The organism is Agarivorans gilvus (genome assembly GCF_001420915.1).
GTDB classification, from domain to species: domain Bacteria; phylum Pseudomonadota; class Gammaproteobacteria; order Enterobacterales; family Celerinatantimonadaceae; genus Agarivorans; species Agarivorans gilvus.
Genome location: NZ_CP013021.1, coordinates 2,303,357 through 2,361,027 on the forward strand (window position 1 = coordinate 2,303,357; position 57,671 = coordinate 2,361,027).

The window sequence follows — 57,671 nt, forward strand, 5'->3', positions numbered from 1 at the left end:
TATAGCGAAAGCCCGCCCCACCAGTACCGATTTCCTCTTGCATGCGAATAATGTGCCCTAAAAATAACTTGGCGTAGTGCTCGTCTTTAGTGGCTAAGCGGCGAATATGTTTGGCTAAGAAATACATGCCTTTTAAACCCGCGATAGGCACTGGGGTTTTCAGCATGGTTTTTGCTGTTTTCTTAATGCTTTTTTCAATGACTTTCGGGTAATCAATTGCCCTTGGTATGAATGTGGGGTAGTAAAGGGAGCCTTTAGGTGCCATGACACCTTTAACAAAGCGAGCCTTTTGTAGTGCCTGTTCTTCGGCCTCTACCAATTGTTCAAATACCGGGTCGCTGATTTGATAAGTGTTATCTTGCTTGTTGACCACAATTAAGTTGTGAGCATTAAAGTGGAAACGCATCTCTTGTGGAAAATATGGTAACCAGTAGACCGATGTTTGTGCGCCAACAATTTTACCTTGCGCCAACAGCTTATCTAACCTTTTAGTGCCCTGCTCAGGCTTAGAAAATGTTTCTAACTTCATTTTCAAACCAATACTTTTTTGTAAACCCTTGATGATGGATTTAGGCATCGAGCGGTAAGCAATCAACGGCAAACCGCTCAACTTAACAAAGGGCAGGTAGGCAAATACCAAAGCACTGGATAAACCAAACACCATCGGCTCTGACAAAGGCAAACCATAATGGCTTAACATAGAAGACATCACACCACTTTCACAATGCGCGTAATGCTGGTGCTTAAACTGAGTATTATTGTTCATAAATCCACTTTATTGGTTTCTCTGGCGTGGCCGTTGCCACACACCAAGGCCATCTGGCAACTCTTATTGGGGCTTCAGGTTTTCTTACTTGCCCTTGCAACGTAAACAGGGCTTGAGCAAGCGCGGCCTATTGCACACTCATTCTTGCTGAGTCAGTTTTGGCAAAGTTCTGAGCTGCTGCACCGATATGCCTAAGGCTTCGCTGTATTGGGCAAGTTTAGCTGGCGAGAGCTTGGCAAATACTCTAGGGATAAAATGGCGTTTCACCCGCCACTGAAACCAGCCCATCGACTGAGCCAATACCATCAGGTCCATTCGTTGAGCAAACATATGGTAATACAGAGGTGACTTTTCACCCTTTTCAACCTGTTGATAGGCGGCGAGCGCTAAACGCTGAAATTCATTAAGCGCTTGCTTGGTCACCTCTTCTTCCACATCCCACCCAGAAGAAGCCACCACCGTATACTCACCATTGTCATTCTTTGCATAGATCGCTTTGGAGTGATTTGCGTAGGTAGATATTTGGTCTTGGGGTACGTTTTTCGCGTCCATTACACTACCTTCAACTGCATAAATGCGGTGGAAAAACGGCCGCTCTCAGGTACGTAACACAACAGTCTATCGCCACGCTTAAGCCTGCCGGAGTGGAATAACTCTTCCAGCATAATGTAAATAGACGCAGAACCAGTATTGCCTTTGCTGGGCAAATTAGTAAACCAACGTTCTTGAGGAATATCACAACCGGCTTCGAGCATGCCCTGATACAAACGGTCACGAAAATAACCAGAAGAGTAATGCGGAATGAAATAATCAATCTGATTAGCAGTCACCTTACCCGCGTCGACCAACTCTTTCAGTGGTTTAGTGACCGTGTATTCAACAATGTTTTCATTAAGTTGTTTTACGTCTTGTTTAACCGCAAAAATAGAATGCTCCAACCATTGTTGCGACTCATACTCCCGCCAACCTTTTAAACTGCCGTCGGCCTGTTTTTCGGCCCCTGCATACATACACGCATCTAATTCATTGGCATAAGATTTTTGCATCATCCATTCGATTTCTAAACTGATGCCACTGTCATTAGGCTTAGCGCTCAATAGCGCTGCACCGGCACCATCACTTAACATCCAACGAAGAAAATCTTTTTCAAAAGCAATCTCTGGTTGACGCTCTAAGTCGCTCACCGCAGTTTCCACTTCAGCTTCAAACTTATTGGCACGCATCATGGCGGAAGCATTTTCAGAACCAGTGACCACGGCATTGGTCGTTTGCCCACTTAAAATTGACATATAACCGTATTTTAAAGACATGGTGCCCGATAGACAGATCCCAGCGGTGGCGACGACTTCACAACTAGGAATAGCCAATTCGCCATGCACCATCAAGGCATGATTGGGCAGAATTTGATCAGCAATGGTGGTGCCACAAGCCAATAATTCAATATCATTGAGGTCAAAACTCTCGGAAGCAAGCTTTCGAATAGCCGCTGCGGTTAGCTGAGTATTGGTATGTGTAGTTTCACCGGTTTGCGGATCAATCGCATAATAACGTTGCTTAATTTTGTTAGAGCGCAAAATAAGGTTTTTAGCACGAGAAGGACGCGCACCCACTTGCCCCAATACCTTTTCAATGTCTTTATTAGAGACAGCTTGGTTAGGCAGAAATGCCTGAACATCGTTAATGTAGACTTTATTATTCATTATTAGCGCCCCGATGGTTTTTCATAATAAGTAATACTCGCTTGCAGGGCTTTTTTTCTAAAAGGTGCAATCAGCTTTTTCACTAGCAAGTTAATAGGAACCAAGGTTAGGACCATCGCAACCAGAAATACCGCGTAAATCGTAATCACCACTTTTCGGGGAAAAGAACCAGGCATGCCGGATTTTTGAATCAGTTTTCCCCACAACATGAATGAGCGGGTGGCGATTTTTTCAGAGCCAATCAGCTTGCCATTTACGCTTACCGCCTCCAACTGAGTTAACAAAGGCTGCTTAGTTTTTTCTAAATCAGCCGCCAATGCCGATACAATGCGCTGACCAAAACGTTCACTTGCTGCGAGATCTTTATCCGAGACCCCGGCGGCGGGAAAGATCCAAAAAGGGTCTTTCTTACCGGTGAGTAGCCAACGAGGAGTGGTAATAAATGCGTAAATGGAACCACCTTGGTCGGTGAGTACCGCATTGTCGATTAACGTCCCTTCCAAGCCTTCAATAAGGCCTTTCATTTTCTCTTGCGCCATCACCCACATATCTCGACAAGAAATAAAGGTAATCACCGGTTTGCCTTTAATTAAGGCTTTGGCTTGAGCTGTTTTTAGAAAACCAACAATGGGAATAGACGGAGATAAAAACCATACCGTGTAGGCAATAATCACCAGATCGTAGTCATCTTCCAGCCCTTCTGCCTTATTCACGGCACAGCCGTTCATATGAATGGCTTCGGGGAAGGCATCAAAAAATCGATAAAAAGACCATGGATAGGGATATTTCACTACTGGTTCGACGCGATGATAATCCACTTTTATTGATTCACTTTGGCGTAAGGGGGCCGTGGCGATATCAACAAATTTTGTTAGCTGGCCACTTTGGGAATGTGAAATAACAAGAACTTTTTTCATGAAGGGAAGTTAATTCTACAACTTTAAGCTTATTAAGTGACTGTATTTTATACCAATAACAATGAAGATAAACACTTGCCAAACAACCTAGCGATGCAAGTGAGCTTAAAGCCTTCGAGCAGGAATTAACAATAAAGATGGTGTCCCTACCTTCCTTTTACTGGCAAGCAGTAAAAGGAAACGCAAACAACTTAAGCGCTTTCTTTTTGAGCAATCAATATCTAAATACAACGTGTACATATTTAGGCGTTTAATCATCGGTAATCCGTTATTACAAATCAAACACCTAAAACAAGAAACCGCCATACAGCGGTTTCGTTAGGACATTCGCAGCCTTAATTAGCCGCCTTTCATATCCTTTAGTTTTTGTGCTAATTCACGACGTTCCTTGGACAAGTCGGCATTCTTAATGGTGTATTCATCAACCCGATCTTCGTAGTCTGAACGCATGTTTTCAATAATCAGTTTAATATCACTAACACTCATGCCTTCTTGAATGTAACTACCGAGGTTATCTAACAAATCAACACGTTTACGGTTATCTCGAATTTTCTTGTCTAAATCAACCATTTCACGCTTTAGTTTATTTCTTCTACGGCTCATAGAAACAAATTCCAATACCTTTGAAACACTATCAACGGTTTGCTTTTCCATTACTTCTCCCCTCTGGATTTCGGCCTAAATAGTTAGCTTGTCTCAACATACCCGTTTCTGTATTTTCGGCAATAACTATTTGACCCTCATATGACATAAATTAATTTTAACGGCCTACCACATTAAATCATCGGGGATCTGGTAGTCTGCATACGGATCGTCCTCGTCAATCACATCTTGGCTAGGGTCGTTAATCAACACCACTACGCTTTCATCTCGTTGGGCTATTTTTTCCGCCACAATGCTGGGAACCACTTCATAACTCTCGGCTAAAGTGACAATGGCCAGACGTCCGTTACTCAACTGCTTACGTAGCTCCTCGGTAACGTAAATCTTTTTAATCAAGCCATGATGAGTAAAGTTATAGGCATCTTCTCCGCGAGAGCGATCTAACTTGTTCATTTCAATCAATTGCTTAATTTGTGCGGCAATCGCTTTCTTTTCTTTTTCAGCATTTTGCATCTGTGCTAATTCTGCATCACGTTGCTGTTGCTCGATGCGGGCTTGTTCAGCTGCGGCTTTGACTTCTTTGGCAAGAGTGCGGGATTTCTTATTGGTTTTACCCACTTTTTTTGCTTTTTTCTTATCAACTAAACCAGCTTTAAGCATCTGCTCTTGCAGGGATAACTTGGCCATGGGGAGTGCTTACCTTTAAATCAGTGAAATGAGTAACGCGTGGCAAAGCACGCTTTAGCCCAAATAATACGCCAAGCGGCGGCTAATTAGAACCTTCCAGCGTAGCCTGAAATAGGGCCTTAAGCACTTAAGTGCTTGATTGCTAATATTCCTCAAAAAATTAATATATACTCTTGGTACATGATCATATTTACAGTGGTTTAAGTGGAACTCAGCAGCTTACCGATCACGGCCCTCAAAGGAGTCGGTGACAAACTGGCCGAAAAGTTAGCCCGCCTACAGATCCGTAGCGTGGGCGATCTGCTGCTACACCTGCCGCTACGCTATGAAGACCGCACTCGGCTGTGGCCGATCCACGACTTACTGCACGGTAGCCATGTTTCAGTGCACGGCGAAATCAGCAAAGTAGAAATAATTCAAGCGCGTCGCCGCATGCTAACTTGCCGCATCAACGATGGCAGTGGCAGTCTTACCCTACGCTTTTTCAACTTTAACAATGGCCAAAAAGCGGCTATGCAGCAGGGCCATTGGATGCGCTGCTTTGGTGAGGTGAAACGCGGCAAGCATGGCTGGGAAATGATCCACCCAGAATACAGCATAGTAGCCGACCCCAGTGCCCCTTGGTAGACGAAAAACTCACTCCGGTCTACCCCACTACCGAAGGTCTAAAACAACTCAACTTACGCAAACTCAGCGAACAAGCCTTTAAACTATTGCAGCAATATCCGCTGCATGACTGGCTACCAGCTGCGCTGCGCCCGCACGGTTTAGACCTCAACCAAGCGCTAATGCTACTACATCGGCCAGAGCCCGATACCGAACTGAGCTTACTAGAAGAGGGCAAACACCCAGCGCAGCAACGTTTGGTGGTAGAAGAATTGGCCGCCCACCAGCTAAGCATGCTCAAGCTACGCCAACAGCAGCAGCGTCAAGCGGCCATTGCGCTGCCGCTAGTAAGCCAACTAGAGCAACAGTTTCTCAAGCAACTGCCCTTTCAGCCCACCAACGCACAGCAGCGGGTGTTCGCCGAAATCAAAACCGATACTCAACAGCCTCACGCCATGATGCGGCTAGTGCAAGGCGATGTGGGCAGCGGCAAAACCTTGGTAGCCGCTTTAGCTGCCCTGCAAGCCTTGGGTAATGGTTACCAAGTGGCGCTAATGGCCCCCACCGAAATCTTAGCCGAACAGCACGCTCTCAACTTTGTACGCTGGTTTGAACCTCTTGGAATAAAAGTAGATTGGCTAGCGGGCAAGCAAAAAGGAAAGGCGCGTAGCGAGGCCATGGCCCGCATCGCCAACGGTGAAGCCCAGATGATAGTAGGCACCCATGCAATATTCCAAGAGCAGGTGCAATTTGCTCGCCTCGCTTTAGTGATCATCGACGAGCAACACCGCTTTGGGGTTCATCAGCGCATGGCGTTACGGGAGAAAGGTGCCGCCATTGATGGCAGCAATAGCCTACCTCATCAATTAATTATGACTGCCACTCCGATCCCTCGTACCTTGGCAATGACCGCCTATGCCGACTTAGAGCTTTCGGTAATCGATGAGCTGCCACCGGGGCGCACTCCGATTAAAACCGTGGCTCTGCCCGATAGCCGCCGCCAACAGGTGGTAGAGCGGGTCTATCAAGCCTGTCATCAAGACGGCCGCCAAGCCTATTGGGTCTGCACCTTGATTGAAGAGTCGGAAGTGTTGCAATGTCAGGCCGCCGAAGATACCGCCGAGAGCTTACAAAAGCAGTTACCCGAACTTCGCGTAGGTTTGGTACACGGGCGAATGAAGCCCCAAGAAAAACAGTGGGTGATGGAACAGTTTAAACAGCACCAGCTGGACCTATTAGTCGCCACTACGGTGATAGAAGTAGGGGTAGATGTGCCTAACGCCAGTTTAATGATTATTGAAAACCCCGAACGACTCGGTTTGGCTCAATTACACCAACTACGCGGCCGAGTGGGTCGAGGCCAAGTAGAAAGCCACTGTGTGCTGATGTACCACAGCCCGCTATCCAAAACAGCTAGCTCACGCTTGAGTGTCTTGCGCGAGAGTACCGATGGCTTCGTGATTGCCCAGCGAGACATGGAAATACGCGGCCCCGGCGAATTATTAGGTACCAAACAAACTGGCTTGGCTGAGTTTAAAATAGCCAACCTAGTGCGTGACCAAGCGCTCATCTCCCAAGCTCAGGCCCTAGCCAAACAGCTATTACAGCAGCAACCACAAGCCTGCTCGCCCTTAATTGAGCGCTGGCTGGCTGGGCGTGAACAGTTCGCCCAAGCCTAAAGTAAAACTTAAGCTCTTAGCCAGAGCTTAGTCTTGCGGATGATAGCAACGTCGACTGCCCTCTAGCGCTTGCTTCCAACCTTGATACAGACGCTGGCGCTTAGCTTCATCACCGTCAGGCACAAAACAACGGTCCGCTTGATGATGGGCAGCCAAACTGTCTAAGTCCGGCCAATAACCCACCGCTAAACCAGCTAAATAAGCGGCCCCTAAAGCGGTAGACTCAATCAAGGCGGGCCTTAGCACCTCGGTAGCCAAGGTATCGGCTTGAAACTGTAACAAGAAATCATTGGCCACTGCGCCGCCATCGACTCTGAGTTGGCTAAGCGCAATGTTAGCATCGGCCTGCATCGCTTCCAGCAAGTCGCGACTCTGATAAGCAATCGATTCGAGCGCGGCGCGAATAATATGGTTACGGTTGGAGCCTCGACTTAAACCCACAATGGTGCCTCGTGCATAAGGGTCCCAATACGGTGCGCCTAAACCAACAAAGGCGGGAATTAAATAAACGCCAGCACAATCGTCCACTTTAGTGGCAAAATACTCGGTATCTGCCGCGTCACGAATTAAGCCCAACTCATCTCGCAGCCACTGAATGGTGGCACCGCCCATGAAGACACTGCCCTCCAGCGCGTAATGCACCTTGCCATGTAGGCCAAATGCGATGGTGGTGAGTAAGCCATGAGTCGAAGGGACGGCCTGCTCGCCGGTATTCATTAATAGAAAACAGCCGGTACCGTAGGTATTTTTTGCCATTCCTGAAGCAAAACATTGCTGGCCAAACAAGGCCGCCTGTTGGTCGCCAGCAATGCCGGCAATTGGAATGCGGGTGCCGCCACGCCCGCCGATATTGGTTTTACCATACACCTCGGAGCAGCTACGCACTTCAGGCAACATCTGTTTAGGTATGTTCAACATCGCCAACAGCTTGTCATCCCACTCCAAGCGATGAATATTAAACATCATGGTGCGCGAAGCGTTGGTATAGTCGGTCACATGCACCCGCCCATTAGTGAGCTTCCATAGTAACCAACTGTCTACCGTGCCAAACAATAAATCCCCAGCCTCAGCCTTTTGCCGTGCCCCTTCCACATTATCTAAAATCCACTGCAGTTTAGTGCCCGAAAAATAAGCATCGAGCTGCAAGCCACTGGCCTGTTTTATATAGTCTTGCCAGCCTTGCTCACGTAAACGCTCACAATATTCGGTGGTTCTGCGACACTGCCATACGATGGCATTGTAGATGGGTTGGCCTGTGTGTTTATTCCACACGATGGTGGTTTCACGCTGATTAGTAATACCAATGGCGGCCACTTGCTCACTGGCTATGCCCGCCTTGGCCAGCACTTCGGTTAAACAGGCACTTTGGCTTGCCCAAATTTCCATAGGGTCGTGTTCAACCCAACCCGGCTGCGGATAAATTTGGCTAAATTCCCGCTGAGCGCTGGCCACTAGCTCTGCCTGCTGGTTAAAAACAATTGCTCTAGAACTGGTGGTTCCCTGATCTAAAGCAACAATATAAGTCGCTTTTGCCATGCTAAGGGCCTCCTTAGTTACTCTCACTATTATGTTCTAAAAGCGCCGTAACCCCGTGTTTTATTGTGCGTTTCGTGACGCGAGTGGGCTTTGATTGAACTAGCTGTGAGCTGCACAGATGACAAAATAACCACTTGCAGTAGACTTATAAACGAGCCCTAGCGGCAAACCAATAAGGAAGCGCCCCTTGTGAAACAAACCCAGCGCCACATTAAAATTATTCAAACCCTGAAAAACCAAGGCTTTATAGCTACCGAGCAATTGGTTGAGCAACTCAAGGTCAGCCCGCAAACCATTCGCCGAGACCTGAACCTGCTGGCCGAAAATAATCAGATCCAACGCCATCATGGCGGCGCATCGCTACTAGGCAATAGCGTAGTCAACGATTCCTATGCCAATCGAAAAATTAAACACCAAGCAGAGAAACAGCAAATTGCCCACCAGCTTGCAGCACATATTGCCAATGGCTCGTCACTGTTTTTAGACATTGGCACCACCGCCGAAACCATTGCCCAAGCCTTGCTCAAGCACCGAGATTTAAGGGTAGTCACCAACAATATTCACGTAGCCAAATTATTAATGGGTAACAGCGACTTTGAAGTATTGCTGGCCGGCGGAGTGGTGCGCAGCCGTGACGGCGGTATTGTGGGTGAGGCCACCATCGACTTTATTCGCCAGTTTCGGCTCGACTACGGCATCGTTACCGTTAGCGGCATCGATCTCGATGGCTCGTTATTAGACTTTGATTACCATGAAGTACGCATTACTCAGGCGATTATTGCTAATTCCCGAACCGTCATTCTAGCCGCCGACCACAGTAAGTTTGGCCGTAATGCAATGATCAACATCGGCAACATCGCTCAAGTAGATCACTTTTATACCGACCGAGCCCTGCCCCAAGACATCGCCAGTATTGTGCAAAAGGAGAATATTCAATTACGACTGTGCCCCGCCCTTAACTCGCTCTAAGCCAACGCTTACACACTAGCTCGGTGAGAAATTGTCGGTAACTGGAGGCTTGCACTGGGCTCGCCGCAATCAATTGCTGCAGCTCGGCGGTGCTGATCACCCCGCCCTCGCCATGGGCTAGTAGGTATTGCGCCACTTCCAACTGAACAAAGCGTTGCAGGGATGCACGATAGTTGGCGGGCTCGGAAATAGGAAAAGGCGGGATCAACTTACCTTTAACTCGCAGTATGCTATCGGCCACATACAGGGTTTTAGTCTGAGGGTGATACAACGACAAGTCGCGATCGGTATGGCCCGGACTAAACAGCACCTGCCAATCGTCAAATCCGGGCAAGGACTGACCATCAGTTAAACGCTCATCAAAACGTAACACCGCTGGATACCATAGTTTCACCCAAGGGCGACGCTGACAACGACCAACATAATAGGCTAAGCCAAGATCCAGTAAATGCCGAGCTCTTCCTCTCCAGCCCTGATACCATTCGCCGGCACAATCGGCACCAGCTAGCCTCACTTGGTGGCGGCGCTGTAAAATACTGGCCGCTCCCGCATGATCGGGATGCATATGAGTCACCACTGCCAACTTTAACTGGCTAAAAGGTCGCCCTAATTGCTGAGTAATAAACTGCTCAAGCATGGGCACATCGGCTCGACTGGCCCCATCTAACAATAACAATTTATCAGCGTACTCAACTAAAAAGATGTTTTGAATATAGCCTTGCAAGCGGTGGATCTTCATCAATCATTTACCTGGTTGCTACATAAATTTAACAACACTAGAGCAAAAACTCAAAGCAAACAAGCATGCTTAGAAAAAGCCGCGGGATAGCGCAGATAAAGCGAGCTAAATAAGTGTGATTGCTCAATAAATGTTCTATTATGCTCAATAACGAAAGTAAACGAGCAGCCGTCATGCAAAGAGATCCGCAAGACAGTTATGATTTAATCGTCATCGGTGGGGGCATTAATGGCGTTGGCATTGCCGCCGATGCCGCTGGCAGAGGTTTACGGGTAGCCTTGTTTGAACAAAACGATCTGGCCAGTGCCACTTCATCGGCCAGCTCTAAACTGATCCACGGCGGACTGCGCTATTTAGAGCATTACGAATTTCGTTTAGTCAGCGAAGCACTAAAAGAACGCGAAGTACTGTTAAAAATGGCACCACACTTAGTTGAGCCAATGCGCTTTAGGCTGCCCCACCGTCCTCACCTACGCCCTTGGCCTCTGATTCGCCTCGGCTTGTTTCTCTATGATCATCTGGCTAGGCGCAGCACCTTAGAAGGCTGCCACGGGCTGAAGTTTCAACAAGATAGCGTACTTAATCATCAGATCACCCGCGGCTTTGAATACTCCGATTGCTGGGTCGACGATGCACGCTTGGTAATAAGCAATGCCCTACTAGCAGCTCAACATGGCGCTTATATCGCTCCGCAGCATCAAGTGGTGGCAGCCCGGCGCCAAGCGCAACATTGGCAAGTCGAGGTGCGCGCTAGCCAAACTGGCCAAGTGCAGCACTACTACTGTAAAAACCTAGTGAATGCGGCTGGTCCATGGGTACAACAGCTAATTGAACAAACACTGCATCAAACAGCACCACGCACTATCCGCTTAGTTAAAGGCAGCCATATTGTGGTGCCGAAAATTCACCCCCAGCCGCAGGCCTATATTCTACAAAACAGTGATAAGCGCATTGTCTTTGTCATTCCCTACCAACAAGACTACTCGTTAATTGGTACCACCGATGTGGAATATCAGGGTGATCCTGCTGCCGTTAGCATTTCTGCAGCAGAAGTAGACTATCTCTGCAAGGTAGTAAATCAGCACTTCATTCAGCAAATTAGGCCCAGCGACGTGGTGCATAGTTTTTCTGGTGTTAGACCGCTTTGCCAAGATGAATCAGACGACCCTTCTGCGGTGACCCGCGACTACACCTTAGAATTAAGTCCAGCTCAAGACGGCGCGCCATTATTATCGGTATTTGGCGGCAAGCTAACTACCTACCGAAAACTAGCCGAGGCAGCCTTAGCCCTGTTAGCCCCTCGTTTAGACTCTCTTGCAGCGCCATGGACCGAGCACTGCTTGCTACCCGGTGCTAATTTACCCACCAGCCTGGCACAATTCATCACTCAACAACAAGCGGTCAGCCACTTACCCAAGTCTTTAGTTAAACGCTGGTGTCGGCAATACGGAAGCAAAGCTGAAAAATTGCTGCAACAAGCTGACGCACACGGCCTAGGGCAGCACTTTGGTGGTGAACTCTATCAGCTGGAAGTGGACTATTTGGTCCAGCACGAGTGGGCTTGCCAAGCTGATGACATACTTTGGCGACGCACCAAGCAGGGCCTGCTTTTTAATAGCGAACAACAGCAAGCGTTGCAAGAATACTTGCAGCAACCCACCGTTGTGCAAGGAGTATCAGCCAGCGAGCTAGCAGCATCAAATAAAAGTCAAATTATTTGAATTAAATCAAATATTATTAAGCTTTGAATCATTAGGTAATTTTTTTGTTGTATTGAGCTTGCATTTTTCAAAAAAACCTGCGCAATGAAAGCCTTATCCGCTTTTAATACACCATTTACCTAGGTAGACTCTTTTACTCTTTGTAAATGGATATACAAGCTGAACACCATGAATTCTACATTCTTGCCTTTAAGTCGGCCGGCCATTAAGCAGCCAGAGATTGATGCCGTTGTTGAAGTGCTGAAATCGGGTTGGATAACCACTGGCCCGAAAAATGCCGAACTCGAAGCCGCAATAAAGGACTACACTGGCGCCCCCCATGCCGTTGCCTTAAGCAGTGCCACCGCAGGCTTACACCTTTGTCTTATTGCCCTCGGCATCGGCCCTGGTGATGAGGTAATCACCCCATCAATGACTTGGGTATCAACGGTTAACCTGATCACCTTAGTGGGCGCTAAGCCGGTTTTTGTTGATGTCGACAAAGACAGTCTAATGACCACAGCCGAGCGTATCGAAGCGCAAATCACCGCCAAGACTAAATTAATTATTCCGGTACATTACGCTGGAGCCCCGCTCGACTTAGATGCCATTTACGCTGTAGCCGAGCGCCATCAACTACCGGTCATTGAGGATGCCGCGCATGCCATAGGTTGCCATTATAAAGGTCGCCCAATTGGTCAAACCGGACACTGCCTGTTCTCCTTGCATGCCATCAAAAATGTCACCACTGCTGAAGGCGGAATATTTACCACTCATGATGCGCAATTGGCCGAGCGGATCCGCCGCCTTAAGTTTCATGGTTTGGGAGTAGACGCCTTTGACCGAGAAACCCAAGGTCGCGCACCGCAAGCAGAGGTGATAGAACCCGGCTTTAAATATAACATGCCAGACATTTGCGCAGTACTGGGTTTGGGCCAGTTGCAACGTCTTGAACAGATCACCCAACAGCGCCAAGCTTTGGTTGCCGCTTATCGAGAACGTTTAAGTCCACTGCCCGGCATTACTCCCTTGAGTATCCCCGACTACCCCCATCAGCATTGTTGTCATTTGATGATCATACGTGTGGAACCCAACATTTGCGGTTTCGACCGAGACCAATTAATTGATTATCTAAAACAGCAAGGGATTGGTGCAGGTATTCACTTCAAGGCGTGCCATAGCCAAAAATACTATCGGGAAAACTACGCCAGCCGCTTTGGCGAGATCAACCCTGATTTAAGCAATAGTGAATTTAATAGCCAACGCATTTGTTCCCTCCCTCTTTTCCCCGATATGCAACTTAACGACGTAAATCGGGTCATATCAGCTATCACGCAATTTATCGGAAATACTCATGAGGCATAAGCAAGAAATTAATTTTGTATCCATCGTTATTCCTGTCTACAACGAAGCGGCCAGTCTGCCTGAACTGATTCAACGCACTTGCGCCGCCGCAGACAGCATGGGAAAAGATTACGAGTTACTGCTGATTGATGATGGCAGTAAAGATAACAGCGCAGATCAAATAGAGGCAGCGGCGGCCGCAGAAGGCAGCCATGTGGTAGGGATTATTCTCAACCGTAACTATGGGCAACACAATGCCATCATGGCGGGTTTTGAGCATGTTAGAGGCGACTTAGTGGTGACCCTAGATGCCGACTTACAAAATCCGCCTGAAGAAATTCCGAATTTGGTTGCCAAAGCAGAACAAGGCTACGACGCGGTAGGCACAGTACGGAAGAATCGCCAAGACAGTCGGCTGCGTCGTTACCCCTCGATGCTAATCAACAAAATCGTCAAACGTTCCACCGGAGTAGAGATGAACGACTACGGCTGTATGTTACGCGCCTACCGCCGCCACGTGGTTGACGCCATGCTACAGTGTCACGAACGCAGTACTTTCATCCCAATTCTGGCCAACGGCTTTGCTCGCCATACTGTGGAAATAGACGTTGCCCATAGCGAGCGCCAACAAGGCGAGTCCAAATACAACATCATGGGCTTAATTAACCTGATGTTCGATCTACTCACCAGCATGACCACTGCACCGCTAAGAATGCTCAGCATCATGGGCGGGGTCATCGCCACTCTGGGTGGCCTATTTGGCTTAGTATTACTACTGATGCGCATGTTCTATGGCGCAGAATGGGGTGTCGATGGGGTATTCCCACTGTTCGCCCTACTGTTCATTTTTATCGGTGCTCAGTTTGTTGGGCTAGGCCTACTCGGTGAATACATTGGTCGTATTTATTCCGATGTTCGCGCTCGGCCTCGTTACTACGTACAGGACGTATTAGTTGGCGAAGCCACCAAACAAGCACGCGATAACGGCCAAGTGGCCAATCACTAATTTAACTCTCTTAAGGATAAGACAATGAAAGCTGTGGTATTTGCCTATCACAACATCGGTTGTACGGGCATACAAAGCCTAATTGAAGCAGGCGTTGAAATTGCTGCTGTATTTACTCACCTCGACGACAGTAAAGAAAATCTATTTTTTGAATCGGTAGCCAAGCTAGCCGCTCGCCATGGTATTCCGGTATTTGCCCCAGAAGACGTCAATCACCCGTTGTGGCTGGAAAAAATTAACGCCATGCAACCAGAGGTATTCTTCTCTTTCTACTACCGTTCAATGCTAAGCCCAGCGCTATTGGCATTAGCACCGCAGGGTGGCTTTAACTTACACGGCTCACTGCTTCCTCGTTATCGCGGCCGCGCGCCGGTAAACTGGGCCTTGGTCAATGGCGAAACCGAAACCGGTGTTACCCTACATGTAATGACGGCCAAAGCCGATGCCGGCGACATAGTGGCTCAACAAGCCTTAACTATTGACCCACAAGACACCGCCGAAACACTGCATCAGCGACTCAATCAACTGAGTGCTGAGTTGTTGGCCGAGGTGCTGCCAAAACTTATCGCCGGTGAACATAGCTTAACCCCGCAAGATGAGAGCCAAGCCACGGTATTCGGCCGCAGAACTCCTGCCGATGGCGAGATTAAATGGGCCGACGATGCCCACAGCATTTACAACTTATGCCGCGCCGTTACCGAACCCTACCCCGGTGCATTTACCTTTTTAGGTGAGCGTAAAATCATTTTTTGGAGCGCAGCGGCCAGTGAGCAAGATTACGACGCCACGCCCGGTACCATTGTGGCCACCGCACCGCTTACCATTGCCTGTGGCCGCGGCTCGTTGATCGTCAAAGCCGGTCAAGCCGAGCAAGGCTTATATATGAACGGTGAGCAGCTAGCCAGCGAAATGCATTTAGTAGAAGGCATGCGTTTTGGGCCACAGGCCAGCGCCACCATCGCCGCCAAACGTCGGCAAAAGGTGCTCATTTTAGGGGCTAACGGCTTTATTGGTAACCATTTAACCCAGCGCTTATTAGACGATGGCAAATACGAAATTTTTGCCATGGACATGAGTGCCAACCAGATTGAACAGCATTTAAGCCATCCGGATTTTCATTTTGTTGAAGGTGACATCACCATTCACAATGAATGGGTCGAATACCACATCAAGAAATGTGACATTATTCTGCCACTGGTGGCGATTGCTACTCCGATTGAATATACCCGTAACCCGCTGCGGGTATTTGAACTGGATTTCGAAGAAAACCTGAAGATCGTTCGCGAATGTGTGAAATACAATAAACGCATTATTTTCCCCTCTACTTCAGAAGTATACGGCATGTGTACCGACGAAGAATTTAACGAAGACAGCTCACCTTTAATTACCGGCCCCATCAACCGCCAGCGTTGGATCTACTCAACCTCTAAGCAACTACTCGACCGTGTTATTTGGGCTTACGGTAAGAAAGACGGGCTTAAATTCACCCTATTCCGTCCCTTTAATTGGATGGGACCACGCCTCGACAGCTTAAACTCGGCGCGGGTTGGCTCAAGTCGAGCGATTACCCAGTTAATCCTTAACTTGGTAGAAGGCACGCCAATTAAGCTGATTGATGGCGGCGAGCAAAAACGCTGCTTTACCGATATTTCCGAGGCCATCGAAGCCTTATTCCGCATCATCGAGAATAAAGACGGTTTATGCGATGGCCAGATTATCAATATTGGCTCGCCAGAAAACGAAGCCAGCATTAAACAAATGGCAGAAATCTTGGTAGAAAAATTTGAAGCCCACCCGCTACGAGATAAGTTCCCACCGTTTGCCGGTTATCATCTGGTTGAAAGTAAGACCTTCTACGGTGACGGTTACCAAGACGTGCAGCATCGTCGCCCCAGCATTCGTAACGCCAAGCGTTTACTTGACTGGGAGCCGCGCATTATGATGGAAGACACCATTGAGGAAACCTTGGATTTTTTCCTAAAAACTGCAGTTGACGAGTAATAATGAGCGGAAAAAACAGCACTAAAGTCGGTTTAAGAATAGATGTAGATACCTTTCGCGGCACCCGTCTAGGGGTGCCCAAGTTATTAGAAATCTTACAGCGGCACGGGTTTCAAGCCTCGTTCTTTTTTACGGTTGGGCCAGACAACATGGGGCGTCATATTTGGCGCCTGCTACGCCCCGCCTTTTTAAAGAAGATGCTCCGCTCTAAAGCCGCCAGCCTCTATGGCTGGGACATTCTACTGCGTGGTACTTTTTGGCCCGGCCCCGTGATTGGCAAGCGCTTAGCTGGAGTCATCAAGCAAACCGATCAAGCTGGCCACGAGGTGGGTTTACACGCTTGGGATCATCATAAATGGCAGATGAAAACCGATACAATGTCTGCCTCTGAGCTAGCCAGTGAGCTGAACAAGGGTTACCAACTGCTGTCTGAGATCATTGGCAAAGAAGTACAATGTAGCGCGGTCGCTGGCTGGCGCTGTACCGAGGCCACCTTAGAGCAAAAAGAAGCCTTTCCGTTTCGCTATAACAGTGATTGCCGAGGCCAATCTATTTTTGTTCCCAAACTGGGCATGGCGCCGCAAATTCCGGTCACCCTGCCCACTTATGATGAACTGATCGGCCAAGACGGCGTGGACGAAAGCAATTACAACCAAGCCATTTTGAGACGAATAAGAGCCGATGCGCTTAATGTTTATACCATTCATGCCGAAGTGGAAGGAATCGTTTGTGCGGAGATGTTTGAACAACTGCTAATTAGCGCCAAACAACAGGGCATACAGTTTGTTCCGCTCAGCGAATTACTCGATCAAGACTACGTATCTTGGCCAGCGGACGAGATATTAAATATTGAAATGGAGGGGCGCGAAGGTTGGCTAAGCCATCAAGCCTCTTTGGTTAAAGCAAATCAGGAAAGTTATGCGTCAAGTTAAAATCAATCTAGCCACTTGGCTGCCCCTGTTCTTTATCTTGCTGTATTTGTTACCACTGGGGTTGCGCGACCTTTGGTCACCAGATGAGCTGCGTTACGCCGAAATTTCCAGAGAGATGGTGGCCAGCGGCGATTGGATAGTACCGCGCTTTAATGATCTGCGTTATTTCGAAAAGCCAGTCATGGGTTACTGGATGAATGCGCTATCACAGTTAGTCTTCGGTGAGACTAATTTTGCGGTTAGAGCCGCCTCCGCCTTTAGCGCCCTAGGTGCGGCCTTTTGTCTGTGGATGTTATTAGCCCGCTTTGCCTCTCGACCGACTGCTTGGTTAAGCTGCGCCATTTATCTCAGTATGTTTATGGTCTCAGGCATTGGTACCTATAGCGTGTTAGATAGCATGCTCAACCTCTGGCTCACCGCCAGCTTCACCGCCTTTTACTTTGCCATTCGCAGTGACAGTAGCCGCCATCGCGCCAAATACTACGCGCTAGCGGGCATCTATTGTGGCTGCGCGGTATTAACCAAGGGTTTTCTGGCATTGGCGCTACCGGTATTGGTGGTATTGCCCTACATGCTATGGACTAAGCAACTAACGGTGATCTTAAAATGGGGTTGGTGGGTGATGCTACTAGCGCTGCTCACTTGCCTGCCTTGGGCGTTAGCGATTCACGCAGCCGAGCCCGATTACTGGCACTACTTTTTTGGATTGAGCACATTAAGCGCTTTTCCGCCGAAAACGCTCAGCACGCCGCACCGCTGTGGTATTACCTACCATTTTTGGCGGCCGGAGTATTACCTTGGTTATTTTGGTCTCCCTCGGCGCTGGCCCACCTAAAAGGGCAAATGCATTCACCGCTGCTGCGCTATGCCTTGTTATGGGCCCTGCTTCCCTTACTGTTCTTTTCACTGGCCAAGGGTAAACTAGCCACGTATATCTTGCCAATAATGGCGCCTATCGCCATCTTATTTGCTCACGGTATTCAACAGGCCTTTGCCAAAGCCTGTAAGGGTTTACGCTTGGGAAGCTGGCTCAATGCAGGTTTATTTTCGCTATTGGCCCTCACCACCTTAATTCTGCACTTTAGTGGCAAGCTTCCCTTAGAAGCCGATGAAACTTACCGTGCTTGGCTGCTAAGCTTTATTTTTGCTTTTTGGGCAGCCATGGCCTTAGTCTCGCTAAAGGTAGACAGCTTAAACGCCAAAGTCGCCAGCTACATGTTAATGCCTTTAGGTTTGTTTATGTTGGCTTGGGCCACCTTTCCCAATATCAGCATTTACTCCAAAATGCCTGCCAAATTTACTCAGCAAATCGCCCACTTAGTCAGCCCTAACACGGTCTTAGTCGCCGACTACCCAGACACCATGTCAGCGCTAAATTGGTACTTCAAACGTCAGGATGTCTATCTAGCGGGGCAAAAAGGAGAAGTCAGCTACGGTTTAAGTTATCCGGATGCTCAGCATCGCTATATCGAAAATAGCCAACTAGCCGAATTTATTCAGCAGCAGCAACAAACTGCCCCGGTATTAATCTTCTTTAGAGATAAACCCGACATGGGCGAGCAGCTGCCCCAGACCGACCAACGTATTAGCCGGGGCCGTTACACCGTGCTTTACTATAACGCGCGGCAACCTTAACCATGACAGAGCTACTGCTGCTAGTTATATCGATAGGCTTAAGCTCATTAAGCCAATATTGGCAAAAACGTGCAGCGCTGCTGTTTGCCGCCCAGCCGCAATTAACTAGCCGGCAGAAGCTACTGAGCAAACCTTTATTACTGGGCATCATCTTTCTTGGCCTCGGAGCTCTGAGCTGGTTGGCCGTGTTAAGTCGCTGGGATGTATCTGTGGCTTACCCACTGCTTAGCAGTAACTTTGTGATCATGTTATTGATTTCAAAATTTGCCTTTAATGAGCAAATCAGTCCACGCCAATGGTGGGGAGTGGGCTGTATTGTACTTGGAGTGGCCTTTATCGGAGGAGCGGCTCAATGGCTATAACCAGACGTGGTCGCAGCATTGCCTTGGCCTTACTCAGCGTAGCGTTTATTTCGCTGGCCCAACTGTCCATGAAATGGGGGATGAGCCAACTCAATGAACAATTTCCTACTTGGTTAAGCCTATGGCAGCAGCAAGCCTACAGCCACTTAGTCAGCCACTACTGGCCCTATTACCTTAGCGTGATAGGCGGCTTAAGCTGTTATGCCTCGTCCATGTTTTGTTGGGTGATTGCTTTAAAACGCCTCGCTTTATCAATAGCTTACCCACTACTAAGCTTAAGTTATGTAGTGGTTTACCTCGCCGCGGTAAGCTTGCCCTGGATAGGCGAAAGCTTTAGCTGGAGTAAAGCTCTAGGCGTATTACTGATCTTAATCGGGATCTATCTGGTCATACCGCGAGCGACTGGCAAACAATAAGCCTAAGCTCAGTAAGACTGCATCCATAAAAGCCGCAAAACCTCACGATTAATGATTAAATAGTTGAAGCATCAAGCAATATTAAACGATACTGGGTAGAATCTGGCTTTTACTGAGTCGCAAGGAGTTTGCGCTAACATGAAACGTCTTTTTGACCTGCTCGCCATTTTGTTTTTGCTATTGTTGGCTACCACGGTCTTTTTCTTGTTCTCTTTCCACCCCGACCGCTATAAAAGCGATTTCCTCTCCTGGGTCAACCAACAGAGCGACTGGCAACTCAACTATGACAGTAGCCAATGGTCACTTAAACAACCGCTACAGTTGCAAGTCTCGGGGCTCAGTTTAGCTAAGCCAGAACAAGCCGCACTCATGGTCAAACAAGCCGAGTTGAAGCTCGCCTTATTACCCTTAATTAAGGGCACTATTCGCTTTGATAGCGTGGTTTTAAGCGACACTCAAATAGCGATAAGTGACCAGCTGTTTAGTGCCAGCAAGACCGAGCAGCCAGTCGGTGCAGCGCCAAGTACTAGCTGGTTTAAGCAACTCGAAGTGGGCCAAATTTTGGCCAAAGACGGTGACTTTACTTGGCAGCGCCAAGAGCAAAACCTTCGCCTAGAACGCTTTGAGCTGGCGATAGAAGATGTCGCCATCGAGCTCCAACAACCCGCCCCTAGCCACTGGCAATTTACTCTGCACGGCTCGGCGCAGCAGCTTATTACGCCTTGGCAAACCATAAAATTACCGCAGCTCAGCCTCGCTTACGCCAAGCAGCTCTTAGTGATTGACCACATCGGTGCCGATTTGCTAGGAGGTTCCTTCTACGCCGCGGCAGAACTCAAACAACAGCAACTCACTATTAGCGAATTAGCTTTAAACAACCTCAAGCTGGAATATTTTGCACAGCCTGCCGCAAACACTGCTGCCACGCCTACTGAGCCAGCCACCGATACCTTAGAGCTAAGCTGGCTAAAACAAATTAACATTAATAACTTACTACTAAATCAAGTGAGTTTAGCCAGCCAGTACCAAGGGCATAATCTAGTTCTAAATAAACTCACCGCCGAATTAAAACAGCTACAAGGCGCTTGGCCTATACAGCCTTCGTCGCTACGCGGTGACTTTGCCTTTATTGCCGATGAACTCTACTTAGATCAAATCCAACTGACAGAGCTCACCGCCAGTGGTCAGCTACAAGAGCAACAGTTGTCGCTTAGCGCGCTCCGCAGCCAATTGTTTAAAGGCCAACTGGAGCTGGCTCTGAGCTACCAGTGGCAACAACAAGCGCTTACCGTGCATCAATTACTGCTAGCAAACAATGAAATCCCCATTCAACCGGCCTGGCTACCCCAAGCTCCCCATGAGCCAGCCACTGAAGAGCAACCAGCCGCAGCAGAGCAACAGCCCGCACCGAGCCACCAAACTACCTTAGGGCTACAGGAATTATATATAGAGCAGGCCGACTTACAGCAGGTGAAGTTATTGTCCTACATCGACACCCTGCCATTTTCTGCAACCGGGCTAGACCTTGAATTACGCCAGCTTAACTTAATTAAACAAGGACAATGGCAGAGCGTAGAACAACTGTGGCAACCGCAAAGCCGCGTCTTTATGGAAGCCCCCGAAATTGCCTTTCGGGGTTTGGTTCTCAATCACAGCAGCATAGACTTAGGCTCGGAGCAGCAACTAGGCTACCTAAATCTGTATGGCGAATTGCCGCTTGGTCAGTTTGAATTGCAAGCCCAGAGCCTGTTAGATCAGCCTCATAAACCTTGGCAGGCTCAGCTATCGGGCTTACTCCTTGATATTAGCCCGCTAGCGAGACTAGCCGATAACCCAGACTTTAACCTAGTGGGTGATGTTGAACTGGCGGGAAAGCTACGTGGCAAACTCAGTGACTTTTGGTCAAATCTTGACGGGGAGTTAGAGTTGCATAGCCAGTTGTTGCAACTGCCGGGGGCCGATTTAGAGGTCACCCTCGACCAGATCATTGAAACGCCGCGCCAATACTTTGAGGACCCCAGCCCACTAATCGCCAAAGGCTGGCCGGTGTTTTGGCGCACCCCAAACAACTCCCTCAGGGACTCAGCCAATTTACCAATACCGCACTCAGCGCCGAAATTAAACAAGGCGTGTTACAGCTAAGGCCACAACAGCTAACAGGCTTACGTTACCCCATCACGCTGGCAGGTAACATTGACTTTGCTCAGCAACGCTTCGAGCAATTTAAAGTGGTGGTGAGTGATAAGCCTTGCTGGCGTTTGGTTCAAACCACCGATGGTAGCTGGTCTGCGCCACATATCAGCTTCGATCATTATTTATCGGCGCGCCGCTACCGACTAGACCAACAACAGTTTATTCAAGCTCCCAAACATCCTGAGTGCCGCTATGCTTTCACCGCGAGCAACTAAATCACGCCGACAGCGATGCGCTTAAGGCACAGGCATGTTCAATAAAACAATCGCGTAAGGGATTTTGGCTACTGTCTTTACGCCACACAAAGTTAAAGCTGCGGCGCATGTCCAAGTCAGGCGTCGCCAAAGCCACTAACTCTCCGGCTTGTATTGCTTGCTCTACACTACGTAGCGGCAGGCAACTTAAGTAAGCGCCATCTGCTACTAAAGCAATCAAACTTGCCACATGGCTGTATTCGCGCCACACCTTTAACTTAGTAATCTTGCCATGTATTGCGCCATTAAAAATATCCCGAGTTCCCGAGCCGGTTTCTCGTAATACCCATCGAGCACGGCTAAGTCGAGCTAAGTTTACCTCTGGTAAATTTGCCAAAGGGTGCTGCTTGCCAGCCACCACCACTAAGTGATCCTCGCACCACACTTGTTGAGCAATCCGGCTATCACTACAGTGGCCTTCAATAATGCCCAATTGCAAACGGTAATCGAGCAAACCTGCCAATACCACTTCACTGTTACTAATTTGCGGATGCACCACCAAGTCGGGAAACTGTTGATCTAAACTGGCAATGATTTTAGCCAAAAAATACTCGGCAATGGTTTGACTGGCACCCACCGTCAGCTCTCCACTGATCACCTGCTGCCCGGCAAAACCCTGCATAATATGCTGACTTTCCATTAGCACCCGCTTGGCTCTAGGGCGTAACCAATGCCCCCAATGATTCAAACGCAAACGTTTACCTTGGCGCTCAAATAGCTTTTGCCCCAAACCCGTTTCTAGTTGATTCAAGGCCATGCTAGCCGCCGATTGAGTCATCGCCAGTTGTTGCGCGGCCACGCTAACACTTTGGGTTTCGGCGATACAAACAAATACAGATAACTGCTTCAGGCTGAAGCGGTAGAGGTGCTGCATATAAGCACTCCTGATTAAACGGCAACAATATATTAGTAAAGCTAATATATCGCGCCGTCACTCAAAGCACTAGTAGCTGCAGCTTTTAGCTGGCGTCCGACTGACTAGGTAGGATCATAAAGAAGCCCTTAAACTCAGCAGCTAAGATCTGCTGGTCATAGATTTCCACCGCCACGGTCATTTTAGATTTCTTGCCTTCTAGCAAAGGCAGTAAACTGCCCTTCATGGCACTTTTTTTCACCCGCGCTTCAGCATCGCTCAAAATCGCTTTACGGTGTTTAATTTCACCCTTGGCTAATACAATGTCGCCAGCAAAACCATGCTCTTGCAGCATTAACCAAATCATCCCCACGCCGACAACACCGCCTGACTGTAGATGCTTCCAGCAAACATGGAAGCATGGGGATTACCATTGCCAGCCAAAGGCAGACGAGTGCTTAGCTCTTTACCAGTATACTGGCGTAAGCGCACGCCCATCTTGTCGCTCAAGGGAATTTGTTGCTGAAACATTTGCTGTAAGGCGGTACATAAGGCGGGTTGACGCACAAAGCGGTGTTCTGCAGACAGCGGCTTCACCATTTGCTGCACTTTCACCTTAAACTTGTCAAAGGTAGGGCTACCGGCGGGTTCGAAACCGCAACTAGTGAAAAACGCCTGCGCATCGCCCCGTGCATTCACTACAATGCGCTTAACTCCTTCTTCGTGAGCCGCCTCTTCCAAAGCCATCATTAATAAGGTGCCAAGACCTTTCTTACGTTGTTCAGGGGACACCGCCACATGGCGAATCAAGGCTTCTTGATGGTCACTCAGAAACAAACGACCTACCGCGAGCGGCTCTCCTTGTTTGTCACGGATCATTCTATGGATGCTGTGTTCATCATAGGCATCTCGTTCACTGCCCAAGGGCAGTTGTAAGGGTTTGTTCAAAACTTCCCAGCGAAACCGATAGTACTTATCCATTTCTCCTGAGGCGTGAGGACAAATTACCTTCATCATAGCTACTCCGTTTGCTAGATAATATGATTACTGAGCCAAGCTTGGGGTTCAGACCGTGTGCTCAAGCCTATTACTTATAAGCAAAACCCCGTTTGATAAGCAAAGCGCGTGCTACATAATGCACACAAACGCAACAATAAACCAACAAACAATACAAAATAGCTCGCTATAACGTGAAGCATACAAGCGACAATGAGCCCCGCCTTGCTTCTGCACTCGTAGACAAGGCTTACCATTGTGCAGTGCTAACGATAGAATAGCCCTTAACTTCGGCAAACTAGGAAATAGCCAATGTTAAAAAAACTGGCCTTGGCACTCGCGGTAGTGGCTTTAGTGGCGCTAGCTGGTCAATATTTTACTTACCAGCAATATCAGGCCCAGCTCAAACAGCGGCTCACTCAACTGCAGCAGCAAAGTGCTTGGCGCTTTCAAGTTGAGCAGCGCAGTGGGAATGTTTGGCAAGCTCAAGAACACTGGCTGGTTCAGGTACAGCTCAGTGATTTAGGCCTGCATGCCGAAGACTTTGGCCTAAGTAATGACATACTGAGCCTGCATTTGAATCACCAGCTCACCGTCTTGCCTTTTTATCTTAGCGGCCAATGGCAACTCGACCCAACACAAGGCGACTATCAGCAATGGCTGCAGCGTTGGCAGCTGGATGAAATTGGCCATCAAGGTAGCTGGCAAGCCAATTTGCTAAGCCAAACACTGCACCAGCAGCTAAATATTGCGGCGTTTCATCATCAAGATGAAAACACCGAATTAAATGTTGAGCCACTACAGCTAAGCAGTCACAGTGACCTGAATTTTCGACAAGGCGAATTGAGTTTAGAATGGCAAGGCATGCATATAGAGGACAAACAAGATCTAGGCGATAGCGTCAAGCTAGGGCGAGTAAGCATGCAACAGCAGTTTAGCCAACGCCAAAGCTGGCACCTGGTAGAAGCCGCCAGCTGGTCCATCGAAGCCCTCGACATCCGCTTTAAACACGCCACCGAACAGCTCTCGCTGCAGCAACTTAAAGCTGAGCACAAACTTGTCGAACAACAGCAAAAAGCCTACCTAGCAATGGACTTAAGTCTGCAACACTTAGCTTTGCAACAGCAGCAACAAGGGCTCACAATGCAGCAATTACAAGTGCAATCGCAACTTGGCGGTATGCCAATGCAAGACCTAGTCGCACTCGCCGAAGCGAAACAACAACGGGCCAATGAAGCGCAGCTTGATAACTTGCTACAACAAGCCTTTGCCGAAGGTCTGGATTGGCAGTTCCAGCAATTAGCGGTAGAGCTTGACTCCAACTACCCAAGCTTACAGCTACAAGGTGACCTAAAACTTAGTGGTCAAGCTAAGCTGCTGCCACTGCAGTTCAATGAGTTGCGCAGCCCACTGCAATTGCTTCGCTACCTAGAGCTGAACCTCGATATTGATGCCAGTGATCAACTGCTAGCGAACGACAAGTTAGCCGTGTACGTATTAGCCTTGCGCCAAGCGGGCTACCTAAAACACCAGCAAGGCCGCGATAAAACCCGGCTAATTTTTAACGACAGTGAATTTACTATGAACAATTTGGCGGTGAATTAGACAAAAAAAAGCGGCGATAAACGCCGCTGAAAGTCAGGGATTAGAAAAAACACTTAAGTGTTGCACTACTTTTGCTGCTGTAACTTCAATTGCTGCATAAAATGGGCTTGCGCTTTTGAAGAACCGGCTCGCTCTGCCTCCTCCACTAGGTTTAAGGCCCTAGAGAGGTCATTCTTTGCTACCGCCTTGGTTATCTGCTCTAAGTAGAAGGCTTCGGTATCACCGAGCATTTCTACATCAAGTGCCTTGCTTGGCTGAGCGGCGGTAGCGGTCACTGTTGACGCTGCAACTACTGGAGTTGCTTCAACAGCCTGATAATTACTTTGTGTTCCAGCAACACTGACCATGGATGAGCTATACATCACGTTGCTGAGACGAATATCCAAATTGCCAATTGGCGAATGCTTGCTGTAATACTTAAAGGCTGGGGGCAAGCCGCCGCCAGTTTTCTCTTCGTAAACCACTTTGGGGTCGATCAGTTCGGTTTTACCACCAAATTCTGTGGCTTTGCTGTACACCAGAATATAGCGAGCTTGCTGCGCTTGCTGCGGCGTAAGCTCTTGCTCCATGCTTAAAAAGCCTTCTCGGTCTAGCTGCGTTTCTTCAACACGTAGCACTTCGTTTAACGCTCGATCGTAAAACACCACTGTTGGGACGAATACGGTACGGCTAACAATACTGTCTAAATGAAAAGTAAATTGTGAAATATTTTCAGGGATCAACAACGCTGCAGTGTAAGAACGTCCTTCGGGGAAGGCCACAACAGGTGACTTCTCTGTCACATCAATTCGATTGGTTCTGTCAACAGACAACAGCTGATACTGCAACTGATTGGCTTGCTTAACCGCCACATTTCCACTAGCTAAGTTGTCGGCAATTTTGGCTTCATCGACAAATTGTGTACCCCAGGTTCTAAATGGGTCAGTGACTTCTAAAGGACGTTGTTCACCCGAACCAGAACAGGCACTAAGCATGCCACAAGCAACCACTAGCGCAAAAACTTTCTTCACATCTCACCTCTTTACTGTGGGCGCCGACCAGCGACGCCCACTTATTGCCTAAGTACTATAAGGAGTACTCAGCATAACGCGGCTTGACTCGGCTTACCACCAAGCTTCAACCATTGCGCCAACTTTTGTTAGATCAACGGTTTCTTGGCCGTCGGTTTTAACTTCACCAGTTACCGCATAGAAGCGAACCACTGGGCGTGACCACATGAAGTGACCCACTTGGAAGTTTTGCGACAAGGTAATCTTCCATGCGTCACTATCGTTGGTAGCGCCACCAACATCCGTGCGAGTAGTAAAGTGCATACCGGCTTCAATGGCTGTAGCCATATATTCGTTCCAGTGATGCTGTGGACGTACTGCAAATGAGTACTCCTCTTTCTCATCAAACGAACAACCCGTTTCCTTACAATCAACTAGTAAGTAGTTCGCGTTGTATTCCATCGCAGTCATTTCACCGAAGTTTACCGCACCATCTAGGAACAAACCGTACGAAGCGGCTTCTTTATCTTCGTAGTTACCCCAGTTTTGCCCAGCAGCATTAGATGAAATCAAAGCAGAAGCATCCGTTTCATAGCGTGCTGCCACTTGGAACCAACCATTGCTTAAACCTTGACGGTAAGAGGCAAATAGTTGCCATGCCGAGTCATTTTCAATGTTATCTTTCACATCAGCAGTGCCGAAGCCGTAGTTAACACGGAACTTAAGAGCCCCTTGGTCAGAAACTTTAATATCGTGCCAGTGAATAGCTAAAGTGTTAACAGAGCCATTTTTAGTCTCTGAACTAGTCGCTGCACCACCTTGCGTCCAACCTAAGTCAAGCTTACCAAGGCCAATGTCTAAGTTATCAACACCAGCACCTGAGCCATCAGCACTCAACATATAGTAGTCACTCAAACCACCTTGCTCACGACCGTAGAAACGTTTACCGGCCCAAATGTAGGCGTCAGGTTGAGAAGCAAAGATACCCTTACCACCGCCATAAAACTGAGCTAGACCAATGGTATCGCCCCAAGTTGGAGAGAAACCAGGAGTGTTGATCATTACGTTCATATCAAACTTAGCATCGCCGTTTTCAAAGCCTTGACTAAGCATCCACTCCATCCAGTTGTCTTCGTTACCTAAACGACCAGCACCATTGATTTCACCATGGGCACCTTTTAGTTGAACGATGTGATCGCTAGATGCTTCTAACGCATAACGACCATAACCAGAGAAGTTAGGGGTACCAGCAAATGAGCTAAGAGAGGTAGCTGCAGAAGCGATAGCGACTGCAATTGTAAGCGCTTTCATTTTCATTTTATTCAACTCCGTATGAATCTTGAATTTTTATTAGAATCTTTTTATGTAAATGACCAATAGGTCACAGGAGCAAAGTATAGAGTCCAAAATAGGATAATTAAGTGACGAGTATCACCCTTGAAAGCGTTTCCAAATAGTTCCGATCACATTTAACAGTAATTTCCCAAGAAACATTTCATGAAATATTCCATTACCCCCCCTTAAACCAAGTAAGCGATTACATAAATAAGCTATTGAAAAAAAAGGAGTTTACTATCATTTAAAATCCTTCTGCCGCTTACTGCTTTTAACAATGAAATTTTACAACAAGTCTTTTTTTACAAAAGTTAAGCAATGTGAGATGAATCAAATTTATCCGATACAACCATTATTTCCATGACATAAACAAGGTTATTTGGAGCTTAAAAGGGCAAGTAAATAGCTAACTGTTTAAGTTTACGCCACTTTAGGCAATATCTTTTACGCCTCTGCGCGCGGCTCAAGCAAGCGAACAACTCGCCCCCACCCTCTATATCGCCGTTTCCATAACCAGCAACAATCCAAGCAAACTGGAAATCAACGCCTTATAGTGAACGGCCAAATCACTCAACTTAAATCTGCTGAAGACTTATCACTAAATCGCACCAAGCCCCTATTCACGCGGATCTTTCATAGCTTTCCTGTCATAAATTCTTTTATTGAAGCGGATCACTATTTCAAATTCACAGGCTAAACAGGACTAAATGAACTGTTAACATGTCATTATGAAAGCGCTTACACGCGTAACTAACTTAAAGAGGTTGAATCCATGTTGCATCGTTATACTGCCCAATCCAGTTATCACGGAACCGTGAGTGACTTAATGAGTCCCGGATTGGCAGATGAGTTTGTCCAGCCTTGGTATGTGCCTTTAAGCACTACCCCGGCAGATACCGGCATTGCTTTGGGAGGCATTGGTAGCGCCTACACCTTTACCCCTGCGGGAACCACGCCTTTGCTACACATGCTGCCAGGCTTGCATTTGAGTGACCAGCAACGTGATAGCCTTCGTTTAGAAGATTTTTACTTCAGCCAAGGCGCAGCCAAACAGCAACAATTGCAGCTGGTTCACCCCAGAGACTTTCAACAAAAACAAAAGTTCTTTAAGTTAAGCGATGCCTCAGGCCAAGCCTTGTTCAGCGATGACATGTCAATTGAGCAGCAAATTGAGCGTCTGCAGCAGCTGGTAAGCGAAGCCGACTTTTATGCATGGAACCAACTCAACTTGCAACGTTGGCAAATTGAATTATCCAGCAAAACTCTAGATTTACTGGCTACACATAAACATGGCGTAGAGCTTAATGTCAGTTGGTTGCTCGATTTTTACGATGGCGCTTTAGGTCTACAGCAAACCGAACAACACGCGCTACTCGGCGATTGGGAAGCTAAGCAGTATCAAGGGCTCGCCAGCTGGCCAAGCCAGCAAATTAACTACAGCGCCTTATACCCAGTAGCCAAGCAAGAATTTGTTGGTGAGCAGCCCATCACCCTCACTAAGTTTCATTACAGCCCAATCGTCCCAGATAAAGAAGATTGGGCGGCACTTCCGGTTAGCTACACGCGTATTGTTTTACATAATCAGAGTAAACAGGCGCAGGCTTTTAGCTTAGTACGTTGCCTAGAGAACTTGACTGGCTACCAAGCCTTAAAGAGTCGACCAGGTATGCAAGACGCTGCCTGCTCCATCGTGCGTGTCGCTAATAGTCAACATGCAGAGCTACATCATTGGCAAGATCAACTAAAACACTGCACTGTTGAAATGGGCGGCAAGGCCAATCCAGGTGTCGACTTCGATGGTCAAAGTAGCATCAGCGTATCGGCCCCCGAGAACTGTACTATTAGTGCCAAGCCCTATTTCTACACCCAGAACGGCGAAGCCATTATTAAGGGAGCCTTAGCCAGTGGCCGACTCAGCAGTGATGTTGACCGCGGCATATACAGCGGCCGAGAACTCAGCTCCGCTGCACTTTGTGTTAGCGGCGAGCTAGCGCCTGGTGAACAACTAGAAATTCTGTTTACCTTAGTATTGGATTTTCCGCATATTCAACTGCCGGGTCTCACTAGCCAGAAAAAATATACCCAGTTCTACCCAAATGCTGAAGGGCGCTGTTTGGCCATTACTAAACAAGCTTTAGCCATAGAACCACAAATCCAAGATGCCCTAGCAAACATTGGAGAGCAACTGATGCCACAGGCTAGTTTGCTCGCCATCAGTCCGCAGCCACAACAACAAAGCCAAACCCGCACCCTGGCGCTAAACACACTATCATTTTTAGCGGAAGCCACGGTATGGGATAAACAAGATCGCTTTTTAGTGCGTGAATGTGCCGACTACCCCTTCTTTAATTCACTAGACGTATATTTTTATGGTTCATTCTCGTTATTACAGTGCTTCCCGAGACTCGATGGCGCAGTGATGCGTGAGTTCGCCAAAGCCGTGTTAGCCGAAGATAGGGTGATCCGTCGCCATCACGAGCATGTAGGTTTGCCACACGCCGACTTACCTAACGACAAAACTGAAGGTCCACGTGCCGTGCGCGGTGCGGTAATTCACGACCTCGGCAGCCCCTTCGACGCTAAACCGGATGCTTATGACTGGCACAATGTTAAGGAATGGAAGGACTTAGCGCCTAAATTCATCTTAATGTTGTTACGTCATTATCGCACTCATGGCGATCAAGCCCTATTACAAGAATCCTGGGAAGCCTGTCAGGCAGCCATGCACTATCTACAAAGTATGGTTGAACCGGGCCAGTGTTTTCCACTCACCCGCGGTACTGATGATACCTTCGATAATTTATCTTCCCATGGTATTTCGGTGTACTGCGGCTCGTTATGGATAGCCAGCCTAGAAGCTTATGCCAGCATCGCTGAACTGCTCAATAAAGCGAAAATCCCTCAAGAATATCGCGACCTTGCACATTGTGCTCGTCAACAGTTTCATCGTTGTTTATGGGATGAACAGGCCGGCTACTTCCACTTTTACATCACACCACTACAAATTGGTGATATCAAACAGCAACAGCGTGAAGCACTACTCGCCAGCTTAAGCGAAGTGTCATTTGCCGAGCACTTAAATCTCGATAAGAACAGTTCTTCTATAGAGCTGATTGAGCAACTAAACCGCTGGCTTGACCAGCCCGAAATGCCACAACTGGGTTCACTCGAAGCTGAGGTGAAAGCATTATGGCAGCAACATGCTAACGAGCAGGCTTGGCCAACCCAGCAATCTAGCCCGAAAGCGTGGCGCCAATTACGTAAGCTAACTTTATTGGCATTAGGTGATTTCTGGCAAGACTCATGGCTGAATAAGCTAGACCTAGATAGTGATGACAGTTTTGCCGACTCACTGCTAGCCGACAGCTACTGCCGAATGCTGCAGCTACCAGCAGTCGCCAGCGAACAGCAACAACGTCGCTGCTTGGAATATGTGTACCGACACAATTACCAACTAAACAGTGCACGAGTAGGTGCAGCCAACTTGGTGACCCGCGACGGGCAGCCCAAAGAGTGGGGTAATTTCCAAGCTCACGATGTATGGGTCGGGGTGCAATATTCCTTGGTTAACGCCATGCTTGCGCTAGATATGCAGTCCCAAGCCGCTGATTTATTACAGGCTTGCTACCGCAATCTTTATCAAGATGCGCGCATCCCTTTTGCCGCACCAGAAGGCTTTAATGCCAGCTGCCGTTTCGATGCCTCAGCATTTTGCGATGGAGATAATCAGCAAGCAGAGCAACTTCATCAGGCGCTGTTAGAGCAGGGCTTGTTATATCCAGACGGGCGGATTGCCGCTGATATTCCGCGTCAGCTCAGTGAATTTAAACTGCGCTACGCCAATCTATGTCAGCAGCTGCAACTGGATAGCAAAGCCTTATTTTATGCACTTCACCACAGTGGATTAAAATACACCGCCGGTCGTTACTTCCGTCCGGGCATGATTTTTTCTCTGCCTTTGGCGACGCAACATCCCCAAGCAGAGCAGCATTCAGCATAACATTTTAGAGGTTAATATGAGCAAACAATACGGTTACTTTGATGACCAAAACAAAGAATATGTACTAACTACGCCGAAAACGCCGATAAAATGGGCTAACTATGTAGGAACCCTAGATTTTGGTGGCATCATTGATACCACCGGCGGTACCTTAGTTTGTAAACAAGATCCGGCTTTAAACCGCATCACCAAATACATTGCCCAACAGCCTCAATCAGATTTTAAAGGCTCAAGCATTTATGTTCGTCGCAAAACGGAGCAAGGTTATCAGTTATTTTCTCCGTTCTTCACTCCTTGCTTAACCGAGCCAGATGAGTTCGAGTGTCGCATCGGCCTTTCTTACACCCGCTGGCGGGTAGTGGCGGAAGGCTTAGAAATAGACATCAAAGTATTTGTTCCTAAGGGTTCAACTACCTTGCTACAAGACATTAAAGTCACCAACGTGAGCTCACAAAGCCAGCAAGTTGACCTAGCACCGGTTTATGAATTCACTCACTTTGACGCCTTAAAACAATTAGTGAATGCCGATTGGGTTCCTCAAACCATGACCCTAAAAGCCCACCCAGAAGCTACCGGGCACTTGGTGTTAGAACAATACGCCTTTATGAAACGCGATATTGCGGTTAACTACGTGAGTTGTAACCTTCCTGTGGATTCTTGGGAAGGAGATCGCCGAGCCTTCTTAGGTGAAAACGAATTTGGTTCTTGGGCCAAACCGCTATCATTAATGGAAGATAGTCTGAGCAATTCAGAGTGTGACCGAGGTGACAACGTTGCTGCCATGCTCATCAAACTAGGTGAGTTAGCGCCAGGGCAAAGCCAACGAGTGATTACCCAATTAGGCCAAGCTGACAGCCTGCAAGATGCAGCCGACAGCATTGCGCTTTATCGTGACGAAAAAGCGGCTGATCAAGCCTTTGCTGAGCTCGCCACATTCTGGGAAGACTATCTACAAGTGATGCAGGTAGATACTCCAGACAGTGCCATGAACTCGATGCTTAACGTACATAATCCGCGTCAGTGTCATACCACCAAAAACTGGTCACGCTACCTGTCTCTCTACCAATTAGGCTATGGTGCTCGCGGTATCGGCTTCCGCGATTCATCGCAAGATTTAATTGGGGTAATGGCTCACATGCCTGAAGAAGCGCGCGAATTCGCCGAGCGCTTATTGTCGGTTCAGCTTGAAAATGGCTCGGCGATGCACCAGTACTTCCCGCTGACTATGGAAGCCAACGAAGGTGACTCTCGCGAAGAACCCGACTGCCCAGACTACTATGGTGACGACCACCTATGGATCGTCTTAACGGTAGCGCAGTATCTCAAAGAAACCGGCGATCTGGAATTCTTAAACAAACCTATCAGTTACTACAGTAAAACCTTGGAATTGGCCGAGCGTCCAACAGCCAGTGTTTACCAACACTTACTTAAAGCAGTTGATTTCACTTGGAATAACGTTGGCCAACATGGCTTACCTTTACTTGGCTTTGCCGACTGGAATGATACCGTTAACCTACCCACAGGTGCCGAGTCATTGTTTGTCGCTAACTTATTCGGTAAAGCGCTGAAGGAGTTGTTAGACATTGCCCAGGCCTTAGAAGATCAAACCACGGTCGAGTTACTTACTGGCTACTACCAAGAGATGAAACAACGGGTAAACCAGCATGCTTGGGACGGCGAGTGGTGGGTTCGCTACTTCACCGAACAAGGCGAGCCGATTGGTTCACATAAAAATAGCCATGGTAGCTTATATACTAATGGTCAATCATGGCCCGTCATTTCAGGCTTTGCAGAAGGTGACCGCATGCTAGCCGGGTTAGATGCCGTCAATAACAAACTCAATACCCAATATGGCATTATGCTATCTGGCCCCGGCTATAACGGTTATGACCATAAGCTTGGCGGGGTAAGTACTTACCCACCGGGAGCCAAAGAAAATGGCGGTATCTTCCTGCACTCTAACCCTTGGGTTATGATGGCCGAGACCATCGCTGGCAACGGTGACCGTGCCTTTGAGTACTACAATCAAATTAACCCAGCCTTCCATAACGATAACTTAGATGTGTTCCAATCTGAGCCTTACTGCTACCCACAAAATATTTTGGGTAAAGAACACAAACAGTTTGGTATGGGACGTAATGCTTGGCTATCAGGCACCTCTAGCTGGACCTATGTTGCAGGAACCCAATACATATTAGGAATTAAGCCCGGCTTAAAAGGCTTAGAAATTGACCCTTGTATTCCTAAGGCGTGGCCAGAATACAGCGTACGTCGCCGCTACCGTGGAGCCACTTACAACATTAAAGTAAGCAATCCTAAAGGTGTTAGCAAAGGTGTAGCTAGCATCACGCTTAACGGCAAAGCCATCGAAGGGCAAGTTCTACCTATCATGGCTGAAGGTGAGCACCAAGTCGAAGTCGTACTAGGCTAATCGAGCTCACTATATTAAAAAGCCAGCATAACGCTGGCTTTTTAATGCTTATTTATCAACCAACTTCAACAATATCACTAGGATACAAAAAAGCCCCTGTTCCACAACAGGGGCTTTAATTTGAGTTGAAACTGACGCGCTTACGCTAAGGATTGCAACGTCGTGGCGTCAAATAAATGCGCAAAGTGACTATCTAAATAAAGCTCACAATCACCGGGCTGCAAACTGTAGTCGGTGGCGGCTTCAACAATAATCTTTCTACCGCTTAACTCACCTCGTGCCAACATGGTGGCGCCCAATAATTCAATATTGTTCAGCTTAACGTGTACCTTAAGCCCTTGCCCTTCCTCCAGGTTTTTCGGATGCAGATAAATATCATTGGGACGTACTCCCAGCAATACTGACTGACCATCACTCACCTTATCCTGATATTGTGGCGGCAAAGTAATACGCTGCTGTTGAATATTCAGGTAGCTTTGTTCACCTTGCTGCTGCACCGTGGCAGAGAACATATTCATCATTGGTGAGCCAATGAAACCAGCCACAAAGGTACTGCTAGGTTGAGTAAATACCTCATAGGGTGTACCAATTTGGGCCACCACACCCTTATCTAATATCACGATGCGGTCAGCCAAGGTCATAGCCTCTACCTGATCGTGGGTTACATACAAAGTCGTCACACCCAGCTTGGTATGCAAATCTTTGATTTCTTGACGCATTTTGCCACGCAATTTGGCATCCAGGTTAGACAGCGGCTCATCAAATAAGAACAATTTAGGCGTACGAACCATGGCCCGTCCCATTGCTACACGCTGGCGTTGACCACCAGAAAGTTGCTTAGGTTTGCGCTGTAACAACTCTTTAAGTTGCAACATGTCGGCCGCCCACTCTACCGCCTCTTCGATTTCTGGCTTGCTATAACCTTGTACCTTTAAGGCAAAAGCGATGTTTTGATACACCGTCATATGCGGGTACAAGGCATAACTTTGAAACACCATGGCTAAGTCTCGGTCCTTGGGGTCAATTTCATTCAGGCATTTATCGCCCATCATGATACGTCCCGAAGAAATACTCTCCAAACCGGCTACCATTCGTAAGATGGTAGATTTGCCGCAGCCAGAAGCGCCGAGCAAAACTACAAACTCACCATCGTTTACCTCTAAATCGAAGCCCTTAACTACTTCTGTTTTACCAAAATTTTTTGTTAGTCCTTGAAACGACAGTGACGCCATAGTTATCCCTCTTTACGTTGCTTTAAAAAGCTTTGGAAGTACTTAGCACTTTGTTTAAGCACACGTTGTTGACTGGCATAATCTACATACACCAAGCCAAAACGTTTGTCGTAACCAAAGGCCCATTCAAAATTGTCCATCAAACTCCAAGCAAAATAGCCTTTAAGCTCTACCCCTTCAGCCATCGCCGCAGCCACCGCATCTAAGTGTGACTGGTAATAGTCACAGCGTTGTTGGTCAATCACTTGGCCATTTTCTAGCTTGTCTGCACCAGCCATACCATTTTCGGTAATATAAATAGGCGGTAACTGATAACGCTGATTTAACTTGGTGAGTAAGCTAGTAAACGCTTCAGGGCAAACTTCCCAGCCCATATCGGTGCGCTCTACGCCTTCTAAACGCACGTGTTCAGGCCCGTGTTCACCAGCTTTAATCACGTGGCGGGTATAATAGTTAATTCCAAGAAAATCGATGGGCTGCTGAATCAGCTCCAAATCGCCCGGCAAAATGGTGGGCCACCACAATGGCTGCTGCTGGCGGATTGCTTCTGGGTAAGTGCCTTCGACTAAGGGCTGTATGAACCAGTGAATACCCTGTTGCTCGTCAAAATCAGCGGCGGCAACATCGGCGGGATTACTTGGGTCAGCCGGATAAGCCGGAGCAAAGTTTAAGACTATCCCGTGCTGGGCCTTAGGCGCATTTTCTCGCATCTTAGGCAAAGCCAAACCATGGGCTAACAACAGATGGTGAGCGGCCTGAAAACCCCATTTGTCATCTTTTAGGCCCGGAGCATGGTCGCCAAAGCGGTAACCCAAGAAGGCACTACAGAAGGGCTCGTTGAAGGTAGTATAACTGTAAACTTCATCACCCAGCGCTTGAGTCATGATGTCAGCAAATTCGGCAAATTTATAAGCGGTTTCACGGTTCAACCACCCGCCGCGATCTTCTAGATACTGCGGTAAATCCCAGTGATATAAAGTGACAAAAGGCTTAATCCCTAATGAATTAAGTTTAGCGATAAGACGCTGATAAAAGGCGACGCCTTTTTGGTTAACCTGCCCTTCCTGAGGCATGATACGTGGCCAAGCAATCGATAAACGGTAGGCGTCCACACCTAGCTCAGCAATTAATTCTAAATCCTGCTCCCAACGGTGGTAGTGATCACAAGCTACTGAACCATCATCCCCGTTAGCCACTTTTCCGGGAGTCGCACAAAAACGGTCCCAAATAGATTCACAGCGGCCATCTTCTTGATTAGCACCTTCAATTTGAAAAGACGCTGTCGCCACACCAAAAATAAAATCAGAGTGACGAAATGGAGATGATTCGGGAAAAGCAAAAGACATACAAAACCTCAATAAAGCGCCTCACTGGCCGCCATTTTTTCTTAAAACAAGATAACCAGCCGAACGACTAGTCGGTTACTGTTAATGCTTGGTTCAAGTGGCCAAGCATTAACACTAAGATAGGGCGGCCATTTTAAATAAGCCCCCGTAAAGCTAAAGCACGATGTAGAACGACTAACTACGTGGCGCGGCGGTTGACTCCCGAACGACTAAACTAGGCTCTAATTGCACGCCATTAGTTAAGTCTTGATCCAAACTATTGAGCACCATATTAGCGGCAGCAATGCCCATATCCACAATCGGAAAACGAATGGTGGTTAACTTCGGACGCAAATAACGAGAGTAAAACATGTCATCGTAACCCACTACCGAAATGCGCTCGCCCGGTGATTCATTAGTACGCGATAAAATATCGTAAACACTAATTGCGATATTATCGTTACCACATACCACCGCTGTAAAATCAACATCACGTTGAAACAACTTAGCCGCCGCTTTATTACCACCGTCTTCCTGGAACAAGCCTTCTACAATCAATTGCGGATCATATTCAATTCCCGCTTCACTCAAGGCATTGCGATAACCTTGTAAACGCTCGCGTGCATCAAGGTGAATCAAGGGCCCGGTGATAGAAGCAATTTTAGTATGCCCCAAATCAATCAAGTGCTTGGTTGCCAAATAGCCGCCGAGTTCGTTATTTAAGTAAATACAGCGCTCGGCCAATTCTGGTACGTAACGGTTCAATACATAAATGTTCGGGTACTGTTTGCACAGTTCAATCACCTCGTCATCGGTCATCGCCTGAACCACCAGCAAAATCGCATCAACTCGTCGTGAGTGCAGAAAACGCACCGCTTCACGTTCTTGTTCAATATGATCGTCACCACTGGTAGCGATAAGATGCTGGCCATGCTTACGCAATACCGTTTCAATACTTTGCATCATTGGACCAAAGAATGGCCCCGACAAGGTACCTACCACAATACCAACGCTGTATGAACGGTTAGTTGCCAAAGCTTGAGCAAAAGAGTTAGGTTGATAACCCAACTTCTCCATAGCTGCCTGTACACGTTCCCGATTAACCGCAGAGACTTTATTGTTGCCGTTCATCACTCGTGAAACAGTCGCTTGCGAAACCCCCGCGAGATCCGAGACCTCCTTAATCGTTGCCATTAAATACTCTAGCCTCTCTAATTTTTAAGCGCCTAACACCGCCAGCACGAGCCCAAAAAAACCCGCCCTCGTGAAAGCGCTTTCCCATAATATGACGAAACAAGGTCATTGCTGTCAAATACCTTTATATGCAGCCAAGCTGATATGTGAGCGGCTGCAAAGTTTACAATTGCCCGATGAAAGTTAGACCTGCAACCAAAAGGTCATTGGCCCATCATTTACCAAAGACACCTGCATATCACAGCCAAAACGACCGGTTTCGGTGGCCAAACCTCGATCTTTACAAGCATCAACAAAAAACTCGTACAAGAACTCGGCTTGCTCGGGGCTGGCACCTCGAGAAAAGCCTGGTCTAAGCCCCTTATCGGTGTCTGCTACTAGGGTAAATTGAGATACCACTAATACGCTGCCACCCACTTGTTGCACGTTGAGATTGGTTTTTCCTTGTTGGTCGGCAAAGATGCGATACTTGCTCACTTTCTCACATAACTTAATCGCCTTAGCTTGGTCGTCGCCCTGCTCCACACCTAATAACACCAATAAACCAGTACCAATAGCCCCGGTGGTTTGTTGGTCCACAGTGACGCTGGCCTGCTTTACCCGCTGAATAAGGGCAATCATTACTCTTCCTCTGCCTCTATTACTTGATTATCTGATTGTGCGTCTTGGTTAAACTCCCCCAAGGCCGCGGTAATTTCTGCGCCTAATAACACCACTATCCAACTTAAATACACCCATAGGAATAAAATGGGGATGGCCGCTAAGGCACCATAAATCACTTGGTAAGAAGGAAAAGACGAGACATAAAAGGCAAAGCCGCGTTTGCCCAATTCAAAGACTAAGGCTGCCACCACCGCGCCACTCAAGCCATGTAAAAAGCGGATCGACTTATTTGGTACCAATAAATACAACAAGCAAAATGCCCCTATAGAAAACAACAAGGGAACGGTGCGTAGTAAGGTATTCCAAATACCCAATAAGGTTTCGTCGGCAAATAATTGGATCGAAAAGATATAAGAACTCAGCGCCAAACTGCCACCCATTAACAAAGGGCCTAGGGTTAAAATCATCCAATACATGGGAAAGGCACTACGCCAACGACGCTTTTTAGTGACCCGCCAAATCATGTTTAGGCTATTGTCTATACTGGAAATCAACATTAACGCCACCACGGCTAAGGCAGCAATACCCACCGCGGTCATCCTTGAGGCATTTTCTACAAAAGCCCGTAGGCTGTGTTTTACTACCTCGCCCGAGGCCGGAACGAAATTGCTAAAAACGAAGTCTTCTATCAGAGTCTGAAATCCAGAAAAAACTGGAAAGGCGCTGATAATCGAGAAGGTCACCGCCACCAGCGGCACTAAAGATAACAAACTAACGTAAGCCAAGGAGCCGGCAATCATGGTTAACTTATCGTGTTTTATTCTCTCGATTAAAAAGCATAAAAATGCCTTACTTTGCTGAAAAGAAAACGACCAATTCGGCGTCTTCAAGATGCGACTCATAATTAGTATTAATCCTTTACTTAATATGTTTCTAGAATGACCCAGTTACATCCGCAACTCAAGCACAAGCCCCCGATTTTAGCCTCTAATAAAGCACTTGTGGCCTGATGTTTTTTTGAACTAAGTCACATAAGGTGCTAGACTCCCGCCCCATTTCGTTTCCTTGTTAATGGATTCTATAGAAACATGTTTGAATTTCCCAAGTTTCGTGGAGCAACGGTCAAGAATGACCTGCTTTCCGGATTAACTGTGGCTTTGGCGCTGGTGCCAGAAGCCGTTGCCTTTGCTTTTGTCGCCGGAGTTGAACCTCTGGTGGGCTTATATGCCGCCTTTATGGTGGGCTTAATTACCGCCTTAATCGGTGGCCGCCCAGGCATGATTTCCGGTGCCACCGGCGCCCTAGCCGTGGTAATGGTTGCTTTGGTTGCCGACCATGGCGTGGAATACCTGTTTGCCACCGTAGTATTAATGGGCTGCTTACAAGTATTAGCCGGTGTATGTCACTTGGGTAAATTTATCCGCATGGTGCCCCACCCAGTCATGCTGGGCTTTGTGAACGGCTTAGCCATTGTTATTTTCCTCGCCCAGTTGGGCCAATTCCAAGTACCCAATGCCTTTGGTGAAATGGAATGGATGCAAGGCAGCCAACTGTGGATCATGTTGGGCTTAGTCGCTATAACCATGGCGGTGATTCACTTTCTACCGATGCTCACCAGCGCAGTACCAGCCTCTTTGGTAGCGATTGTTGGCGTGACCTTAGCGGTACAGCTACTCAACCTAGATACCCGCACCGTGGTGGACTTTGTGCGCGGCATGACCGGTGACGCTAATGCCACCATTGCTGGCGGACTGCCTAGCTTTGCCATTCCCAGCGTGCCGTTTAATTTAGAAACGCTGAAGATTATTTTCCCCTACGCCATCGTATTAGCAGCGATTGGTTTGATTGAGTCTTTGTTAACTCTCACCGTAGTGGATGAAATGACCGGCACTCGCGGCCATGGCAACAAAGAATGTATTGGCCAGGGCGTGGCTAACGTAACCACCGGCTTCTTCGGCGGCATGGGCGGCTGTGCCATGATTGGCCAAAGCATGATTAACATTCGCTCTGGTGGTCGTGGCCGTTTATCAGGCATTACCGCTGCGCTAGCCCTGCTGTGCTTCATTCTATTTGGTTCATCACTGATTGAAATGATCCCACTAGCGGCTCTAGTTGGGGTAATGTTCATGGTAGTGCTAGGCACCTTTGAATGGGCCAGCCTAAGAATGATTAACAAGGTACCAAAAGCCGACTTCTTTGTGATTGTGTTGGTATCGGTCGTCACGGTATTCACCGACTTGGCCATCGCGGTATTTGTTGGGGTGATAGTCTCAGCCTTGGTATTTGCTTGGAAACACGCCAAACACATCTACGTAACCACCAGCAGCGTTGATGAAAACCACAAGGTTTACCAACTAGAAGGGCCTTTGTTCTTCGGCTCCACCGCCAACTTTTTAGAGCTATTTGATGCCGCTAACGACCCCAAAAACGTGGTGATCGACTTCGCAAATTCACGAGTGAGCGACCACTCAGCCATTGAAGCCATAGACACCTTGGCCGAACGCTACGAAAAAGCCGGTAAAACCCTGCACTTAAAACACCTTAGCCCAGAGTGTCGCAAGTTATTAACCAAGGCAGGCAGCTCGGTTGAAGTGAACTTAATTGAAGACCCAAGCTATAAAGTTGCCACCGATGCGTTGGATAACTAATACCGCTTGGTGATGACTTAAAACCGCTAATTGAACTCAGTTAGCGGTTTTTTTTGGCTATTATCGTTAATGCCGTCAACACAGGCCGAGCGGTAGCGAGGTCCAGCCCATGCGCGTTTTGCACGGGCGATTGTGCTTGGCTTTGTTATGCATTAGACACTCCTGTGATAAAGAATGATTACAACAACATCCGCCAACATTTTCCTGTGGAATTCTTCCATATCGGCAAAGTGTAATTGCTCTCGATCAATAGCTGCTTTAACCCTACCACAAGCAGCTAGGCATAGATTTCTTTCATCAAGGTCTTTAAAGCCGCCTTGCTCAAGGATAGAAACATAATCTGAACCTACCCACCGATTCCCGACCTTCTTAATATTCCAGTTAAGGCTTTCTTTGCAAAACTCTGCTAAACGATCCTCGTTGTCATGATATTTTTTGGGGGGATCGAGTTTGCTCAGCTCCACAACCAGATTATTAATCAACTCTGCATAACTATCGTCTTCTGGCTCATAGGCTTCATCATCATGACCCCACGTTAATTCCCAGTTCGACTTCACATGAGAAAGTCGACGAGTGACCAGATAATCAAAAAGCTCACTCCAACTAAAAAACTCCCTTATACGTTCATCCATGTGCAGTTCTCAGATTAATGCATAACGCTCGGCACTGTGGCGAGGTGAAACTGGCGGTAAATTTGCGCTAGCAAATTTAGTGACAGCTTTTGCCGAGTCCGACTACTGCCGCTTGTTATAACTTCTTAGAAACAGCATCTCGGAGCTGTTCAAGTACACCAACTAAACTATCGTTTTTGTTTGTACTTTCTATATCCTCAGGACATAACCAATCTAAAAAGTCACTAGCGTTACTATTCCCAAACATTAACAGGATTTCCTGTTGAACTTCATCGGCACTCAAATAATCAGATTTATTACTCACATGAGCAACAGTATAATTTCTGAGCTTTTTTATAGATGTGTTACTTTTGACAGCGTTATAGAATTTATTTCTTAGTTCCGTATACTCGTGCAACTCTTCCTTAAAGTACTTCCCATATTTTTCATTAACCTCCATGTATTTAGAACAATTAATAACAATTGCGGAAATGCAAAGACGCCATAAACACTGCCTTTTCTTCGAGTTTTTAGGATCTTGAAACCAAGCTCTTGATTCATAATCTCTCAACACATTTACTGCAGTAGCAAGATCCATCATCACATTCGTAAGAATTTCTTCTAATTCTAAAAGTTTCATACCCAAATTATCCAGAAGTTATAACGCAGCAGTAAGCTGCAAGCGTAGCGCAGTCTGCTTGACTGCCTTGTTATAAATTAACAAGTGATTGTTTGCTTGAGTATTTATGATAGTTTAAGTAAAAATCTTTATCTTATTGAGATTATGGATATTACAGAAATTTTAGATGTCAAGAAAATGCTCACTGCTACTCTCACATTATGCGGAGGTATTGTAGTGATATCAGTTTGGAATAGAGTCCGATTTTACTTTAATTATAAAACACTCAAAGTCCTTGATAAAAGGTATATAGATAACCATTATGAGGATTTTATCAGAAATAATGGTTATGCTTCTGAGATGTCAGGTAGGAGATTGCACCTGAGACAGCAGATCACATCTGTAGATAAAGATCTGCTAAAAAGTATCGAAAATAATTTGAGAAAAGGGAAGCACTTATTTTTCAAAAACAAAACTTTAGCAGAAAGAACATCTGAAAATATAAAAATTTACCTAGAACTTCACGAAAAGGCTGAAAGTGTGTTACATGAAGATAGTGACAGTAATGCTCAAGTTTTGAGTAGTTTATCTAGGCAAATGCTAGAGCTTTGTATGGCTAATTTCTTCTTTCTTAACCGTCTAAACAAACGTTTGACAGAGACTTGGGATATTACAGATAAGGAATTTATAAGCTCTTTATACGCTAGATATAACAAAGAACAGAACATGACAAAATTACCCACTATCTTAAACCGTCACAATCTTCTGTTCAGAGACTAACAGAAGATACTACTGAGATGGTTGGTTGAATTTATAACGCTAAGTAGGAAGCACGTGCTTCCTATCCCATTCAATGAGCACGCTTCCTATCACAGAAAGAGTGACCTTGCGCAAGGTCACTAGGCTGTTCGTGCTCTCTCTTTAACTTATTGTCTACTTTGATATTTTCTTTTAATTTTATCAATAGTCAATGTTCAAATTCTATAGACCGTTTTGACAAAGGCAGCTTGAGAAATGTTGTGGCTGTGTATAATCACAGTGAAAATGTGCGCAAGCCCTAAACGTTCAGTTTTCCTCATGAAGTCGGGTATTCAGGGTGTTATTGGACCAACTGCCTAATAAACAATGGAGCAAAAACATTTCACACCCACAATAATCAAGATTGCGCTTTTAAATCCCCTTCATCTTCGCCGAGTAGCGCAAATGAACAAGGGATTAGAGTTGAAGTCTGTTTGAGCCTAGCTAGCTACTTCGGAGCCCTTGAGAATGAGAAGATAAGAGGATTAAGTGTGATTTTTCTTTTATACCCCCAGCTTTAGGCAGCAAAGAAGAGCTTTCGCCTACGGCGACATCATTTTTCTTTTACGAGAAAAGAAAAACGAAGCAAAAAGAAAGCTCGCCCCGCATTATCTTCATCCTGCGCGGCTTGGTTCTAAGCGCGCCTGCGCAACTCGCTACGCTCAAACAGTGCTCGGCTTCACCGCTTGTCACCTGCGCTGCTCGGCGATAATGAAGGGATTGAAAAGCACCCACCTTGAACTTTACTTAAAGTGAAGCCATTGAGCTTTAAACTAACAGAGTCTCGAGAAGCCTAAATTGGTTAAATAACTAACAGAATATGTCCCCATCATCTTCGCCGAGTAGCGCAAATGAACAAGGGATCAGAGTTGAAGTCTGTTTGAGCGTAGCGAGTTACTTCAACGCCCTTGTGAATGCGCAACGCAGGATCTAAGAAGATGCGGGGTGGCCTTTCTTTTGTATACTTTTCTTTGGCCAGCAAAGAAAAGTATATCGCCGTCAGGGCGAAATCTTCACTAACAGTTCAATACAAAACTAAATGATAAAAACGAGCTTATCAGCCCCCCCAAAAAAATAACCAAACACACAATCCAGCAAAAATCAGTTCCCAGTCAGCAAAACAATCACTATCAAAATGGTACTCAAGTATTAATTTGATAGTGATAGAGAAAGCTATCACTAGTTATTATCAAGCCATATTCACTGGCGGCCACCGCTCACCATCCTGCTGCTCAGCCTAGTAATATATCGAGCAAAGCCCCGCTACAGCGCTATGCGCCACGCCCATCGCCCCCAGCTCCGCTAGCTACTAAAACACAGCCCAAGCCCCTTGGCATAGGCCTTGCTATTCCCTGTTTATGCTTCGGTATCTCAATCTTGATACCCACATTTTTAGAAATATCCAAGGAGTAGGATCATGGCAGACGTGATGCGCCCGGTTCCATTTACAGAACTACTACAACGCATGTTTGGTGAATATGAGCAAAGCCAAGCTATTTTTGATATTCCCCAGCAGCAGTTTTATCGCCCGGCTCAGCAAGGCGCTCACACCGTATGGGATGAACAAACAGATACCTTAGTCGGCCCCGCCGCAGGCCCCCATACTCAACTGGCACAAAATATTGTTGCCTCGTGGTTAGCGGGCGGGCGCTTTATGGAGCTTAAAACCGTTCAGAAGCTCGATACGCTGGAGATCGCTAAGCCCTGTATCGATGCCGAAGACGAGTGTTTTAATACCGAGTGGTCCACCGAGTTTACTCTGCCCAAAGCCTATGATGAGTATCTAAAAGCCTGGTTTGCTTTGCACTTACTCGAGTGCGTATTTCAAGAAAAGCCGGTTGGCCAAGCCAAATCCTTCATCTTTAATATGAGTGTGGGTTACGACTTAGCCGGTATTCAATCGGCGCCGATGCAAGAATATCTTGCGAATATGCTTGATGCCTCGGCCCATCCCAAATTTGCCCAATACCAGCAAGAGTTGCAGGAATTCATCCTCGCTACGCCTTGGCTCACGAGCATCGCCGGCCTGAGCGAATTGCCTAAACATATTTCGCCCAAGATTACTTCGGGGGTGACCCTTTCTACCATGCATGGCTGTCCGCCGCATGAAATTGAAATGATTTGTCGCTACATGCTCGAAGAGCGCGGCATTAATACCTTCGTTAAGCTCAACCCCACACTACTCGGTTACCAACGGGTAAGAGAGATTCTTGACCAAACCGGCTTTAGTTACGTACAACTCAGCGAGGAAGCCTTCGCCCACGACCTACAACTGGTTGATGCTAAGGCCATGTTGCACCGCTTGGTCGACTTAGCCCAACAGCAGCAAATCGGTTTTGGGGTAAAACTCACCAATACCCTTGGCACGCTTAACCACAAGGGCCGCCTCCCCGAAAAAGAAATGTATATGTCGGGTAGAGCGCTGTTCCCCTTGTCTATTAATGTCGCGCTAGAGCTGTCTCGTGAATTTAACGGCCAACTGCCTATTTCCTACTCTGGTGGTGCCAATAAATTTAATATTCAGGCCATCTTCGATACCGGCATTCGCCCCATCACCATGGCCACCGAACTGCTGAAACCCGGTGGCTATATGCGCCTTAGCGATTGCGTTAAGGTACTGGATGCCGCCGACAGCACGCCACGTGCCAGCATTGATGTAGCCAAACTAGAGCTATTAGCAGCACAGGCCCTAACTGACAAATTCAGCCAAAAAGAATGGCGTGGCAGCGATGCGGTGCGAGTAAAAGGCCAAGTGCCACTCAGCGATTGTTCGGTAGCCCCCTGTGTGAGCGCCTGCCCAATCAGCCAAGACATTCCCGAATATATTCGTTTAGTAAGCGAGCAGAAATACAGCCAGGCCCTAGACGTTATTTATGAACGCAATGCCCTGCCCTCAATTACCGGCCACATCTGCGACCACGAGTGCCAATACAACTGTACTCGCCGTGACTATGAAGGTGCGGTCAACATTCGTGAAATGAAAAAAATTGCGCTGGCAAAAGGCTGGGATGACTACCTAAAACAATGGCAGCAACCCAAGCTTGACTCAAACAAAGCGCCGGTGGCGATTATCGGTGCCGGTCCTGCTGGCTTGTCGGCGGGCTACTTTCTGGCGCGCGCCGGCCACCCAGTAACGATTTTTGAAAAAGAAAGCAGTGCTGGCGGTGTGGTAAATAATATTATTCCGCAATTCCGCATTCCTCGCGAAACCATCGAGCACGACATTAAGTTTGTAGAGCAGCACGGGGTTAAGATTGAATACGGCTGCGATCCCCAGCTGACTATCGCCAAGTTAAAAGACAGTGGTTACCCCTATATCTGCCTTGGCATAGGCGCCGATAAAGGCAACCCCTTCAACTTAGCGGGTGACAATGAAAACCGCTTTAAGTCGCTGGAATTCCTGCGTAAATTTAATGATGGCGAGCTACCTGCACTAGGTAAACACGTGGTCGTGGTGGGCGCTGGTAATACCGCCATGGACAGCGCCAGAGCCGCATTGCGGGTAGACGGAGTAGAAAAAGTCACGGTGCTTTATCGCCGCAGCGAAGCAGAAATGCCGGCTCACCGTGGTGAATACCTATTAGCGGTAGCCGACGGCATCGAGTTTAAGTTCCTCTGTAATCCTGAGCAATTTAACGCCGACGGCCAACTAAGCGCCCGGGTAATGCAGCTAGGCGAGCCCGATGAAAAAGGCCGTCGTCGCCCTATCGCTACCGATGAAACCATAGTGCTGCAAGCCGATGCGCTAGTTACCGCGATTGGTGAGCAAACCAATTGCGATACCCTCACTCGCCTCGGCCTGCCAATAGCCGCCGATGGCTGGCCAGAGCTAGATAAAGCCAGCGGAGAAACCGCAGTAGAAGGAGTATTCCTACTGGGTGATGCCAATACCGGACCCTCGTCAATCGTTTCGGCAATAGCAACCGCCAGAAAGGCCAGCGCCGCAATCTTAAGCCGCGAAAAGCAAGCGCTACAAACTCGCAGCTTTAGCTCTAAGGTGAGCCGCGCCGAAGTCTATCAACGCAAGGGCAGCATCGACATTCAAGTGATAGAGCCTGAAAACTTAAGCCCTGAGAATTATGAGCAGTTTGCCGAGCAAGAAGCCCAACGCTGCCTTGAGTGTTCTTACGTTTGCAGCAAGTGTGTAGATGTGTGTCCCAACCGCGCCAACATCGCACTGCCGATTCCCGGCTTTAAAGAGAGCCATCAAGTGCTGCATTTAGATGCCTACTGTAACGAATGCGGTAACTGTGGCCAGTTCTGCCCATGGGAGAGCAAACCTTACCAAGACAAGTTCACCATTTTCAGCCTGCGGGAAGATTTTGAATCTAGCCACAACCAAGGCTTCTTGGTCGAGCAACAACAGGTATCGCTGCGCGCCAAGGGCGAAAACCATTGCTTTGAACTGAATCCACAAGGTGAATTAGAGCTGCCCGAAGCACTGGCTAAAGAAGGGCAGATTATTAACTACGTACTTAAGCAACGCGCTTATCTTTTGGGCCGCGTAGAGCTGTAAGCAAGGAGCTTAACGATGATCATATTAACCAATACCACTGCCGTACAGTTCGAGCCCAGCTTGGTGAAGCAAGGCGTAGACATTGCCATAAATAAGGGCCTAATTGAGGAAGTGGGTAGCAACCTAGCCGCCAAATACCCCGAAGCCGATAAACACGACATGCGGGGGCAAATCGTGATGCCCGGCATCGTCTGTGCCCATAACCACTTTTACTCGGGCCTAGCCCGAGGCATCATGGCCGACATTAAACCCAGCCCTGATTTTATCTCTACTCTAGAGAATTTATGGTGGCGCTTAGATCGCGCCTTAGATGAAGAAAGCCTGTATTACAGCGGCCTAATTTGCTCTTTAGAAGCGATAAAAAATGGCTGTACTTCGGTGATTGATCACCATGCCTCACCCAACTTTATTGAAGGCTCCTTAGATTGCCTAAAACAAGGCTTTTTAAAGGCTGGCCTGCGCGGCATGACCTGCTTTGAAACCACCGATCGCAACGGCGGTTTAGACGAGCTAGCCAAGGGCGTGGAAGAAAACATTCGGTTTGCGCAAAAAATTGACCAAGACAAGGCCGCCGGAACCGAACCCTACTTGGTAGAAGCCCACATTGGTGCTCACGCCGCCTTTACCGTGGCCAACGAAGGCCTAGCCATGCTCGGCGAAGCAGTTAAAGCCACTGGGCGAGGCTTGCATATTCATGTGGCGGAAGATGCCTACGACGTTTCACACAGTCATCATCATTACCAACAAGACATCGTTGAGAGACTGGCCAGCTATGGTTTGATTAACGACAAAACCCTGTTAGCCCACGGCATTTTCCTGTCTGAGAATGACATCAAGCTGCTCAATCAAGCCGACGGCTTTCTGGTGCATAACGCTCGCTCCAACATGAACAACCATGTGGGTTACAACCAACAGCTGAGCAAGTTTAATAATCTTGCCTTAGGCACCGATGGCATTGGCGCCGATATGTTTGAAGAGCTTAAGTTTGCCTTCTTTAAACATCGTGACGCCGGTGGCCCGCTATGGCCAGATAGTTTTCTTAAAAACCTATGGAACGGTAATCAATTACTGGCGAGAAACTTTGCCGCCAAGTTTGGCCGCTTAGAAAAAGGCTACAAGGCCGATCTAACAGTGCTGGACTACTACAGCCCAACCCCATTGTTGGCCGACAACCTAGCCGGGCACTTTGCCTTTGGCATGAACTCCGGCAATGTTACTGGGGTAATGGTAGAAGGACGCTTTGTTTACCAAGACAGAGCCTTCCCCTTCGATGTGGCACCGATTTATGCCGAAGCCCAAAAGGCCGCGCAGGCCCTGTGGAAACGCATGGACGCGCTATAAGCCATTCTTAATAAAAAGGCGCTGCTCATGCAGCGCCAGCTCGTTTCAGCGTCAGTTAAATCACCCTGATTAAATAATCCTCATTGGCGGGTAGCAGCTCACCAACCGCCTGTAAGGCTATACCGTGTTGCTGCGCCAAGCGCTGCACTTGCTCACCCTCACCCGCGGCCACCGCAATCAACAATCCACCCGAGGTTTGCGGATCACACAGGATGGCTTTTTGCTGCTCACTAAGCGGCGCTATTTTATGGCCATAACTAGCAAAGTTTCGCTGGGTACCACCGGGCACACAGCCCATTTCCACGTAGCCATTCACGCCAGGCAAGCTGGGCACCTTGTCAAACCACAGCTCAGCGCTAACTTGGCTGCCTTCGCAAATTTCGCTTAGATGGCCTAACAGGCCAAAACCGGTAACATCGGTCATGGCTTTAACACAAGCCAGCTCGGCAAACTCGGCACCAATGTTATTTAGCTTACACATCCAGTCGCGTGCCAAACCTTGATGCTCAGCAGCCAGCTTGGCTTTTTTTTCGGCGGTGGTTAATACCCCAATCCCCAGCGGTTTGGTCAAATACAGTTCACAGCCCACTTCCGCCCGAGAATTACGTTTCACCTTGGCGCTATCAATCACCCCAGTCACCGCTAAACCAAAGATGGGTTCCGGTGAGTCAATCGAGTGACCGCCAGCCAGAGAAATACCGACTTCATGGCACACCGAGCGTCCGCCCTCTATCACTTGTTGGGCCACCTCTGCAGGTAGTTTATCCACCGGCCAACCCAAAATCGCAATCGCCATAATCGGTTTAGCGCCCATGGCATAAATATCGCTGATGGCATTGGTGGCGGCGATGCGACCAAAATCAAAAGGGTCATCCACTATCGGCATGAAGAAATCGGTGGTACTGACCACCGCCGTACCATTGCCCAAGTCGTAAACGGCGGCATCGTCTTTAGATTCATTGCCCACCAGCAAGTGCGGATCGTTAAAGGTAGCACCGCTGGATTTTAATATCTTATCAAGCACTTGGGGTGAGATTTTACAACCACAGCCAGCTCCATGGCTGTACTGAGTTAAGCGGATCGGCTGTTCCATTTGAGACTCGTTTTCCAAAATAAGCTAAGCCTGAAAGTAGCACGGCTAGAGCAAGCAGAAAAGACCATTGGTACAAAATTTTCAAACAAGACCATTGAGAAAAATAAATAACAAAATTCTATTGTATTTTTGAAAATTAATTTTTAGTATCAATGTAAGTGGTAAATAGGTTTTACTTATTCTCTTTAGCAAGAGTAAAACAGCCAGCCATTAGCGACTAAATCAAAGGATGGTTAATCTCCCAGTTTAACTGTGGTTATTAGGCACATTGCTTGCTTTGTCAGTACACAAAGAAGTTACAGAGAAGCATTAAGATGATAGATGTAATCATAAACAACACAGCATACAGCATCGACGACAGCCTACCGATTACGCTGATGGACTACCTGCGCGATGAATTAGGCCTAAAGTCGGTAAAAGACGGCTGTAACCAAGGCGCTTGTGGCACCTGTACCGTTATCATTGATGGGGTAGCGCAACGCTCCTGCAGCCAGCTCTCTTCGCTAGAAGATGACATTGAGATTGTCACCATCGAGGGGCTCAGCGAGCGAGAAAAAGACGTTTATGATTTTGCCTTTGCCGAAGCCGGCGCGGTGCAATGTGGTTTTTGCATCCCCGGAATGGTGCTAAGTAGCAAAGCCCTACTCGATAAAAACCTTCAACCCAGCGACGATGAAATTAAACATGCGCTGCGCCGCAATATTTGTCGCTGCACCGGTTATGTGAAGATCATCGAAGCAGTACACCTTGCCGCGCGTTATTTTCGAGAAGATTTTGCTATTCCCGAACAACACTGCGATGGCAAGTTAGACAGTAATCTACATCGCGTAGATGCTCGGGAAAAAACCCTAGGCTACGGCGAATACGTAGACGACATGACCCTGCCCAACATGCTGCATGGTAAGGCCTTAAGAACCCCAGCCCCGCGAGCGCGCATCATCAAAATTGATATTGAAAAAGCTCAGCAGCATCCCGATGCCGTCTGTGTCCTCACCGCTGCCGACATTCCCGGTGACAATAAACACGGCCACTTGGTACAAGACTGGGACAGCTTGATTGCCGAGGGTGATATCACTCGTTATGTGGGTGATGCCCTAGCCTTGGTCGCCAGTAAAAATCCGCTTTCCTTAAACGCGATTTTGCAATTGATTGAAGTGGAATATGAAGAATTAGAGCCGCTCACCAGCCCCGCCGAGGCAATGCTGCCAGACGCACCGAAAATTCATCCCGGCGGCAATATTCTGTGTAATGAAAAGCTAGTGCGTGGCGATGCCGAAACGGCGATCAACAATGCCGCCCATGTGGTGACTCAGCACTATTCCACACCGTTTACCGAACATGCCTTCATGGAGCCAGAGTGCGCCATCGCATTGATCGAAAACCAAGATGTGCTGCTGTATACCGGCGCTCAAGGGATTTACGACGACCAACACGAAGTGTCGCGTATTCTCGGCATTGGTGAAGAGCGAGTGCGCGTGCACAGCAAGTTAGTGGGCGGTGGCTTTGGCGGTAAAGAAGACATGAGCGTGCAGCATCATGCGGCGCTACTGGCTTGGCACAGCAAACAACCAGTGAAGGTGAAGCTGACTCGCCAAGAAAGCATTATGATCCACCCCAAACGCCATGCCATGGAAATCGAAATGACCACCGCCTGTGACGAAACCGGCAAATTGGTGGGCATGCAAGCCAAGATTATCTCCGATACCGGCGCTTACGCCTCGCTGGGTGGCCCAGTATTACAACGCGCCTGTACCCATGCTGCAGGGCCTTATAGCTTTAAAGACGTAGCGGTATACGGCACCGCCGTTTATACCAATAACCCTCCGGGTGGCGCCTTCCGTGGTTTTGGGGTGTCGCAAGTGGCGTTTGCCCTTGAATCTAACATCAATCTATTAGCCGAAAAAGTTGGCCTATCGCCCTGGGAAATCCGCCATCTTAATGCGGTAAGACCGGGGCAGGCGCTACCCAATGGCCAAATTGCCGACCAAAGCACCGGCCTGGTGGAATGCCTAGAAGCGCTGAAAGAAGTTTACCAATCTAGCCCTCGCGCTGGCATCGCCGTGTCCTTTAAAAACAGCGGTTTGGGCGTGGGCATTCCCGACCATGGCCGCGCTATTTTATCGGTGGAAGCAGGCAAGGTGCACGTTCGCACCAGCGCCGCTTGTATTGGCCAAGGCGTAGCCACGGTGGCGGTACACATAGTGTGTGAGGTCACCGATTTAAGCCCTGAGGCTATAGTGGTAGAGGCACCAGATACCGCCAGAACCCCTAACTCCGGCACCACTACTGCTTCACGACAAACGGTATTCACCGGTGAAGCAATACGCCGAGCGGCGCAGAGCCTACAACAGGCGCTAGCCGCTGAAGCGACGCTCAGCGATTTAAACGGGCAGGAATTTTACGGCGAATACGCCAGCGATACCGATCCGATCAACAGTGATAAGCCCAACCCCGTCAGTCACGTAGCCTATGGTTACGCGGCCCAAGTGGTGCTATTAGACGAGCAAGGCAAAGTAGAGAAAGTCGCCGCCGCCTATGACCTAGGCAAGGTGATTAACCGCAAGTCTGCCGAAGGGCAAATCGAAGGCGGCATCGTGATGGGGCTAGGTTATGCCCTCACCGAGGATTACCCCCTCGTTAAAGCGGTGCCGAAGACCAACTACAAGGGTTTGAAGTTATTCAAAGCCACCGATATTCCACAGATTGAAACCATGATTGTTGAACGCGAATTTGATCCAGAGGTCGCGCTTGGCGCTAAAGGTGTGGGGGAATTGGCAACCATTCCTACCGCACCCGCAACTCAAGGGGCTTATTACGCCTTGGACGGCAAATTTAGAACCAAGCTACCGCTGGAGGCAACCGCCTATTCGCCGAAACCGAAGAAAAAACCGACACGGAGAGTTAGAAGATGACCCAAAGCACAGAAGAGCGCGTCGCCGGCTCTGAGATAATCTACGGATTAAACGATAAACCGGCACCCACCACCTCGTTTTTAGCCGCCCTGCAACACTTGCTGGCGATCTTTATTGGCATTATGACACCGCCGCTGATCATTGGTGGCGCGCTACAACTGCCACCCGATATGAAGGCCTACATTATTAGCATGGCGCTGTTTGTTTCAGGCATCGCCACCTTCATTCAGGTGAAAAAATTCGGCCCCATTGGCTCGGGCCTATTAAGCATTCAAGGTACCAGCTTTACCTTTTTAAGCCTGTCGATTGGCATTGGCCTATCGGTGAAAGCCGCCGGCGGTTCGCCAGAACAAGCACTGGGTACCATTTTTGGTGTCGCGCTGATCTGTTCACCCATGGAAATGATCTTCAGCCGCTTTGTTCCAGCCCTGAAAAAAGTGATTACCCCCTTGGTCAGTGGCATCGTAGTTACCCTGATTGGCTTATCGCTGATCCGCGTAGCGGTCACCGACATCGGTGGCGGCCAGTGGTTACTAAGCAATAAACCCGAGTTATACGCTAGCCCTACCAACTTACTGTTGGCAGCCCTAGTGATTGTTACCATCATTGTGTTAAACCGCAGCCGCAACCAATGGCTACGCATGGGCGCCATCGCCATTGCGTTAATATTGGGCTACTGCGTGGCTGCTGCACTGGGCTTGGTACAATTTGCTAAGTTAGGTGGCATGGACGTATTTACCGCCCCCGTTCCCTTCAAGTTTGGTTTTTATATCTCATGGGAACACGTACTGCCCATGGCTCTGCTCTACCTCATCACCACCGTAGAATCGATGGGCGATTTAACCGCGACCTCCATGGTTTCGGGCGAGCCGGTTGAAGGCGAAACCTACATGAAACGCATCTCTGGCGGCATACTCGGTGACGGCATTAACTCGGCGCTGGCCGCAGTATTTAACTCCTTCCCTAATACCACCTTCAGCCAAAACAACGGGGTGATTCAAATGACCGGTGTGGCCAGCCGCCACGTAGGTTTTTGGATTTCTGGTTTATTGGTGATATTTGGCCTATTCCCAGTGATCGGCGGCTTGATTTCCCTCATTCCTAATTCGGTATTAGGCGGCGCCACGGTGATCATGTTTGGTACGGTAGCGGCAGCGGGCATTCGCATCATCGCCAGCAGCGTAATTGACCGTCGCGGCATGTTGATCATGGCCATCTCGCTAGCCATGGGCCTTGGCGTGGTATTCCGCCCAGAAATTTTGGCCGGCTTCCCCGACGTGATTAAACAAATCTTCGGTTCGGCGATTACCACCGGTGGTTTAACGGCCATCTTCTTAAACGTGGTACTACCTCAAAGCTTGCGCGAGCAAAAGGTAGAAACCAGCCAAGACCCTTTAAGTGTTAAACACTAGTCGCGCCAGCGACTAAGCAAAGCCTCCCCAATCAAAGCAGAGAGTGGAGGCCAGAAAGTCTAGGCAGAATGCAAACAAAGGCTGCTCATATACGAGTAGCCTTTTTGTTTTTAGAGCAGTGAGATAAGCAGCAGGGCAAATTAGCCAACGCAGGGGGAATAGCCATTTAACGTCATACCTATAAACGGCTTAGGGTTTGAGCTTTAGCCTCGGTTAACGAGTAAAAAAGGTGTAATTTTTTAAATGGTATTTGTCTTATTACCATGATAAAAAACCAGATCTTTGCCCTAAAGCAATAAATAGACCCAATGAAATCATGCAAATATTAAGTAACATTGACCTAATCATATAACTTCTAAATAAATCACCTTCTTTAGTAAATAAATCATCACCAACTAAGCAATAATCTTTTTTATATACATAAATAAAAATCTAAGCTGTTGATTGTCAAACAAAGCTCTACCATTACTTTTAAACTTACAATCAGATTCTACAATCCTCTTGTAGAATAATAGCGACATTCTCATGTGCTTAAAAGAATTTGATACATTGACGATAAATAAACCACACAAAACAAAAAACAATATTACCAATATCATTTATTTTACCAAATCTATCTCATTTATTACCAAGTATAAACGGTAGTCACACCAGCTCCAAGCCCGCTCTCGGCACCTAATCTAGCGCCACGTTTTACTAGATATTGAGCAAAGTGGTCAGAGTCGTCTATTTGGATTCTCTATTAGCAAGCAGCTTGGCAATTTGGGCGGGTTCGCCGGGATATCCGTACCTAGCTAATTTATCTACTTCTGGGTCATTACACAAACTAAAGTCTTTTACCCAAGCATCAATGGTTGCAGAGCCAATTAACAATGTGAAAGGAGGACAGGGTTGGTAACCTTCTCGCCTAGCGATATTTTCTTTTTGAGATCTTTCAATATGTCGTCCTGGAAATATAAACAAAAAACTAGTAATTATTGCGACGACAAAAACTTTAGTTGATAAATGTTTGAGTGACCGAGTTTGTTTTCCTTTCCTGAGACAAACAAACTGCCATAGCATGAATATCGCTCCAGCTAGCCCAACTATCCCCCTGCGATAAACACACAATATTCAACATTGATATAGATAACAGGATAATGTTTGTTCAATTGCTGACTAAATGCCCCAAACCTATTAAACACATTATTACCAAATAACGCTTCAAAGAAAGGTATTAAGAGAATAGTGAACAATAAAAAGCCTAAGAAAGACTTTTTTGTAGTCATTGGTGTTTTCATCGATTCTCTAAAAAAAGTGTTGGGTTGAATTGTTCATACTAGTGTTCCCTTTCAGACAGCATCTTCGTGTTAATTAAGAGGTAACGAGTCCCTTTAATCAATGTTCCCAGTTTATGGTTACCCTTAAAACTAATGCAATTTTCGGCCTATGGCTTGGCGAGCAAGTTGGTTCAAGTTGTTATTTAGGGTCTCTATTAGCAAGTACCTTGGCAATTTGGGCGGGTTCGCCGGGATATCCGTATCTAGCTAATTTATCGACTTCTGGGTCGTTACATAGACTAAAGTCTTTTACCCAAGCGTCAATGGTTGCGGAGCCAATTAACAATGTGAAAGGTGGACAAGGTTGGTAACCATATTGCTCAGCAATTTTTTCAATACGGGATTTTTCTATATGTCTCCCCGGTAGTACAAACGCTACGCTAACAATAACGACTAATATGAAAACTCTAACGGAACGATGTTTTGCAGTTAATGCAAGGTTATTCTTCTTTAAGCATATATATTGCCACAGCATTAAAATAGAACACGCCAACGTACAAATAGCTCCCGCAATCAAAAAGCAGTAACTAACATCCAAATAGATTACTGGATACTGACCACTAATCTGAGTACTAAATTCACTCAACATATTCGAGTAAAATAGGGCCAGAGTGAATATGTTAAAAAGAATAAAGAAGGCTAAGCAGGCCAAAAGTGCCGTTTTAGGTGTGTGTTTTTTTATCATTTTGGAAATTAGCTTATAGGAACAATAACGCAGTTTTTCGGAAAATCATTTATTTCATCAGTTCTCTATCAGCAAGCATCTTGGCAATCTTGGCAGGCTCGTCTGGATAGCCGTATCTAGCTAACTTATCTACCTCGGGATCATGACAAAGACTAAAATCATTAACCCAAACATTTATTGAAGTCTTACCAAATAGTAAGGTGAATTCAGGACAAGATTTGTATTCACGATCTGATACTAATTTTTCTACTCGCCACTTCTCAAAAGCTTTACCAGGAAACGCTATTAATGTGCTAGCTAGCATCAATATAGTTAAAACCTTTATGCTTCTTGCGAACTTACCTACGCTTTTATTTTTTAGTTCTATAGATTTCAAGGCTGCAGCCAAGATAAAATTAGCTAAAACAAAAATACCCGCTAATATGTAACAGTAACCAACATCTATGTAAATTACTGGGTATTTCATCGACAATTGATTTGTAACTTTCGATAACAACTTTCCATCAACAATAATAAAAGTTAACATTGGTACCGAAAGAGTCGCAATGCAAATTGTTAGATAAAGTAGTCGAATTTTTTTCTTAACCGGATCCGTCATCTCTCACCATATTTACTAAAAATAGAAACCGTTTGTTTTCATACTATTCAAAGCTTTCATCTTATCAATTTTCATACCTAGATTTGTTATATCGTCCTGCGCTTTCCTTTCAGTGTATTCATTGACAGAATCAATAATCTTTTTGCTTATTTGATACTTAGTATCTAGAAAATTAAATGCTGTGTTGAACGCAAATGCAACTGTTACACCGATTGCAAAGGGTATTATTGTTACAGTCGTTAAAATAGCTGCTGCAGAAGCAAATAAGAAACCTAAGCAAGCAGACACCGCTGCTTTAGTTATATCAGCCGATATGTCAACAACCCAATTGCTAAGAAGATAGTCTTGCTTTAGCGTGAGTTCCAAAGTGTGGTGGGATACTGAAAAAACAACTGAAATTAATACGCCTCCACGAGCAGATGCTTTAAGTCCTTGCTGACCTATACCTAATGACAGCATCTTCGTGTTGGTTGAGAGGTAGCGAGTTCCTTTAATCAATGTTCTAAGTTTA

General features: G+C 47.3%; 44 protein-coding genes and 2 pseudogenes (2 of these 46 running past the window's edge). 22 read left to right on the top strand and 24 right to left on the bottom strand.

The window, feature by feature from the left end:
- The 6 genes from darH to AR383_RS10810 form a co-directional block, all read right to left on the bottom strand.
- On the bottom strand, window positions 1-766 hold the 5' portion of the coding sequence (darH, locus tag AR383_RS10785) for a BtrH-related acyltransferase DarH (protein WP_055733140.1). Its footprint begins 236 nt before the window's first position; 766 of the gene's 1,002 nt are visible here — the first part of the coding sequence; the start codon lies at window positions 764-766; the stop codon falls past the left edge of the window.
- 138 nt (window positions 767-904) lie between these two features.
- Complete coding sequence (locus AR383_RS10790; RefSeq protein ID WP_055733141.1) at window positions 905-1,318, bottom strand: DarG family dialkylresorcinol biosynthesis protein; 414 nt, start codon at window positions 1,316-1,318, stop codon at window positions 905-907.
- On the bottom strand, window positions 1,318-2,466 hold the full coding sequence (locus AR383_RS10795; protein WP_055733142.1) for a beta-ketoacyl-ACP synthase III: 1,149 nt from the start codon (window positions 2,464-2,466) through the stop codon (window positions 1,318-1,320). Before AR383_RS10795 ends, AR383_RS10790 begins: the two co-directional genes overlap by 1 nt.
- A gap of 2 nt (window positions 2,467-2,468) precedes the next feature.
- Complete coding sequence (locus AR383_RS10800; protein ID WP_055733143.1) at window positions 2,469-3,383, bottom strand: hypothetical protein; 915 nt, start codon at window positions 3,381-3,383, stop codon at window positions 2,469-2,471.
- Window positions 3,384-3,722: 339 nt separating this feature from the next.
- Window positions 3,723-4,037 (bottom strand): DUF496 family protein, encoded by a 315-nt coding sequence (locus AR383_RS10805; protein ID WP_055733144.1) that lies wholly within the window; start codon window positions 4,035-4,037, stop codon window positions 3,723-3,725.
- A gap of 114 nt (window positions 4,038-4,151) precedes the next feature.
- A complete protein-coding gene (locus tag AR383_RS10810) occupies window positions 4,152-4,673 on the bottom strand; it encodes a DUF2058 domain-containing protein (RefSeq protein ID WP_055733145.1) in 522 nt (173 codons plus the stop codon).
- Between the two features lie 204 nt (window positions 4,674-4,877).
- On the opposite strand from AR383_RS10810, the pseudogene recG reads away from it, so the two are divergent.
- A pseudogene (recG, locus tag AR383_RS10815) lies at window positions 4,878-6,958 on the top strand (ATP-dependent DNA helicase RecG).
- 27 nt (window positions 6,959-6,985) lie between these two features.
- On the opposite strand, the gene glpK reads toward recG, so the two are convergent.
- The gene (glpK, locus tag AR383_RS10820; RefSeq protein WP_055733146.1) at window positions 6,986-8,494 is read right to left on the bottom strand and encodes a glycerol kinase GlpK; all 1,509 of its coding nucleotides are present in this window, start codon (window positions 8,492-8,494) and stop codon (window positions 6,986-6,988) included.
- 189 nt (window positions 8,495-8,683) lie between these two features.
- Between glpK and AR383_RS10825 the strand changes: the two genes are divergently transcribed.
- Complete coding sequence (locus tag AR383_RS10825; protein ID WP_055733147.1) at window positions 8,684-9,463, top strand: DeoR/GlpR family transcriptional regulator; 780 nt, start codon at window positions 8,684-8,686, stop codon at window positions 9,461-9,463.
- Here AR383_RS10825 and AR383_RS10830 read toward each other — a convergent pair.
- Complete coding sequence (locus AR383_RS10830) at window positions 9,450-10,202, bottom strand: MBL fold metallo-hydrolase (protein ID WP_055733148.1); 753 nt, start codon at window positions 10,200-10,202, stop codon at window positions 9,450-9,452. The two genes, AR383_RS10825 and AR383_RS10830, sit on opposite strands and share 14 nt — an antisense overlap.
- A gap of 173 nt (window positions 10,203-10,375) precedes the next feature.
- On the opposite strand from AR383_RS10830, the gene glpD reads away from it, so the two are divergent.
- The 11 genes from glpD (at window position 10,376) to AR383_RS10880 (ending at window position 22,006) form a co-directional block, all read left to right on the top strand.
- Window positions 10,376-11,923 carry a glycerol-3-phosphate dehydrogenase gene (gene glpD / locus AR383_RS10835; protein WP_157051704.1) on the top strand — a complete coding sequence of 516 codons (1,548 nt, stop codon included), beginning with the start codon at window positions 10,376-10,378 and terminating at the stop codon, window positions 11,921-11,923.
- 168 nt (window positions 11,924-12,091) lie between these two features.
- Window positions 12,092-13,267, top strand: coding sequence for a UDP-4-amino-4-deoxy-L-arabinose aminotransferase (gene arnB / locus AR383_RS10840; RefSeq protein ID WP_055733150.1), 1,176 nt, complete (start codon window positions 12,092-12,094; stop codon window positions 13,265-13,267).
- On the top strand, window positions 13,257-14,252 hold the full coding sequence (gene arnC, locus AR383_RS10845; RefSeq protein ID WP_055733151.1) for an undecaprenyl-phosphate 4-deoxy-4-formamido-L-arabinose transferase: 996 nt from the start codon (window positions 13,257-13,259) through the stop codon (window positions 14,250-14,252). Before arnB ends, arnC begins: the two co-directional genes overlap by 11 nt.
- A 24-nt stretch (window positions 14,253-14,276) precedes the next feature.
- Window positions 14,277-16,253 (top strand): bifunctional UDP-4-amino-4-deoxy-L-arabinose formyltransferase/UDP-glucuronic acid oxidase ArnA, encoded by a 1,977-nt coding sequence (gene arnA / locus AR383_RS10850; protein ID WP_055733152.1) that lies wholly within the window; start codon window positions 14,277-14,279, stop codon window positions 16,251-16,253.
- A gap of 2 nt (window positions 16,254-16,255) precedes the next feature.
- Window positions 16,256-17,185 (top strand): 4-deoxy-4-formamido-L-arabinose-phosphoundecaprenol deformylase, encoded by a 930-nt coding sequence (gene arnD / locus AR383_RS10855; RefSeq protein ID WP_055733153.1) that lies wholly within the window; start codon window positions 16,256-16,258, stop codon window positions 17,183-17,185.
- Window positions 17,172-18,020: a phospholipid carrier-dependent glycosyltransferase gene (locus AR383_RS22025; protein ID WP_232304727.1), complete on the top strand. Its 849-nt coding sequence runs from the start codon at window positions 17,172-17,174 to the stop codon at window positions 18,018-18,020. Before arnD ends, AR383_RS22025 begins: the two co-directional genes overlap by 14 nt.
- A complete protein-coding gene (locus AR383_RS22030; RefSeq protein WP_232304728.1) occupies window positions 17,963-18,820 on the top strand; it encodes a glycosyltransferase family protein in 858 nt (285 codons plus the stop codon). Before AR383_RS22025 ends, AR383_RS22030 begins: the two co-directional genes overlap by 58 nt.
- A 2-nt stretch (window positions 18,821-18,822) precedes the next feature.
- Window positions 18,823-19,182, top strand: coding sequence for an EamA family transporter (locus tag AR383_RS10865; protein ID WP_055733154.1), 360 nt, complete (start codon window positions 18,823-18,825; stop codon window positions 19,180-19,182).
- Window positions 19,173-19,598: a 4-amino-4-deoxy-L-arabinose-phosphoundecaprenol flippase subunit ArnF gene (gene arnF, locus AR383_RS10870; RefSeq protein ID WP_055733155.1), complete on the top strand. Its 426-nt coding sequence runs from the start codon at window positions 19,173-19,175 to the stop codon at window positions 19,596-19,598. The genes AR383_RS10865 and arnF overlap by 10 nt, the downstream gene beginning before the upstream one ends.
- A gap of 138 nt (window positions 19,599-19,736) precedes the next feature.
- Entirely contained in the window at window positions 19,737-21,740 is a 2,004-nt protein-coding gene (locus AR383_RS10875; protein ID WP_055733156.1) for an AsmA family protein, read from the top strand.
- On the top strand, window positions 21,728-22,006 hold the full coding sequence (locus tag AR383_RS10880; protein ID WP_055733157.1) for a hypothetical protein: 279 nt from the start codon (window positions 21,728-21,730) through the stop codon (window positions 22,004-22,006). The genes AR383_RS10875 and AR383_RS10880 overlap by 13 nt, the downstream gene beginning before the upstream one ends.
- Window position 22,007: 1 nt before the next feature.
- Here AR383_RS10880 and AR383_RS10885 read toward each other — a convergent pair whose 3' ends face one another.
- Both AR383_RS10885 and AR383_RS10895 read right to left on the bottom strand, forming a co-directional pair.
- On the bottom strand, window positions 22,008-22,919 hold the full coding sequence (locus tag AR383_RS10885; RefSeq protein ID WP_055733158.1) for a LysR family transcriptional regulator: 912 nt from the start codon (window positions 22,917-22,919) through the stop codon (window positions 22,008-22,010).
- A gap of 85 nt (window positions 22,920-23,004) precedes the next feature.
- Window positions 23,005-23,915 (bottom strand): annotated as a pseudogene (locus AR383_RS10895) (bifunctional GNAT family N-acetyltransferase/hotdog fold thioesterase).
- Between the two features lie 291 nt (window positions 23,916-24,206).
- Between AR383_RS10895 and AR383_RS10900 the strand changes: the two are divergent.
- Window positions 24,207-25,499: a YdgA family protein gene (locus AR383_RS10900; RefSeq protein WP_055733161.1), complete on the top strand. Its 1,293-nt coding sequence runs from the start codon at window positions 24,207-24,209 to the stop codon at window positions 25,497-25,499.
- Window positions 25,500-25,564: 65 nt separating this feature from the next.
- Here the strand turns inward: AR383_RS10900 and AR383_RS10905 are convergent, their stop codons facing one another.
- Together AR383_RS10905 and AR383_RS10910 are read right to left on the bottom strand one after the other, a co-directional pair.
- Complete coding sequence (locus tag AR383_RS10905; RefSeq protein WP_055733162.1) at window positions 25,565-26,509, bottom strand: MalM family protein; 945 nt, start codon at window positions 26,507-26,509, stop codon at window positions 25,565-25,567.
- A gap of 93 nt (window positions 26,510-26,602) precedes the next feature.
- Window positions 26,603-27,805: a maltoporin gene (locus AR383_RS10910; protein ID WP_055733163.1), complete on the bottom strand. Its 1,203-nt coding sequence runs from the start codon at window positions 27,803-27,805 to the stop codon at window positions 26,603-26,605.
- Window positions 27,806-28,595: 790 nt separating this feature from the next.
- Here AR383_RS10910 and AR383_RS10915 point away from each other — a divergent pair.
- Window positions 28,596-31,823, top strand: coding sequence for a GH116 family glycosyl hydrolase (locus AR383_RS10915; protein ID WP_055733164.1), 3,228 nt, complete (start codon window positions 28,596-28,598; stop codon window positions 31,821-31,823).
- A 16-nt stretch (window positions 31,824-31,839) separates the two neighbouring features.
- Window positions 31,840-34,254, top strand: a complete 2,415-nt coding sequence (locus AR383_RS10920; RefSeq protein ID WP_055733165.1) for a glycoside hydrolase family 94 protein — start codon at window positions 31,840-31,842, stop codon at window positions 34,252-34,254.
- 140 nt (window positions 34,255-34,394) lie between these two features.
- On the opposite strand, the gene AR383_RS10925 is transcribed toward AR383_RS10920, so the two are convergent.
- From AR383_RS10925 to AR383_RS10945, 5 genes are all read right to left on the bottom strand, one after another.
- Window positions 34,395-35,486, bottom strand: a complete 1,092-nt coding sequence (locus AR383_RS10925; protein ID WP_055733166.1) for an ABC transporter ATP-binding protein — start codon at window positions 35,484-35,486, stop codon at window positions 34,395-34,397.
- A gap of 2 nt (window positions 35,487-35,488) precedes the next feature.
- Window positions 35,489-36,832 (bottom strand): GH1 family beta-glucosidase, encoded by a 1,344-nt coding sequence (locus AR383_RS10930; RefSeq protein ID WP_055733167.1) that lies wholly within the window; start codon window positions 36,830-36,832, stop codon window positions 35,489-35,491.
- A gap of 174 nt (window positions 36,833-37,006) precedes the next feature.
- Window positions 37,007-38,005, bottom strand: a complete 999-nt coding sequence (locus AR383_RS10935) for a LacI family DNA-binding transcriptional regulator (protein WP_055733168.1) — start codon at window positions 38,003-38,005, stop codon at window positions 37,007-37,009.
- A 183-nt stretch (window positions 38,006-38,188) separates the two neighbouring features.
- A complete protein-coding gene (dtd, locus tag AR383_RS10940; protein WP_055733169.1) occupies window positions 38,189-38,626 on the bottom strand; it encodes a D-aminoacyl-tRNA deacylase in 438 nt (145 codons plus the stop codon).
- Window positions 38,626-39,510 (bottom strand): virulence factor BrkB family protein, encoded by an 885-nt coding sequence (locus AR383_RS10945; RefSeq protein WP_055733170.1) that lies wholly within the window; start codon window positions 39,508-39,510, stop codon window positions 38,626-38,628. Before AR383_RS10945 ends, dtd begins: the two co-directional genes overlap by 1 nt.
- 186 nt (window positions 39,511-39,696) lie before the next feature.
- Between AR383_RS10945 and AR383_RS10950 the strand changes: the two genes are divergently transcribed.
- Window positions 39,697-41,256 carry a SulP family inorganic anion transporter gene (locus AR383_RS10950; RefSeq protein WP_055733171.1) on the top strand — a complete coding sequence of 520 codons (1,560 nt, stop codon included), beginning with the start codon at window positions 39,697-39,699 and terminating at the stop codon, window positions 41,254-41,256.
- Between the two features lie 152 nt (window positions 41,257-41,408).
- Here AR383_RS10950 and AR383_RS10955 read toward each other — a convergent pair whose 3' ends face one another.
- Both AR383_RS10955 and AR383_RS10960 read right to left on the bottom strand, forming a co-directional pair.
- A complete protein-coding gene (locus AR383_RS10955; RefSeq protein WP_055733172.1) occupies window positions 41,409-41,888 on the bottom strand; it encodes a hypothetical protein in 480 nt (159 codons plus the stop codon).
- Window positions 41,889-42,003: 115 nt separating this feature from the next.
- Window positions 42,004-42,507 carry a hypothetical protein gene (locus AR383_RS10960; protein WP_055733173.1) on the bottom strand — a complete coding sequence of 168 codons (504 nt, stop codon included), beginning with the start codon at window positions 42,505-42,507 and terminating at the stop codon, window positions 42,004-42,006.
- A 96-nt stretch (window positions 42,508-42,603) separates the two neighbouring features.
- Here AR383_RS10960 and AR383_RS10965 point away from each other — a divergent pair, with 96 nt between their 5' ends.
- The 3 genes from AR383_RS10965 (at window position 42,604) to ssnA (ending at window position 49,141) form a co-directional block, all read left to right on the top strand.
- Window positions 42,604-43,266: a hypothetical protein gene (locus AR383_RS10965; RefSeq protein ID WP_157051706.1), complete on the top strand. Its 663-nt coding sequence runs from the start codon at window positions 42,604-42,606 to the stop codon at window positions 43,264-43,266.
- A 1,435-nt stretch (window positions 43,267-44,701) separates the two neighbouring features.
- The gene (ygfK, locus tag AR383_RS10970) at window positions 44,702-47,800 is read left to right on the top strand and encodes a putative selenate reductase subunit YgfK (RefSeq protein ID WP_055733175.1); all 3,099 of its coding nucleotides are present in this window, start codon (window positions 44,702-44,704) and stop codon (window positions 47,798-47,800) included.
- A gap of 15 nt (window positions 47,801-47,815) precedes the next feature.
- Entirely contained in the window at window positions 47,816-49,141 is a 1,326-nt protein-coding gene (ssnA, locus tag AR383_RS10975; RefSeq protein WP_055733176.1) for a putative aminohydrolase SsnA, read from the top strand.
- Window positions 49,142-49,196: 55 nt separating this feature from the next.
- Here ssnA and selD read toward each other — a convergent pair whose 3' ends face one another.
- On the bottom strand, window positions 49,197-50,234 hold the full coding sequence (gene selD / locus AR383_RS10980; protein ID WP_055733177.1) for a selenide, water dikinase SelD: 1,038 nt from the start codon (window positions 50,232-50,234) through the stop codon (window positions 49,197-49,199).
- Between the two features lie 314 nt (window positions 50,235-50,548).
- Between selD and xdh the strand changes: the two genes are divergently transcribed.
- Both xdh and AR383_RS10990 read left to right on the top strand, forming a co-directional pair.
- Window positions 50,549-53,146, top strand: coding sequence for a selenium-dependent xanthine dehydrogenase (gene xdh / locus AR383_RS10985; protein WP_055733178.1), 2,598 nt, complete (start codon window positions 50,549-50,551; stop codon window positions 53,144-53,146).
- Window positions 53,143-54,558, top strand: coding sequence for a nucleobase:cation symporter-2 family protein (locus AR383_RS10990; RefSeq protein WP_055733179.1), 1,416 nt, complete (start codon window positions 53,143-53,145; stop codon window positions 54,556-54,558). The genes xdh and AR383_RS10990 overlap by 4 nt, the downstream gene beginning before the upstream one ends.
- A gap of 726 nt (window positions 54,559-55,284) precedes the next feature.
- Here AR383_RS10990 and AR383_RS10995 read toward each other — a convergent pair.
- The 4 genes from AR383_RS10995 to AR383_RS11010 form a co-directional block, all read right to left on the bottom strand.
- The gene (locus AR383_RS10995) at window positions 55,285-55,620 is read right to left on the bottom strand and encodes a hypothetical protein (protein ID WP_055733180.1); all 336 of its coding nucleotides are present in this window, start codon (window positions 55,618-55,620) and stop codon (window positions 55,285-55,287) included.
- Window positions 55,621-56,016: 396 nt separating this feature from the next.
- The gene (locus tag AR383_RS11000; RefSeq protein ID WP_055733181.1) at window positions 56,017-56,562 is read right to left on the bottom strand and encodes a hypothetical protein; all 546 of its coding nucleotides are present in this window, start codon (window positions 56,560-56,562) and stop codon (window positions 56,017-56,019) included.
- Window positions 56,563-56,611: 49 nt separating this feature from the next.
- Window positions 56,612-57,160, bottom strand: a complete 549-nt coding sequence (locus AR383_RS11005; protein ID WP_055733182.1) for a hypothetical protein — start codon at window positions 57,158-57,160, stop codon at window positions 56,612-56,614.
- 15 nt (window positions 57,161-57,175) lie between these two features.
- Window positions 57,176-57,671: the 3' portion of a hypothetical protein gene (locus tag AR383_RS11010; RefSeq protein ID WP_055733183.1), read on the bottom strand. The gene runs 392 nt beyond the window's last position; the window shows 496 of its 888 coding nt (coding positions 393-888); its start codon lies beyond the right edge, outside the window; it ends in the stop codon at window positions 57,176-57,178.

Coding starts and splice junctions, on each gene's coding strand:
- xdh (WP_055733178.1), top strand. CDS start 50,549: ATGATAGATGTAATCATAAACAACACAGCATACAGCATCGACGACAGC.
- arnF (WP_055733155.1), top strand. CDS start 19,173: ATGGCTATAACCAGACGTGGTCGCAGCATTGCCTTGGCCTTACTCAGC.
- AR383_RS10790 (WP_055733141.1), bottom strand. CDS start 1,318: ATGGACGCGAAAAACGTACCCCAAGACCAAATATCTACCTACGCAAAT.
- AR383_RS10960 (WP_055733173.1), bottom strand. CDS start 42,507: ATGAAACTTTTAGAATTAGAAGAAATTCTTACGAATGTGATGATGGAT.
- AR383_RS10935 (WP_055733168.1), bottom strand. CDS start 38,005: ATGGCAACGATTAAGGAGGTCTCGGATCTCGCGGGGGTTTCGCAAGCG.
- AR383_RS10990 (WP_055733179.1), top strand. CDS start 53,143: ATGACCCAAAGCACAGAAGAGCGCGTCGCCGGCTCTGAGATAATCTAC.
- AR383_RS10915 (WP_055733164.1), top strand. CDS start 28,596: ATGTTGCATCGTTATACTGCCCAATCCAGTTATCACGGAACCGTGAGT.
- AR383_RS10955 (WP_055733172.1), bottom strand. CDS start 41,888: ATGGATGAACGTATAAGGGAGTTTTTTAGTTGGAGTGAGCTTTTTGAT.
- glpK (WP_055733146.1), bottom strand. CDS start 8,494: ATGGCAAAAGCGACTTATATTGTTGCTTTAGATCAGGGAACCACCAGT.
- arnA (WP_055733152.1), top strand. CDS start 14,277: ATGAAAGCTGTGGTATTTGCCTATCACAACATCGGTTGTACGGGCATA.
- AR383_RS10795 (WP_055733142.1), bottom strand. CDS start 2,466: ATGAATAATAAAGTCTACATTAACGATGTTCAGGCATTTCTGCCTAAC.
- AR383_RS10865 (WP_055733154.1), top strand. CDS start 18,823: ATGACAGAGCTACTGCTGCTAGTTATATCGATAGGCTTAAGCTCATTA.
- AR383_RS10950 (WP_055733171.1), top strand. CDS start 39,697: ATGTTTGAATTTCCCAAGTTTCGTGGAGCAACGGTCAAGAATGACCTG.
- AR383_RS10920 (WP_055733165.1), top strand. CDS start 31,840: ATGAGCAAACAATACGGTTACTTTGATGACCAAAACAAAGAATATGTA.
- AR383_RS10900 (WP_055733161.1), top strand. CDS start 24,207: ATGTTAAAAAAACTGGCCTTGGCACTCGCGGTAGTGGCTTTAGTGGCG.
- arnB (WP_055733150.1), top strand. CDS start 12,092: ATGAATTCTACATTCTTGCCTTTAAGTCGGCCGGCCATTAAGCAGCCA.
- AR383_RS10810 (WP_055733145.1), bottom strand. CDS start 4,673: ATGGCCAAGTTATCCCTGCAAGAGCAGATGCTTAAAGCTGGTTTAGTT.
- AR383_RS10885 (WP_055733158.1), bottom strand. CDS start 22,919: ATGCAGCACCTCTACCGCTTCAGCCTGAAGCAGTTATCTGTATTTGTT.
- dtd (WP_055733169.1), bottom strand. CDS start 38,626: ATGATTGCCCTTATTCAGCGGGTAAAGCAGGCCAGCGTCACTGTGGAC.
- AR383_RS22025 (WP_232304727.1), top strand. CDS start 17,172: ATGCGTCAAGTTAAAATCAATCTAGCCACTTGGCTGCCCCTGTTCTTT.
- selD (WP_055733177.1), bottom strand. CDS start 50,234: ATGGAACAGCCGATCCGCTTAACTCAGTACAGCCATGGAGCTGGCTGT.
- AR383_RS10945 (WP_055733170.1), bottom strand. CDS start 39,510: ATGAGTCGCATCTTGAAGACGCCGAATTGGTCGTTTTCTTTTCAGCAA.
- AR383_RS11005 (WP_055733182.1), bottom strand. CDS start 57,160: ATGACGGATCCGGTTAAGAAAAAAATTCGACTACTTTATCTAACAATT.
- AR383_RS10925 (WP_055733166.1), bottom strand. CDS start 35,486: ATGGCGTCACTGTCGTTTCAAGGACTAACAAAAAATTTTGGTAAAACA.
- glpD (WP_157051704.1), top strand. CDS start 10,376: ATGCAAAGAGATCCGCAAGACAGTTATGATTTAATCGTCATCGGTGGG.
- AR383_RS11000 (WP_055733181.1), bottom strand. CDS start 56,562: ATGATAAAAAAACACACACCTAAAACGGCACTTTTGGCCTGCTTAGCC.
- AR383_RS10910 (WP_055733163.1), bottom strand. CDS start 27,805: ATGAAAATGAAAGCGCTTACAATTGCAGTCGCTATCGCTTCTGCAGCT.
- AR383_RS10830 (WP_055733148.1), bottom strand. CDS start 10,202: ATGAAGATCCACCGCTTGCAAGGCTATATTCAAAACATCTTTTTAGTT.
- AR383_RS10800 (WP_055733143.1), bottom strand. CDS start 3,383: ATGAAAAAAGTTCTTGTTATTTCACATTCCCAAAGTGGCCAGCTAACA.
- AR383_RS10875 (WP_055733156.1), top strand. CDS start 19,737: ATGAAACGTCTTTTTGACCTGCTCGCCATTTTGTTTTTGCTATTGTTG.
- ygfK (WP_055733175.1), top strand. CDS start 44,702: ATGGCAGACGTGATGCGCCCGGTTCCATTTACAGAACTACTACAACGC.
- AR383_RS10930 (WP_055733167.1), bottom strand. CDS start 36,832: ATGTCTTTTGCTTTTCCCGAATCATCTCCATTTCGTCACTCTGATTTT.
- ssnA (WP_055733176.1), top strand. CDS start 47,816: ATGATCATATTAACCAATACCACTGCCGTACAGTTCGAGCCCAGCTTG.
- AR383_RS10805 (WP_055733144.1), bottom strand. CDS start 4,037: ATGGAAAAGCAAACCGTTGATAGTGTTTCAAAGGTATTGGAATTTGTT.
- AR383_RS10995 (WP_055733180.1), bottom strand. CDS start 55,620: ATGCTATGGCAGTTTGTTTGTCTCAGGAAAGGAAAACAAACTCGGTCA.
- arnD (WP_055733153.1), top strand. CDS start 16,256: ATGAGCGGAAAAAACAGCACTAAAGTCGGTTTAAGAATAGATGTAGAT.
- arnC (WP_055733151.1), top strand. CDS start 13,257: ATGAGGCATAAGCAAGAAATTAATTTTGTATCCATCGTTATTCCTGTC.